The 56,894-nt window shown below is 68.4% G+C and carries 56 protein-coding genes (2 of these 56 cut by a window edge); 25 read left to right on the plus strand and 31 right to left on the minus strand.

Going from position 1 to position 56,894, the window contains the following annotated elements; all coding sequences use genetic code 11:
* The 3 genes in view from PV766_RS01960 to PV766_RS01970 are tightly spaced (each overlapping or abutting the next) and all read right to left on the minus strand, a layout consistent with a single transcriptional unit that may run on beyond the window.
* A protein-coding gene (locus tag PV766_RS01960; RefSeq protein WP_421096292.1) for a GntR family transcriptional regulator crosses the window boundary here: on the minus strand, positions 1 to 634 show its 5' portion. 62 nt of this gene lie to the left of the window's left edge; 634 of the gene's 696 nt are visible here — the first part of the coding sequence; the start codon lies at positions 632 to 634; the stop codon falls past the left edge of the window.
* Positions 621 to 1,361, minus strand: a complete 741-nt coding sequence (locus PV766_RS01965) for a maleate cis-trans isomerase family protein (RefSeq protein ID WP_129977247.1) — start codon at positions 1,359 to 1,361, stop codon at positions 621 to 623. Before PV766_RS01965 ends, PV766_RS01960 begins: the two co-directional genes overlap by 14 nt.
* Positions 1,362 to 2,102 (minus strand): maleate cis-trans isomerase family protein, encoded by a 741-nt coding sequence (locus PV766_RS01970; protein WP_064063429.1) that lies wholly within the window; start codon positions 2,100 to 2,102, stop codon positions 1,362 to 1,364.
* A 140-nt stretch (positions 2,103 to 2,242) separates the two neighbouring features.
* On the opposite strand from PV766_RS01970, the gene PV766_RS01975 reads away from it, so the two are divergent.
* Complete coding sequence (locus PV766_RS01975; protein WP_421096325.1) at positions 2,243 to 3,157, plus strand: D-2-hydroxyacid dehydrogenase; 915 nt, start codon at positions 2,243 to 2,245, stop codon at positions 3,155 to 3,157.
* A 32-nt stretch (positions 3,158 to 3,189) separates the two neighbouring features.
* Positions 3,190 to 4,560 carry an amidase gene (locus PV766_RS01980; RefSeq protein WP_421096293.1) on the plus strand — a complete coding sequence of 457 codons (1,371 nt, stop codon included), beginning with the start codon at positions 3,190 to 3,192 and terminating at the stop codon, positions 4,558 to 4,560.
* 51 nt (positions 4,561 to 4,611) lie between these two features.
* On the opposite strand, the gene PV766_RS01985 is transcribed toward PV766_RS01980, so the two are convergent.
* Positions 4,612 to 5,106, minus strand: coding sequence for a DUF3830 family protein (locus tag PV766_RS01985; RefSeq protein WP_064063427.1), 495 nt, complete (start codon positions 5,104 to 5,106; stop codon positions 4,612 to 4,614).
* Positions 5,107 to 5,128: 22 nt separating this feature from the next.
* Entirely contained in the window at positions 5,129 to 6,370 is a 1,242-nt protein-coding gene (locus tag PV766_RS01990) for an aspartate aminotransferase family protein (protein ID WP_064063426.1), read from the minus strand.
* Between the two features lie 181 nt (positions 6,371 to 6,551).
* Between PV766_RS01990 and PV766_RS01995 the strand changes: the two genes are divergently transcribed.
* A complete protein-coding gene (locus PV766_RS01995; protein ID WP_421096294.1) occupies positions 6,552 to 7,643 on the plus strand; it encodes a PRC-barrel domain-containing protein in 1,092 nt (363 codons plus the stop codon).
* Positions 7,644 to 7,703: 60 nt separating this feature from the next.
* Here the strand turns inward: PV766_RS01995 and hsaB are convergent, their stop codons facing one another.
* From hsaB to hsaA, 4 genes are read right to left on the minus strand one after another with little or no spacing between them, the layout of a single operon-like run.
* Complete coding sequence (hsaB, locus tag PV766_RS02000) at positions 7,704 to 8,291, minus strand: 3-hydroxy-9,10-secoandrosta-1,3,5(10)-triene-9,17-dione monooxygenase reductase subunit (RefSeq protein WP_129977250.1); 588 nt, start codon at positions 8,289 to 8,291, stop codon at positions 7,704 to 7,706.
* Positions 8,291 to 9,190, minus strand: a complete 900-nt coding sequence (hsaC, locus tag PV766_RS02005; protein ID WP_064063424.1) for an iron-dependent extradiol dioxygenase HsaC — start codon at positions 9,188 to 9,190, stop codon at positions 8,291 to 8,293. The genes hsaB and hsaC overlap by 1 nt, the downstream gene beginning before the upstream one ends.
* Positions 9,191 to 10,066: a 4,5:9,10-diseco-3-hydroxy-5,9,17-trioxoandrosta-1(10),2-diene-4-oate hydrolase gene (gene hsaD, locus PV766_RS02010; protein ID WP_016933445.1), complete on the minus strand. Its 876-nt coding sequence runs from the start codon at positions 10,064 to 10,066 to the stop codon at positions 9,191 to 9,193. It abuts the gene before it with no gap.
* Positions 10,067 to 10,074: 8 nt separating this feature from the next.
* Positions 10,075 to 11,250, minus strand: a complete 1,176-nt coding sequence (gene hsaA / locus PV766_RS02015) for a 3-hydroxy-9,10-secoandrosta-1,3,5(10)-triene-9,17-dione monooxygenase oxygenase subunit (protein WP_016933446.1) — start codon at positions 11,248 to 11,250, stop codon at positions 10,075 to 10,077.
* Between the two features lie 191 nt (positions 11,251 to 11,441).
* Between hsaA and PV766_RS02020 the strand changes: the two genes are divergently transcribed.
* The 7 genes from PV766_RS02020 (at position 11,442) to PV766_RS02050 (ending at position 19,319) form a co-directional block, all read left to right on the plus strand.
* On the plus strand, positions 11,442 to 12,590 hold the full coding sequence (locus PV766_RS02020) for a Rieske 2Fe-2S domain-containing protein (protein WP_016933447.1): 1,149 nt from the start codon (positions 11,442 to 11,444) through the stop codon (positions 12,588 to 12,590).
* A 2-nt stretch (positions 12,591 to 12,592) separates the two neighbouring features.
* Positions 12,593 to 12,955, plus strand: a complete 363-nt coding sequence (locus tag PV766_RS02025; protein ID WP_064063423.1) for a hypothetical protein — start codon at positions 12,593 to 12,595, stop codon at positions 12,953 to 12,955.
* Between the two features lie 177 nt (positions 12,956 to 13,132).
* Positions 13,133 to 14,845: a 3-oxosteroid 1-dehydrogenase gene (gene kstD, locus PV766_RS02030; protein WP_207213549.1), complete on the plus strand. Its 1,713-nt coding sequence runs from the start codon at positions 13,133 to 13,135 to the stop codon at positions 14,843 to 14,845.
* Positions 14,846 to 14,885: 40 nt separating this feature from the next.
* Positions 14,886 to 15,746 (plus strand): MaoC/PaaZ C-terminal domain-containing protein, encoded by an 861-nt coding sequence (locus PV766_RS02035; protein WP_064063421.1) that lies wholly within the window; start codon positions 14,886 to 14,888, stop codon positions 15,744 to 15,746.
* 32 nt (positions 15,747 to 15,778) lie between these two features.
* On the plus strand, positions 15,779 to 17,524 hold the full coding sequence (locus PV766_RS02040; protein ID WP_421096295.1) for a cholesterol oxidase substrate-binding domain-containing protein: 1,746 nt from the start codon (positions 15,779 to 15,781) through the stop codon (positions 17,522 to 17,524).
* Positions 17,525 to 17,587: 63 nt separating this feature from the next.
* Entirely contained in the window at positions 17,588 to 18,643 is a 1,056-nt protein-coding gene (locus PV766_RS02045) for an alpha/beta hydrolase family protein (protein ID WP_245207800.1), read from the plus strand.
* Positions 18,644 to 18,704: 61 nt separating this feature from the next.
* Complete coding sequence (locus tag PV766_RS02050) at positions 18,705 to 19,319, plus strand: flavodoxin family protein (protein WP_421096296.1); 615 nt, start codon at positions 18,705 to 18,707, stop codon at positions 19,317 to 19,319.
* 35 nt (positions 19,320 to 19,354) lie between these two features.
* Here the strand turns inward: PV766_RS02050 and PV766_RS02055 are convergent, their stop codons facing one another.
* From PV766_RS02055 to PV766_RS02100, 10 genes are all read right to left on the minus strand, one after another.
* Entirely contained in the window at positions 19,355 to 20,104 is a 750-nt protein-coding gene (locus PV766_RS02055) for an ABC transporter permease (protein ID WP_202400316.1), read from the minus strand.
* A gap of 50 nt (positions 20,105 to 20,154) precedes the next feature.
* On the minus strand, positions 20,155 to 21,132 hold the full coding sequence (locus tag PV766_RS02060; protein WP_064063491.1) for an ATP-binding cassette domain-containing protein: 978 nt from the start codon (positions 21,130 to 21,132) through the stop codon (positions 20,155 to 20,157).
* A gap of 88 nt (positions 21,133 to 21,220) precedes the next feature.
* The gene (locus tag PV766_RS02065; protein WP_202400290.1) at positions 21,221 to 22,057 is read right to left on the minus strand and encodes a mycofactocin-coupled SDR family oxidoreductase; all 837 of its coding nucleotides are present in this window, start codon (positions 22,055 to 22,057) and stop codon (positions 21,221 to 21,223) included.
* A 112-nt stretch (positions 22,058 to 22,169) separates the two neighbouring features.
* Positions 22,170 to 23,576, minus strand: coding sequence for a DUF2252 domain-containing protein (locus tag PV766_RS02070; RefSeq protein ID WP_421096297.1), 1,407 nt, complete (start codon positions 23,574 to 23,576; stop codon positions 22,170 to 22,172).
* Between the two features lie 79 nt (positions 23,577 to 23,655).
* Positions 23,656 to 24,825 (minus strand): lipid-transfer protein, encoded by a 1,170-nt coding sequence (locus PV766_RS02075; RefSeq protein ID WP_421096298.1) that lies wholly within the window; start codon positions 24,823 to 24,825, stop codon positions 23,656 to 23,658.
* Positions 24,822 to 25,226, minus strand: coding sequence for a MaoC family dehydratase (locus PV766_RS02080; protein WP_064063415.1), 405 nt, complete (start codon positions 25,224 to 25,226; stop codon positions 24,822 to 24,824). Before PV766_RS02080 ends, PV766_RS02075 begins: the two co-directional genes overlap by 4 nt.
* The gene (locus PV766_RS02085) at positions 25,223 to 26,239 is read right to left on the minus strand and encodes a bifunctional MaoC family dehydratase N-terminal/OB-fold nucleic acid binding domain-containing protein (protein WP_421096299.1); all 1,017 of its coding nucleotides are present in this window, start codon (positions 26,237 to 26,239) and stop codon (positions 25,223 to 25,225) included. The genes PV766_RS02080 and PV766_RS02085 overlap by 4 nt, the downstream gene beginning before the upstream one ends.
* A 14-nt stretch (positions 26,240 to 26,253) precedes the next feature.
* The gene (locus PV766_RS02090) at positions 26,254 to 27,405 is read right to left on the minus strand and encodes an acyl-CoA dehydrogenase family protein (RefSeq protein WP_421096300.1); all 1,152 of its coding nucleotides are present in this window, start codon (positions 27,403 to 27,405) and stop codon (positions 26,254 to 26,256) included.
* A complete protein-coding gene (locus PV766_RS02095; protein WP_421096301.1) occupies positions 27,390 to 28,433 on the minus strand; it encodes an acyl-CoA dehydrogenase family protein in 1,044 nt (347 codons plus the stop codon). The genes PV766_RS02090 and PV766_RS02095 overlap by 16 nt, the downstream gene beginning before the upstream one ends.
* A gap of 68 nt (positions 28,434 to 28,501) precedes the next feature.
* Positions 28,502 to 30,703 carry an acyl-CoA dehydrogenase gene (locus tag PV766_RS02100; protein ID WP_129977258.1) on the minus strand — a complete coding sequence of 734 codons (2,202 nt, stop codon included), beginning with the start codon at positions 30,701 to 30,703 and terminating at the stop codon, positions 28,502 to 28,504.
* 89 nt (positions 30,704 to 30,792) lie between these two features.
* Here PV766_RS02100 and kstR point away from each other — a divergent pair, with 89 nt between their 5' ends.
* On the plus strand, positions 30,793 to 31,452 hold the full coding sequence (gene kstR / locus PV766_RS02105; protein ID WP_016932107.1) for a cholesterol catabolism transcriptional regulator KstR: 660 nt from the start codon (positions 30,793 to 30,795) through the stop codon (positions 31,450 to 31,452).
* Between the two features lie 106 nt (positions 31,453 to 31,558).
* On the plus strand, positions 31,559 to 34,135 hold the full coding sequence (otsB, locus tag PV766_RS02110; protein ID WP_129977259.1) for a trehalose-phosphatase: 2,577 nt from the start codon (positions 31,559 to 31,561) through the stop codon (positions 34,133 to 34,135).
* A 24-nt stretch (positions 34,136 to 34,159) separates the two neighbouring features.
* On the opposite strand, the gene PV766_RS02115 is transcribed toward otsB, so the two are convergent.
* Positions 34,160 to 35,266, minus strand: coding sequence for a LacI family DNA-binding transcriptional regulator (locus PV766_RS02115; RefSeq protein WP_026002835.1), 1,107 nt, complete (start codon positions 35,264 to 35,266; stop codon positions 34,160 to 34,162).
* Positions 35,267 to 35,435: 169 nt separating this feature from the next.
* Here PV766_RS02115 and PV766_RS02120 point away from each other — a divergent pair, with 169 nt between their 5' ends.
* The 5 genes from PV766_RS02120 (at position 35,436) to PV766_RS02140 (ending at position 39,765) form a co-directional block, all read left to right on the plus strand.
* Positions 35,436 to 36,467, plus strand: a complete 1,032-nt coding sequence (locus PV766_RS02120) for a metal ABC transporter solute-binding protein, Zn/Mn family (RefSeq protein ID WP_421096302.1) — start codon at positions 35,436 to 35,438, stop codon at positions 36,465 to 36,467.
* Positions 36,468 to 36,493: 26 nt separating this feature from the next.
* Positions 36,494 to 37,357: a metal ABC transporter ATP-binding protein gene (locus PV766_RS02125; protein ID WP_016932103.1), complete on the plus strand. Its 864-nt coding sequence runs from the start codon at positions 36,494 to 36,496 to the stop codon at positions 37,355 to 37,357.
* On the plus strand, positions 37,354 to 38,238 hold the full coding sequence (locus PV766_RS02130; protein WP_421096303.1) for a metal ABC transporter permease: 885 nt from the start codon (positions 37,354 to 37,356) through the stop codon (positions 38,236 to 38,238). The genes PV766_RS02125 and PV766_RS02130 overlap by 4 nt, the downstream gene beginning before the upstream one ends.
* 133 nt (positions 38,239 to 38,371) lie before the next feature.
* Positions 38,372 to 39,130, plus strand: a complete 759-nt coding sequence (locus PV766_RS02135; protein WP_064065435.1) for a LamB/YcsF family protein — start codon at positions 38,372 to 38,374, stop codon at positions 39,128 to 39,130.
* 26 nt (positions 39,131 to 39,156) lie between these two features.
* Positions 39,157 to 39,765, plus strand: a complete 609-nt coding sequence (locus tag PV766_RS02140) for a 5-oxoprolinase subunit B family protein (RefSeq protein WP_064065434.1) — start codon at positions 39,157 to 39,159, stop codon at positions 39,763 to 39,765.
* An 84-nt stretch (positions 39,766 to 39,849) separates the two neighbouring features.
* On the opposite strand, the gene mgtE is transcribed toward PV766_RS02140, so the two are convergent.
* A complete protein-coding gene (mgtE, locus tag PV766_RS02145) occupies positions 39,850 to 41,199 on the minus strand; it encodes a magnesium transporter (RefSeq protein WP_064065433.1) in 1,350 nt (449 codons plus the stop codon).
* An 87-nt stretch (positions 41,200 to 41,286) separates the two neighbouring features.
* Between mgtE and PV766_RS02150 the strand changes: the two genes are divergently transcribed.
* A complete protein-coding gene (locus PV766_RS02150; RefSeq protein ID WP_421096304.1) occupies positions 41,287 to 42,159 on the plus strand; it encodes a biotin-dependent carboxyltransferase family protein in 873 nt (290 codons plus the stop codon).
* A 19-nt stretch (positions 42,160 to 42,178) separates the two neighbouring features.
* Here the strand turns inward: PV766_RS02150 and PV766_RS02155 are convergent, their stop codons facing one another.
* The 6 genes from PV766_RS02155 to carD form a co-directional block, all read right to left on the minus strand.
* The gene (locus PV766_RS02155) at positions 42,179 to 43,222 is read right to left on the minus strand and encodes an alpha/beta hydrolase (protein ID WP_421096305.1); all 1,044 of its coding nucleotides are present in this window, start codon (positions 43,220 to 43,222) and stop codon (positions 42,179 to 42,181) included.
* A gap of 98 nt (positions 43,223 to 43,320) precedes the next feature.
* Positions 43,321 to 44,289, minus strand: a complete 969-nt coding sequence (gene rlmB, locus PV766_RS02160) for a 23S rRNA (guanosine(2251)-2'-O)-methyltransferase RlmB (protein WP_129977264.1) — start codon at positions 44,287 to 44,289, stop codon at positions 43,321 to 43,323.
* Positions 44,289 to 45,683 (minus strand): cysteine--tRNA ligase, encoded by a 1,395-nt coding sequence (gene cysS, locus PV766_RS02165; protein ID WP_421096306.1) that lies wholly within the window; start codon positions 45,681 to 45,683, stop codon positions 44,289 to 44,291. Before cysS ends, rlmB begins: the two co-directional genes overlap by 1 nt.
* An 11-nt stretch (positions 45,684 to 45,694) precedes the next feature.
* A complete protein-coding gene (gene ispF / locus PV766_RS02170; RefSeq protein ID WP_421096326.1) occupies positions 45,695 to 46,171 on the minus strand; it encodes a 2-C-methyl-D-erythritol 2,4-cyclodiphosphate synthase in 477 nt (158 codons plus the stop codon).
* A gap of 5 nt (positions 46,172 to 46,176) precedes the next feature.
* Complete coding sequence (ispD, locus tag PV766_RS02175) at positions 46,177 to 46,884, minus strand: 2-C-methyl-D-erythritol 4-phosphate cytidylyltransferase (RefSeq protein WP_064063140.1); 708 nt, start codon at positions 46,882 to 46,884, stop codon at positions 46,177 to 46,179.
* Between the two features lie 27 nt (positions 46,885 to 46,911).
* Positions 46,912 to 47,400 carry an RNA polymerase-binding transcription factor CarD gene (carD, locus tag PV766_RS02180; protein ID WP_006550486.1) on the minus strand — a complete coding sequence of 163 codons (489 nt, stop codon included), beginning with the start codon at positions 47,398 to 47,400 and terminating at the stop codon, positions 46,912 to 46,914.
* A 276-nt stretch (positions 47,401 to 47,676) separates the two neighbouring features.
* On the opposite strand from carD, the gene PV766_RS02185 reads away from it, so the two are divergent.
* The 3 genes from PV766_RS02185 to dinB all read left to right on the plus strand — a co-directional run bounded on the left by PV766_RS02185 (position 47,677) and on the right by dinB (position 51,091).
* Positions 47,677 to 48,309 (plus strand): hypothetical protein, encoded by a 633-nt coding sequence (locus tag PV766_RS02185; protein ID WP_064063139.1) that lies wholly within the window; start codon positions 47,677 to 47,679, stop codon positions 48,307 to 48,309.
* 90 nt (positions 48,310 to 48,399) lie between these two features.
* Entirely contained in the window at positions 48,400 to 49,791 is a 1,392-nt protein-coding gene (gene radA, locus PV766_RS02190; protein ID WP_421096307.1) for a DNA repair protein RadA, read from the plus strand.
* 40 nt (positions 49,792 to 49,831) lie between these two features.
* On the plus strand, positions 49,832 to 51,091 hold the full coding sequence (dinB, locus tag PV766_RS02195; RefSeq protein ID WP_064063138.1) for a DNA polymerase IV: 1,260 nt from the start codon (positions 49,832 to 49,834) through the stop codon (positions 51,089 to 51,091).
* On the opposite strand, the gene PV766_RS02200 is transcribed toward dinB, so the two are convergent.
* On the minus strand, positions 51,088 to 51,651 hold the full coding sequence (locus PV766_RS02200) for a PaaI family thioesterase (RefSeq protein WP_421096308.1): 564 nt from the start codon (positions 51,649 to 51,651) through the stop codon (positions 51,088 to 51,090). The genes dinB and PV766_RS02200 overlap by 4 nt on opposite strands.
* Positions 51,652 to 51,745: 94 nt before the next feature.
* Between PV766_RS02200 and disA the strand changes: the two genes are divergently transcribed.
* Positions 51,746 to 52,828: a DNA integrity scanning diadenylate cyclase DisA gene (gene disA / locus PV766_RS02205; protein WP_129977267.1), complete on the plus strand. Its 1,083-nt coding sequence runs from the start codon at positions 51,746 to 51,748 to the stop codon at positions 52,826 to 52,828.
* 15 nt (positions 52,829 to 52,843) lie between these two features.
* On the opposite strand, the gene PV766_RS02210 is transcribed toward disA, so the two are convergent.
* Entirely contained in the window at positions 52,844 to 53,581 is a 738-nt protein-coding gene (locus PV766_RS02210) for a hypothetical protein (RefSeq protein ID WP_064063135.1), read from the minus strand.
* Between the two features lie 102 nt (positions 53,582 to 53,683).
* Positions 53,684 to 54,313: a carbonic anhydrase gene (locus tag PV766_RS02215; protein ID WP_016931943.1), complete on the minus strand. Its 630-nt coding sequence runs from the start codon at positions 54,311 to 54,313 to the stop codon at positions 53,684 to 53,686.
* Between the two features lie 93 nt (positions 54,314 to 54,406).
* On the opposite strand from PV766_RS02215, the gene PV766_RS02220 reads away from it, so the two are divergent.
* Positions 54,407 to 55,291, plus strand: a complete 885-nt coding sequence (locus PV766_RS02220; RefSeq protein ID WP_255162125.1) for an A/G-specific adenine glycosylase — start codon at positions 54,407 to 54,409, stop codon at positions 55,289 to 55,291.
* Here the strand turns inward: PV766_RS02220 and PV766_RS02225 are convergent.
* Entirely contained in the window at positions 55,288 to 56,043 is a 756-nt protein-coding gene (locus PV766_RS02225) for an alpha/beta fold hydrolase (RefSeq protein ID WP_064063133.1), read from the minus strand. The genes PV766_RS02220 and PV766_RS02225 overlap by 4 nt on opposite strands.
* Before the next feature lie 33 nt (positions 56,044 to 56,076).
* On the opposite strand from PV766_RS02225, the gene PV766_RS02230 reads away from it, so the two are divergent.
* Positions 56,077 to 56,382 carry an antibiotic biosynthesis monooxygenase family protein gene (locus tag PV766_RS02230; RefSeq protein WP_064063132.1) on the plus strand — a complete coding sequence of 102 codons (306 nt, stop codon included), beginning with the start codon at positions 56,077 to 56,079 and terminating at the stop codon, positions 56,380 to 56,382.
* A gap of 1 nt (position 56,383) precedes the next feature.
* Positions 56,384 to 56,894, plus strand: partial view of a DUF1990 family protein gene (locus tag PV766_RS02235; RefSeq protein WP_064063131.1) — the 5' portion only. It continues 20 nt past the right edge of the window; only the first 511 of its 531 coding nucleotides appear in the window; its start codon is at positions 56,384 to 56,386; the stop codon falls past the right edge of the window.

A 56,894-nucleotide genomic window follows, 5' to 3' on the forward strand; every position in this document is an offset into this window, starting at 1 on the left:
GCAGGTGCTCGTCGAGCAGTCGCCGCACATCGTCCCGGTCGGCGGTACGGATCGCCTCCCGGAGCACGACGTGCTCGTCCACCTGCACGTGCAGGTCGGGATAGGTGGTCTGCAACGCGCCGAGGCACATTCGTGTCTCGACGAGCAGGGTACGGGCAGCCCGCACGAGCCGCGGACTCTCCGCGCTCGACACGAGGATCTCGTGGAAACGACGGTCGCCGTCCGAGACACCGGTGGCGTCCTCGCGCTCGGCGGCGGTGCGCATCTCGTCGATCGCGGGTTCGAGAGCCTTCCACGTCTGCTCGCGACGGCCGTTCAGCACCAGGTCGAGGGCGCCGCCCTCGATGACCCGGCGACTGCGGTAGATGTCGACGACGTCGTCGAAGGTGAGCTGAGTGACGAAGATCCCGCGATTGCGGATGCTGTAGAGCAGTCCTTCGGACAGCAACCGCTGCATGGCTTCCCGCAGCGGCCCACGGGAGACCTGGAAGTGCGCCGCGAGTTCGGCTTCGCCCAGCTGCGCGCCGGGGGCGAGCACGCCCCGGACGATGGCCGACCTGATCTGCTCGGCGATGAGCTCGGCCGTGGACGGACGGGTGACAGGACGTAGATCTCCCAGATCACCGAGCACCATGATCGGCATCCTCCTCGAACAGCGAGCCCAGCTCCGGGCATCCCACTGTATATCCGGCGAGTTCCAGGCCGTGCCATACGGTGACCTGGTTGGCGGTGAGGACCGGTTTGCCGGTCTCCTTCTCGAGCTCCCGCACGATCCGCAGCGTGTGCATCGCGGTGTCGGGCACCAGCACCGCCTGGGCGTCGGGGTGATCGTTGGTTCGCACGAAGTCGAGCACCGCCTCCCCGGTCAGGGCGCCGACCTCGGCGGCGGTGTCGATGCCGGCATCCGCGAGCGACACGATGTCGATGCCGGCGTCCGCGAGGAAGGCGACGAACAGGTCGGCGACATCGCGCGGATAACTCGCCGCCACGGCCGTCCGGGTGATCCCGAGGGACCGGATCGCGGCGACGAACGCGATGCCGGTGCTCGTCGTGGGCACACCCCCGGCAGCCCGGGAGAGCCGCTCGATCTGAGTGCGTGCCCCCTCGGGCCCGTAGACGAAGCTGCCCGACGTGCACGCCCACACGAGGGCGTCGAGGCGCTCACCCGCGAACTGTGCCGCCCCTCCGGCGAGCCTGGCGGGGCTCCCCAGGTCGAGGAGTTCGGGAACGGCATGCAGGTCGGTGCCGTAGATGTGGGCGACGGGCAGGTTCACCCCCAGGAGTTCTGCGGCGAACGGATAGTCGTCCTCGGCGGCATGATCCGGATAGACGATCCCGACGGTCGGGCGGGCACGATGCATTCAGAAGACTCCTCTCAACCATTTCCCGGGCCCGGTCATGGGCAGTTTCATCCGGCCGAGGCACGCCCAGATGGTGAGCTGGTTGGCCGTGAGGACCGGCTTGCCGAGTTCCCGTTCGAGCGGTGCGATCAGGTCGTAGGTCGGCAGGTTGGTGCAACTGACGAAGATCGCCTGCGCATCGGGTGTGTCGGCCCCGATGATGTGTTCGGCGATGGTGCGGTAGTTGACCTTCCAGATGCCGCCGCCCAGACCGAGATGCGACGATCGGACGACCTCGGTCCCGGCTTCGTCCAGGAAGTCGCGCAGCAGGTCGGTGAGTTCCCGGTCGTAGGGAGTGATCACCGAGATGCGGGTGAGGTCGAGCTTCCGGAGCGCTTCGAGGAGCGCGCCGGAGGTCGTCACCGCGCACGAGGCGCCCGCCTCGCAGATCGCGTCGCACAGGGCCTTCTCGTAGGTCACCCCGTTGACGAAACTTCCCGAGGTACACAGATACGCAACGACTTCCGGTTCCACCGACAGGACGTCGCGGGTCGCGACCATCAGGTGCCGGCGGTCGGAGACCAGTTCGGCCATGGCACGGCTCACCGGCACCGGTTCGTAGGGGGTCCGAGCGAGGTGCAGGCTGACCTCGAGCGGCGCCCATCGCCACAATTCTCGTTCCAGAGCGAGATCGAAGGGTGCGATCACACCGATGCCCCGCTGAGCCAGAGGACCTTCGAATTCGGGAATGTTCAGTTCCATACGGTCCCTCGGCTTCGTCGAGAGTTCCCTCAGCCTCGAGGATTGTTGACAATAATACGAGGCGCTCCTACGGTGTCAACGTGGATGCCGAGCCGGTCGTTGCAGTGCTTCATGCCGAAGCCGTGCCGGACCGCGCGCGGATGACCCCGGTGGCCGAACGTGCCGCGGTGCGCTGTACCGACGCCGCCGGTCTGGTCGCTGCGCTCGACGGTGCCGACATCCTGTTCGCGTACGACTTCCTCACCGATGCCCTGCCTGCGGCCTGGCATGCCGCGACGTCCCTGCGATGGATCCACGTCGCCGCGGCCGGGGTCGACGCCCTCATGTTCCCCGAGCTGCGCGACAGCGACGTGGTCGTCACCAACTCCCGCGGAGTCTTCGACGGGGCGATCGCCGAATACGTGCTCGCCCAGATACTCTCCTTCGCCAAGGACATCCCCGAATCGCTGCGGCTCCAGCACGGGCACATCTGGAAGCACCGCGAATCCGAACGCATCGCCGGGCGCTCCGTGCTCGTCGTCGGCACCGGTCCGATCGGTCGCGCGATCGCGCGGCTGCTCTCCGCCGTGGGGATGACGGTCCGCGGCTCCGGCCGACGGCCTCGCCACCACGACCCCGATTTCGGCAGCGTCACCGCGACCGCCGATCTTCCGGCCGCCCTGGCCGACGCCGATTTCGTCGTCGTGGCCGCGCCGCTCACGGAGCAGACCCGGCACCTGTTCGACGCCCGGATGTTCGCCGCGATGAAGCCGCAGGCCCGGTTCGTCAACGTCGGGCGGGGCGAACTCGTGCGCACCGGCGACCTGGTCGAGGCACTGCGGGCCGGCACGATCTCCGGCGCCGCACTCGACGTGTTCGACGTCGAACCGCTCCCCGACGACCATCCGCTCTGGGACATGCCGAATGTCTCGATCACCCCGCACAATTCGGGAGACTTCGTCGGCTGGCGCGACGCGCTGGTGGACGTCTTCGTCGACAACTTCCACCGTCACCGCAGTGGCGAACCTCTTCGGAACGTGGTGGACAAGAAGTTGGGTTACGTGCCCGGCGCGTGAGAGTCGGCATCGTCCGACGAGAAGGAGGCACGATGGAGCCCACAGAGATGACCGCCGTCGAACTCGTGTCGGCCTTCTCCTCGGGCAAGTTGTCTCCCGTCGAGGTGACGCGAGCCGTGCTCGATCGGATCGCATCCCACGACCGCGAGATCAACTCGTTCTGCCTCGTCGACGAGGAGAAGGCACTCGACCAGGCCCGTAGGTCCGAGGAGCGGTGGCGGACCGGTTATTCGAAAGGTCTGCTCGACGGGGTCCCCATCTCGATCAAAGACGTCTTCCTCACCGACGGATGGCCGACCCTGCGAGGTTCGCAGGCCGTCGACGAGAACCAGGACTGGAACGTCGACAGCCCGGTCGCGGCCCGGCTGCGGGAGGACGGGATGGTGTTGGTGGGCAAGACCACCACTCCGGAGATCGCATGGAAGGCGGTGACCGATTCGGCACTCTACGGGGTGACCACGAATCCCGCCGACACGACGAAGACCGCCGGTGGCTCGTCCGGGGGCAGCGCGGCGGCGGTCGCGGCCGGATTCGGTCCGTGCTCCGTCGGCACCGACGGTGGGGGCAGCATCCGCATCCCCGCGTCGTTCTGCGGCGTCGTCGGATTCAAGCCCACCCACGGGCGGATCCCGATCTTCCCCGCCAGTCCGTTCGGGCCGCTCGCGCATGCCGGGCCGATCACCCGGACGGTCGAGGACGCGGCGCTGCTCACCGACATTCTCTCCCTGCCCGATCCCCGGGATCCGACAGCGCTGGCACCGCCCCTCACGACCTTCCGCGGTGGCCTCCACCGTGAGGTGGTGGGGATGGACGTCGCCTACTCGAAGACCCTCGGATACGTCCACGTCGATCCCGAGGTGGGTGAGATCGTCGACCGGGCGGTCCGCGTGCTCGACGAGGCAGGACTACGGGTGACCGCCGCCGATCCCGGTTTCACCGACCCGCTCGAGGCTTTCGAGAACCTCTGGGCGGCAGGCGCAGCCACGATGCTGAAGACCTTCCCCGAGGGCACGCGGGACAAGGTGGACCCCGGACTCGGACGCGTCTGGTCGCGCGGCGAACAACTCGGTGCCGTGGACTATCTCGAAGCCCGCGCGGTCGCGGCGGCGGTCGGCATCACGATGGGGATGTTCCACCAGAAGTTCAACGTTCTGCTCACCCCGACGATGCCGATCCCCGCATTCGAGGCCGGCCACGACGTGCCGCCGGGGTCGTCGCTGACCTCGTGGCCGCAGTGGACCCCGTTCACCTATCCCTTCAATCTCACGCAGCAGCCCGCCATCAGCCTGCCCGTCGGGACGACCTCGGCGGGCCTGCCCGTGGGTCTGCAGATCGTCGGGCCGCGGCACTCGGACGACCTGCTGCTCGCGGTGGCGAGATTCGCCGAGCACGCACTGAGCTGACCCACCGAACGGCACCACACATCGCGCGGTACCGTTCGGTTCGGCGCCCGTCTACGCGCGGGCGAAGCTCAGCGTCTCCCCTACGACACCCCCGATCCACAGGTCGTTGCACGCGACGGCGAGTTCGGGCAGGCCGTCCTCGATGCTCGCGAAGACATTGCCCGGCACCCAGCCCACGTCGCCGTTGAGCAGCAGATTGTTCCGTCCGTAGAACAACGCGAGATCGGTCGCCCCCTGCGAGGCATGGGCCTGCGAGCCGGGTTCGTAGCCATAGGCGGGATTGCCGATCTCCCACGGTTCGAAATCGAACAGGCACACGTCGCCGGGGATCGGCGTCACCGTCGGATTCTCCCGGTGCGGTGCCCCGGCGATCCTCGGCACCAGGGTGTACAACTCGTTGCGAGCGTACTTGGCATGGAAGGCGGCACCGCTCTGCGGCAACGCATCCCACACCGCCGCGCAGGTGAGCGGCGCTTCGTCGTCGAGAAGTCGTGCTCTGCACGTGATGTCGCGCTTGTCGAGAGCGATCGTGATGTATCGGGCCACGCGGACTCCCTCGTTCGACGGATTATCGGACCTCTGCGAGGACTTCGGACCAGATGCCGAGCGCATCATCGATCTGCTGCGCGGTGACGATCAGGGGTGGGATCATACGCACCACATTCATGTGGGCACCACAGGTCAACAGCAGCAATCCCTTTCGGGATGCGAGTTGTTGTGCGGCGGTTGCGCGGTCCCGATCGGGAGACCCCTCGGTGGTGAATTCGAGGCCCACCATGAGACCGAGCCCCCGCACGTCGCCGATATCGCCGGTCGCGCGCTCCCGCGCACCGGAGAGCAGTTCGCGTCCACGCGTGGCCGCGTTGTCGACGAGCCCTTCCTTCTCGATCACGTCGAGAGTGGCCACGGCCGCCGCGCACGAGACGGCATTCGCCCCGTACGTCCCGCCCTGCGATCCCGGGCGGGCGCGCTCCATGAGCTCCTCGGAGGCGGCGATACCCGACAACGGGAAACCGCTCGCGAGCCCCTTGGCGATGGTGATGACGTCGGGTCGCACTCCGAAGTGCTGGTGGCCGAAGAACTTTCCGGTGCGGCCGAAACCGGTCTGGATCTCGTCGAAGACGAGCAGGATGCCGTGCTCGTCGGCCCGTTGCCGCAATCCGCGGAAGAACCGCGTGTTCCCCGGTACGTAGCCGCCCTCGCCCAGGACCGGTTCGACGACGAAGGCCGCGATCTCGTCCGGTGCCACCAGGGTCGCGAACAGGTAGTCCAGTTCCTGCAGCGCGAAGTCGGTCGCCTCCTCCTCCGACCAGCCGTATCGATAGGCGGTGGGGAACGGAGCGACGTGTACACCACCCATGAGCGGTGAGAATCCAGCGGAGAAGCGGGTTCCCGAGGTCGTCATCGTCGCAGCGGCGACGGTCCGGCCGTGGAAACCGCCGTGGAAGACGACGATTCCGGGGCGTCCCGTCGCCTGCCGGGCCAGCCGCAACGCCGCTTCGACGGCCTCGCTACCCGAATTGGCGAAGAACAACGAGTCGAGCCCTCCGGGCAGTACCGTGCCCAGCCGTTCGGTGAGTTCGAGCAGGGGCCGGTGCATCACGGTCGTGTACTGCCCGTGGATGAGCGAGCCGATCTGCCGGCGCGCGGCTTCGACGACGTGCGGATGACAATGCCCGGTGCTCGTCACGCCGATACCGGCGGTGAAGTCGAGGTAGCGGCGTCCGTCGGTGCCGTGGACGTAACACCCCTCGGCATGGTCGACGGTGACGGACGTCGCCTGCAGCAGGCGGGGTGACAGTCGGGTCATGACGATCCCTCCGAACAGCCGAGGGAGCGAACCCTCATGCTTGTTGTCGGATTGTTGACAATATGGATAACACGCGGAGAGGGGTCGCGCAACGGCGAGCGGTGTGACAACGGCGTTTCGTCACTCTCACCGGAGGGCATCCGCACTGCAGTAAGCCGCATCGCCCACGGATGAGGACATCATGATCAGCAACGACGACATCGACACCCTCGCTCGCGCCACCGCGTACGGGCCCGACGGTGACAAGCTCGGACGCGTCGGAGAGGTGTACCTGGACAACGACACGGGCCGACCCGCATGGATCACCGTCGTCACGGGACTGTTCGGCACACGCCGGCACTTCGCCCCCATCGACGAAGCCGAACTCGACAGCAGCGGAGTGCGCCTGCCCTTCGACAAGGACACGATCACCGGCGCCCCGAACATCGACGAGAACGGTGAGCTGACGCCGCTCGAAGAGGACGAACTGTACCGCTACTACCGCCGGTTCGGGGACACCCATGCAGAGGGTGGATCCACCGGCGACCGGGGCGGATTCACGGACGAGCGGGCTGGGTCGACCGACGACCGGACCGGGTTCACCGACGACCGGAGGGGCCTCGACGACCGGAACACGGCCGGTGGTGGCGGTCTCGTCGGTGGTGCAGCCGGCGGACCGGGCAGTACCGGAGCGCCGCACACCGGCGAGTCGTACGGCACCGCAGCGCCGGCGGGAACAGCACAGTCGCCCACTGCGGGGACAGCACAGTCGCCCACTGCGGGGACCGCACAGTCGCCCACTGCGGGGACCGCACAGTCGCCCACTGCGGGGACCGGGCATGCGCCCACCGCGAGCACCGGGCATTCGCCGACGCCGCCCGATGTCGCTCGTGAGGAGATCGCCGGCAACTACCGGCCGAGCGAGGGCCAGAGGGACGAATCGCTCGAGCACTCGATGCCCGGGCATACCGCGTCGACACCGGCCGCCCCGTCCGGCACCGCGCACCCGTCCGGCACCGCACACTCGGCGGCGGACACCGCCCGCCACGCGGCGCCCGGCGGCACCGGCGGTGAGCAGGAGATCGTCGGTCCGGGGCCGACGGGGCCGGCGCACTTCACGCCGCCGCAGCCGGCCGGCACCGACACGGGCACGACCGACGCGAAGACGGACACGGCCGCGACAGGCAGCGCGGACGACGATCGACCGCGCAAGCCGCGCCTGGTGCGCCGCGTCGTGACCACGGAGTACTACGAGGAATCGCCGGACGACGCGACCGACACCGACCGTTCCTGATCCACATACGAAGCCGGGACGGCCACATCGCATGTGGCCGTCCCGGCTTCGTCGTGCGGTCTACAACCAGGTGTCCTCCGTGACCGAGGTGAGGAACGCTTCGAGGTCGTCGCGCCAGGGCGCCGGAGTGGTCTTGTCCGGTTCGATCCCGGTGTACTGCCCCCGGTAGAAGAGCAGCGGGCGCTCCTTGTCGTCGCGCACTTCGCTCAGCGACGACACACGCCCGAACACCACCCAGTGGTCTCCCCCGTCGTGCACCGTCTCGACCGTGCAGTCGATGTGCGCGAGCGATCCGGTGAGGACGGGTGAGCCCAGCGGTGAGGACGTCCAATCGAGGCCGGCGAACTTGTCGGGTTCGCGGGAGCCGAACCGCGCGCAGGTCTGCTGCTGCTCCTCGGCGAGAACGTTGACGCAGAACCGGCCGGCTCGTTCGATCGCCGCCCACGACCGCGACTGCTTCGTGGGACAGAACAGCACCAACGGCGGGTCGAGCGACAACGCGGCGAACGACTGGCACGCGAATCCCACCGGCGTCCCGTCGTCCTCGGTGGTGGTGATGACGGTGACGCCGGTGCAGAATTGCCCGAGCACGGTGCGGAACGCCCGCGGGTCGATCGCACCGTCCCGTCCGGCCTCCGGCGCGGTCATCACTGCATTCCCACCGAGAAGTCGTGCCCCCACAGGCTCACGGCCGTGGATTCACGGGCGATCCAGTCGGCGTCCTCGACCTGCAGCCCCTCGCAACCGAATTCCACGTCGAATCCCCCCGGGGTCTTCATGTAGAAGGACAGCATCTTGTCGTTCACGTGGCGCCCCAGCGTCGCGGACATCCTGACCTTCTTCCGCAGCGCGCGGTCGAGGGCGAGACCGACGTCGTCGGAGTTCTCCACCTCGATCATGAGGTGCACGATGCCCGACGGGGTGGGCATGGGCAGGAAGGCCAGACTGTGGTGGCGCGGGTTGCATCCGAAGAACCTCAGCCAGGCGGGTTTTCCGTCGGCGGGCCGGCCGACCATCTGCGGGGGCATCCGCATGGAGTCGCGCAGACGGAAACCGAGCACGTCGCGGTAGAAGCGCAGCGATTCCTCGTCGTCGCGGGTCGAGAGCACCACGTGCCCGAGACCCTGTTCACCGGTGACGAACTTGTGCCCGTACGGGCTGACCACGCGGCGATGTTCGAGCGCGGCACCGTGGAACGCCTCGAGCGTGTTGCCCGACGGATCCTGGAAGACGATCAGTTCGTCGACGCGACGATCGGCGAGCTGCTCGGCGGTGCCTTCCTTGAACGGCACGCCCGCCGCCGAGAGGCTGTCGCGAACGGACTGGAGATCGGCGGCGTTCGCGGTCTCCCACCCCGAGACGAGCAGCGTGTCGGACTCGTGCGGCTCGATCACGAGGCGGGCCGGGAAGTCGTCCATCCGCAGGTACAGCGCATCGGAGTGGACGCCCTTGCCCTCGATCATGCCGAGGACCTTCAGACCGTACTCGCGCCAGGCCGGTACGTCGGTTGCGCCGATCCGCAGATATGCCAGCGACCGGATACTCATCTATTCGACTCCATCCGTGAGAAAATCCACTGTCAGGCGGTTGAATTCGTCGAACTTCTCGAGCTGTGCCCAGTGGCCGCATCCACCGAACACATGCAGTTGGGCGCGGGGGATCATCTTGAGGGCGACGAGAGCACCGTCGAGCGGGTTCACGCGGTCCTCGCGGCCCCAGATCAGCAGGACCCGCTGGCGGAGCTTGTAGGCGTCGCGCCAGAGCATGCCCTTCTCGAATTCGGCGCTGGAGAACGACTTTCCCATCGCCTTCGCCGCGGCGAGCGACTCGGGGGTGCTCGCCGACGCGAACCGCTCCTCGACGAGCTCGGGAGTGATCAGCGACTGGTCGAAGACCATGATCCGCAGGAACGCCTCGAGATTCTCGCGGGTGGGCTCGTACGAGAACCGGCCGAGATTCTTGACGCCCTCGGTGGGATCGGGCGCGAACAGGTTGACGCTCAGCCCACCCGGGCCCATCAGGACGAGCCGTCCGGCGCGCTCGGGGTGGTCGAGGGCGAACCGCACAGCCGCGCCACCGCCCAGCGAGTTGCCGAGGAGGTGGACGCGATCGGTGATGCCGAGGGTGTCGAGCAGATCCTTCAGCGCCGACGAACTGTGGACGAAGTACTGCGGGTGCTCGGTGGGCTTGTCGGATCTGCCGTAACCCGGCTGATCGACGGCGAGCACGTGGAACCGTTGTGCCAGCACCGGGATGTTCCTGGCGAAGTTCGACCACGACGACGCGCCCGGCCCACCGCCGTGGAGCAGCACGATCGTGGTGTCGTTGCCGACGCCGGCCTCGTGGTAGTGCAGGCGGAGGTCGTCGCGGACCTGCGCGAAACGGGAGGTCGATTCGTAGGTGATCTCGTCGAGTGCGGTCACATCCACCCCTAGACCATCGTGTCGGTGATCGGCAGGCCGAACTCGGCGGCACCGAACATCACGTAGGCGCGTTCGGCATCGTTGGCGGCGTGCACGCGACCGGCGTGTGCGTCGCGCCAGAAACGCTGGATCGGTGTGCCGTCCGCGAGTGCGGTGGCACCCGAGTTCTCGAAGAGACGGTCGATCGACGCGATGGCACGGCCGGTCGCGCGGACCTGGTCGCGACGTGCCCGCAGACGCAGTTCCATCGGAACCTCCCGTCCGGCGACCAGATGGGCGTATTCGTCGGCGACGTTGCCCGACAGCTGGCGCCATGCGGCGTCGATGTCGCTGGACGCCTCGGCGATGCGGATCTTGGCGAACGGATCGTCCTTGGCCTTCTCGCCGGCGTAGGCGGCGCGGACCCGTTTGCCCTGATGCTCGACGTGCGCCGCGTACGCGCCGTAGGCCATACCGACGATGGGTGTCGAGATGGTCGTGGGATGGATGGTGCCCCACGGCATCTTGTAGACGGGTGCGGTGTTGCGCTCGAGCCCGGGCGAGGTGAGATCGTTCATGCTCTTGAAGCTGAGGAACCGGTGGGTGGGGACGAAGACGTCCTTCACCTTCACCGTGTTGGATCCGGTGCCCCGCAGGCCGACCACGTGCCACACGTCGTCGATCTCGTATTCGGAACGCGGGATCAGGAAGCTGCCGAAGTCCACGGGCCGGCCGTCCTTGATGACGGGGCCACCGACGACGACCCAGCTCGCGTGGTCGCATCCCGACGACCAGGCCCAGGCACCGTTGACCTTGTATCCGCCGTCGACGACCTCACCGGCGCCCATCGGCGCGTAGGACGAGGAGATCCGCACGTCGGTGTCGTCGCCCCAGACCTCTTCCTGCGCCTGCTGCCCGAAGAGCGCGAGATGCCAGTTGTGGACGCCGATGATGCCGGAGACCCATCCGGTCGATCCGCACGCGCTCGCGATATCGCGTACCGCGGTGTAGAAGGTGACGGGATCGGCCTCGTATCCGCCCCACTGCGCCGGTTGCAGAAGTTTGAAGAAACCGGCTTCCTGGAGTTCCTTGATCGAGTCGTCGGGTACCCGGCGCAGATTCTCGGCCTCCTGCGCCCGTTCGCGCAGCGTGGGCAGCAGAGCGTCGATCCGCTGCAGTACCTCGTGGCTGTCGTGGTCGCCCACTGGACGCTCCCGTCTGTTCAGGAAATGATCGCTTGTACCGAGACTAGAACATGTTCTTATTCGTGTCGAGGTGCAGGCGCACCGCAGGTAGGTGATCCCTATAGAGGGACCAAAGTCCCCGAACCCTTCCCCTCCGCACGCGAGTTCTATAACGTGTTCTAGAGATGATTTCCGGAAGGAAGTGAGCGGACATGGCACAGATTCGCGAGATCGACGTCGGAGAGGTCCGGACGCGTTTCGCGCGAGGCTGGCACTGCCTCGGCCTCGGTCGCACGTTCAGGGACGGCAAGCCCCACGCCGTCGAGGCCTTCGGCACGAAACTCGTGGTGTGGGCCGACAGCAACGGCGATCTGAAGGTGCTCGACGCGTACTGCCGCCACATGGGCGGCGACCTGTCGCAAGGGGAGATCAAGGGCGACTCGGTCGCCTGCCCGTTCCACGACTGGCGGTGGGGCGGCAACGGCAAGTGCACCGACATCCCCTATGCGCGTCGCGTCCCACCGCTCGCGCGGACCCGGGCGTGGACGACGATGGAGCGCCACGGACAGCTGTTCGTCTGGAACGACCCCGAGGGCAACGAGCCGCCGGCGGACGTCACGATCCCCGAGATCGAGCAGTACGGCAGCGACGAATGGACGGACTGGACCTGGAACCAGATCCTCATCGAAGGTTCCAACTGCCGGGAGATCATCGACAACGTCGTCGACATGGCGCACTTCTTCTACATCCACTACGCCTTCCCCACGTTCTTCAAGAACGTCTTCGAGGGGCATATCGCCGAGCAGTACCTCAACACCCGGGGGCGGCCGGACAAGGGCATGGCGACGCAGTACGGCATGGAGTCGACACTCCGGTCGTATGCGGCCTATTACGGCCCGTCCTACATGATCAATCCGCTCGAGAACAACTACGGCGGGTACCGGACCGAATCCGTGTTGATCAACTGCCATTACCCGATCACGCACGATTCGTTCATGCTCCAGTACGGCGTCATCGTCAAGAAGCCCACGGGCATGTCGGCGGAGCAGTCGGATGCACTGGCCGCCAAGCTCACCGAAGGTGTCGGTGAGGGCTTCCTGCAGGACGTCGAGATCTGGAAGAACAAGACCAAGATCGAGAATCCGCTGCTGTGCGACGAGGACGGTCCGGTCTACCAGCTCCGGCGCTGGTACGAGCAGTTCTACGTCGACGTCGCCGACGTGACGGAGAAGATGACGGGCCGCTTCGAGTTCGAAGTCGACACCGCCAAGGCGAACGAGGCCTGGGAGAAGGAAGTCGCCGAGAACCTCGAACGCACGAAGCGCGAGGAAGAACAGGGTCAGCAGGAAGCGGAGGTCTGACGATGAGCGCCTCGGCCCGACAGAGCAGGTGGGCGAAGTCCCCGGACTTCTCCGAGTGGCCCGGCCGGGCCGAGGCCGTCGCCGCTCAGACCGCCATCGACAAGATCAACTACCTGGAGTCCGGCCAGCACGAGGTACGGTGCCGCGAGTGCGGCACGTGCGTCCTCGTCCGCAAGAGCAGCCTCTCGCACACGAGCGTGCAGTGGCAGGAGGATCCGGACACCGTGTGCCCGACCTTCCGAGGAAGCACCTCGACGCGAGGTTCGTCCATCACGCCGCGCGAAGGGTGTCCGCAACTCGGGGCGAGCATCGACCGGGCCGTGCTCGACGGCACCCTTCCCGTGCCCGACGGATCCCCCACCTGACCGACCCGGTCACCGGTCCACCACGCGACAGCACCGTCCCACCGACGGTGCTGTCGCGTTCCCTTTCCTCGGTGATATCCGGTTCCACTGCCGACATCACGCCGTCTTCGGTTCACGCCCAGGACTCTTCGTTTTCGGGGATGGACTCGGCACCGCCATTTCTATAACGTGTTCTACATGACGAAGCAGGAATACGACATCGTTGTCGTCGGCAGCGGTGCCGGCGGGATGACCGCCGCCGTCACCGCCGCCCGCAAGGGTGCCGATGTGGTCCTGATCGAGAAGGCGCCGCGCTACGGCGGGTCGAGCGCCCGATCGGGTGGAGGTGTGTGGATCCCGAACAACGAGGCACTGAAGGCCGCCGGAGTGGACGACACCCCCGAGGAAGCCCGGAAGTACCTCCACAGCATCATCGGCGACGACGTGCCCGCCGAGAAGATCGACACCTATATCGATCGCGGACCGGAGATGCTCTCCTTCGTCCTGAAGAACAGCGCGCTCGAACTGCAGTGGGTACCGGGCTATTCCGACTACTACCCCGAGGCGCCCGGCGGACGTCCCGGGGGCCGTTCGGTGGAACCGGCGCCTTTCGACGGGCGTCGCCTCGGCGAGGACCTCCCACTCCTCGAACCCGATTACGCCCGCGCTCCCAAGAATTTCGTCATCACCCAGGCCGACTACAAGTGGCTGAACCTGCTCATGCGCAATCCGCGCGGACCGGTGCGCGCCGTGCGTGTCGGGGCGCGTTTCGTCTGGGCGAATCTCACCAGGAAGCACCTGCTCGTCCGTGGCCAGGCACTCATGGCCGGTCTGCGAATCGGCCTGCGCGACGCCGGCGTCCCCCTCCTCCTGGAGACCGCGCTTACCGACCTCGTCGTCGAGGACGGCACCGTGCGCGGTGTCGAGGTCGTCGCGAACGGTGAGAAGCGCATCATCCGCGCCCGCAAGGGCGTCATCCTCGCCAGCGGCGGTTTCGAGCACAACGCCGAGATGCGGGCGCAGTACCAGCGTCAGCCGATCGGCACCGAGTGGACCGTGGGGGCGAAGGCCAACACCGGCGACGGCATCCTCGCCGGACAGAAGCTCGGCGCCGCAGTCGACTTCATGGACGACGCCTGGTGGGGGCCGTCCTTCACGCTCACCGGCGGCCCGTGGTTCGCACTGTCGGAACGCAGTCTCCCCGGTTGCCTCATGGTCAATACAGCGGGCAAGCGCTTCGTCAACGAGTCGGCGCCTTACGTCGAGGCGACCCATGCGATGTACGGCGGCAAGCACGGACGCGGCGACGGTCCGGGAGAGAACACCCCCAGCTGGCTGATCCTCGATCAGCGTTACCGCGACCGCTACACCTTCGCCGGCATCACACCCCGCACCCCCTTCCCCCGCCGGTGGTTCGAGGCCGGCGTACTCGTCAAGGCCGGTTCCATCGCCGAACTCGCCGAGAGGATCGGGGTGCCGGCCGACGCCCTCACCGAGACCGTGCAGCGGTTCAACGGGTTCGCACGCGCCGGGAAGGACGAGGACTTCGGCCGCGGCGAATCCCACTACGACCACTACTACGGGGACCCGCGCAACAAGCCGAACCCGAGCCTCGGCGTGGTCGACAAGGCCCCGTTCTACGCGTTCGCGGTGGTCCCCGGTGATCTCGGCACCAAGGGTGGCCTCGTCACCGACGTCCACGGCCGGGTCCTGCGCGAGGACGGCACCGTGATCGACGGCCTCTACGCGACCGGCAACGTCAGCTCGCCGGTCATGGGCCACACCTATGCCGGCCCCGGCGCCACCATCGGACCGGCGATGACCTTCGGCTACCTCGCGGCACTCGACATCCTCGACCGCACACGTGACGACCACACCGGAGAAATGCGAGCATCCGCCGACACCGTGTGACCCGACCGACCCGAGTTCGAGCCGTAGAAAGGAAGCGCCTGTGCCCATCGATCCCTCGGTTGCCGTCGGAGCCGAACTGCCCGCCCAGGAATTCGAGTGGAACAGTACCGATGTCCAGCTCTACAACCTCGGCATCGGTGCCGGTTCCCGCCCGACCGACGCAGGCGAACTCCGATACCTCCACGACAAGGAGCCCCAGGTGCTCCCCACCTTCGCGACCGTCGCCGCGACCTTCCACCAGGTCGAGCCGCCGAAGGTGTCGTTCCCCGGAATCGAGATCGATCTCGCCCGAGTCGTCCACGGCAGTCAGGAGGTGACCGTGCACGCACCCGTCCCGGCTTCGGGCAAGGGACGCACGATCACCCGCATCGCCGAGGTATGGGACAAGGGCAAGGCCGCTGTCGTCGTCCAGGAATCGAGGACCGAGGATCTCGACGGCACCCCCCTGTGGACCGCACGGTCGTCGATCTTCGCTCGCGGCGAGGGCGGTTTCGGCGGTGAACGTGGACCGTCGGAGTCGGTGGAGTACCCCGATCGCGCGCCGGATGCCGAGTTCGACGTGCCCACCCTGCCTCAGCAAGCGTTGCTGTACCGGCTGTGCGGCGACCGCAACCCGCTCCATTCCGATCCGGAGTTCGCTTCCGCGGCAGGATTTCCCGCACCCATCCTGCACGGGCTGTGCACCTACGGCATCGTGTGCAGGGCCGTGACCGACAACCTGCTGGATGCGGACGCGTCCCGCGTGAAAGGATTCCGTGCCCGTTTCGCCGGCGTGGTCTTCCCCGGCGAGACACTCCGGGTGCGCGTCTGGAACGACGGCGAACGCAAGCTCGTCACCGCATCCGTGGTCGAACGCGACCTCGCCCCCGCCCTGACCGATGTGGTACTCACCGTGGCCTGAGCGCCACGCCCCCCGAAAGAGCGACATACGAAATGACACTTCGTGATTCGTCGCCGCGCCTGTCGCGGCGCGGCTTCCTTGCGGCCGGTGCAGGCGCGCTGGCCGTCACCGCGATCGGCGGCTGGACTCCGGTCCACGCGGTTCCTTCCGGATCGGCAGGGGCGACACTCCCTACCCCACCGGGCTTTCCCGAGGGCATCGAGCTCTATCAGCAGGCGTACCAGAACTGGTCGAAAGAGATCATGCTGGACGCGATCCAGACCTGTGCGCCGCGCACTCCCGACGACATCGTGCGTCTCGTGAACTGGGCACACCGGAGCGGATACACCATCCGACCGCGCGGAGCGATGCACGGCTGGACACCGCTGACGATCGTCAACGGTGCGCCCGTCGACCGGGTGATCCTCGCCGACACCATGCTCCACCTCAACCGGGTGCAGGTGAACCCCGGCGGCTCACCCGCGACCGTCACGGCCGATCCCGGCGCGACACTCGACGCGATCACCGCGGCACTGCAGGACCACGGTCTCGGACTCGCGAATCTGCCTGCGCCCGGGGTGTTGTCGATCGCAGGGGCACTCGCCGTGAACGCCCACGGCGCCGCTCTGCCCGCGGATGGTGAATCCCCCCTTCCCGGACACACTTTCGGGTCGATGAGCAACCTCGTCACCGAGCTGACTGCCGTCGTATGGGACGGCAGCGCCTACGCGCTGCGCACGTTCACCCGCGCCGACCCCGAGATCACTCCCCTGCTCACCCACCTCGGCCGCACGTTCATCACGTCCGTCACCCTGCAGGCCGGACCGAACTACCGGATGCGGTGCCGGTCCTTCACCGACGTCTCCTGGCAGGAACTGTTCGCGCCGGCCGGAGCGTCGGGTCGGACCTTCGAATCGTTCGTCGCCTCTGCGGGTCGCGCCGAGGCGATCTGGTATCCGTTCACGGACAAACCGTGGATGAAGGTGTGGTCGCTCGCGCCGGAGAAGCCGGCCACCTCGCGGGAAGTGACCGGACCGTACAACTATCCGTTCTCCGACAACGTGCCCGAACCGATCACCGACCTGCTGGGGCAGATCACGGCCGGGAACACGTCGATCGCACCGGCTTTCGGGCAGACCTACTACGGCGTGACGGTGGCCGGTCTCGCGGCGACGGGATCGTCCGACATCTGGGGCTGGTCGAAGGATCTGCAGTTCTACATCAAGGCGACCACTCTGCGTCTCACCGAGGGCGGCGGCGCGGTGCTCACGAACCGGGCCAACATCGCCAACGTGATCCACGACTTCACCCACTGGTTCGCCGAACGCATCGAGCACTATCGCGGCCTGGGGCAGTTCCCCCTCAACGGCCCGGTCGAAATCCGTTGTTGCGGACTGGATCGTCCTGAGGACGTCCTCGTCCCGTCTGCAGGGCCTCCGACGATCGCCTCGACCCGTCCGCGGCCCGACCACCCGGAATGGGACACGGCCATCTGGCTCAACGTCCTCGGCGTTCCGGGCACTCCCGGGATGTTCGCCTTCTACCGGGAGATGGAGCAGTGGATGCGGCAGCGGTACAACGGAAGCGACTCGACCTTCCGGCCCGAATGGTCGAAGGGCTGGGCGTTCGGTCCCGACCTGCCGTACACGGACGAGCAGATCCTGACGCAGGGCCTACCCGAGACCTATCGGGAAGGCGTACCGTCCGACGAGAACTGGGATTCGGCTCGTGCGGTGTACAACCGCCTCGATCCGCATCGGGTGTTCAGCAACACTTTCATCGACACCCTCCTCCCCTGAACTGCGCACGGGCACAGCTCGCTCGGCACGGGCCCAGCGCGGTCCTTTGCTAGGGTTCGCCCCATGCGGAACGTGCGAAGGTGGATCGGTGCTGCTGCTGTGCCCGTGCTGGTTCTCGCGGGAGGTGTGACACTCGCCGGAACGGCCGCGGCTCTTCCCGATACGGGTTCGGTCACCGTGTCGACCGGCAGCGACAGCCCGGTGACCTTCGAGGCCGCCGGCACCACCTTCCACGGCAGTCTGCGCAGTCCGGACGGTGCGACGGTCGCCGCCGCGCTGCTGCTTCCGGGCAGCGGCCCCACCGATCGCAACGGCAATCAGCCCGGCGCCGCGGCCGACACCCTGGTGCGCTCCGCGGACGCACTCGCCGCCCACGGCATCGCGAGCCTGCGGTTCGACAAGATCGGGGCCGGCCGGACAGGTCTCGGGACCTACACCCCCGAGACCGTCGGCGAGTACGGCTTCACCGAGCAGGTCGATCATGCGGAGGCCGCCGTGCGGTTGCTCAGCGAACGCACCGGCGTCGCCGCCGAGGACATCCTCGTCCTCGGACACAGCGAGGGCGGCCTGACCGCACTCGCACTGGCCGATCGCGGCATCGGGAGCGGCTTCGCGCTGTTGGCGCCGCTACCGATGCGCTATCTGGATCTGTTGTCCGCCCAGCTCACCGCGCTCGCCGATTCCGGGCAGCTCGGCGCCGACGCCGACGCCGTGCGAGCCGAGCTGCCGCGCACCGTCGCATCGTTGCGGTCGACCGGCACCGTGCCGGCCGACCAGCACCCGGTCGTCGCGCAGCTCGGCCTGAATGCCGCGAACGCCAAGTTCCTCGCCGAGGCCGACGAGCTCGATCCGGTCGAACTCGCCGCCCGGTTGGCGGCCGACACCCCTGTGCTGCTCACCTGCTCCGACAAGGATCTGAACATCAGTTGTGCGCAGGTCGAACCGCTGCGGGCTGCACTCGCACACACCGACCTGCAGTTCGAGCATTTCGCCACCGCGAATCACGGACTCGAGGAACTCGGCCCCCTGCAGCCGGGGCCGGCGGATCTGATCGCGCTTCTGCCCGTGTCGTCGGAATTCTCGGCGGCCGTCGACCGTTGGGCCGAACGAGCACGCTGAGCGTGCGACGCACGATCGGGGACACGGGATTGTCGTCCCGGTGTGCGGGTATCCACGGCACATGACAGCACTTCACGCCGTGGCACTGAATTGCACCCTCAAGCCGTCTCCCGCCGAGTCCAGCACCGACAAGATGGTGGCGCACGTGTTCGACGCACTGTCGAAGTACGACGTCAGCGTCGAAACGGTCCGGGTCGTCGATTTCGACGTCGCGCCGGGTGTGGAAGCCGACATGGGCGACGGGGATCAGTGGCCGGAGATCGTCGAGCGCATCGGCTCGGCCGACATCCTGCTCATCGCCACACCGACCTGGGTGGGACACATGTCGAGTGTCGCTCAGCGTGTCCTCGAGCGGCTCGATGCCGAACTGTCGAACACCGACGACGAGAACCGGCCACGCATGGTGGGCAAGGTCGGGATCGCCGCAGTAGTCGGCAACGAGGACGGTGCGCACAAGATCGTCGCCGACCTGTTCCAGAGCCTCAACGACATCGGATTCTCCATTCCCGCCCAGGGGTCGACCTACTGGAACGGCGAAGCGATGTCGGGCACCGACTTCAAGGATCTCGACGAGATCCCCGAAGCGGTGCGCTCGACCACCGAATCCGTCGCCCGGAACGCCGTGCACCTGGCCACGTTGTTGCGTCAGCGGCAGTACTCGCCCTACCCCGAGTGAGTCCCACCGGTCCCACGGGGAGGTGAGTTCGGCCGTCAGCGACTGACGGCCTTCTGGTACCTCCGAATCGCGAACGGCACGAACACGATCAGCATCAGAGCCGTCCACATCAGCGATGCGAGGATCGGATTCTGCAGGGGCCACACGTCCGGTGGCGGCACCATGGGATTGGTGTTGCCGAACAACTCGCGCACCGCCTGCGTCAGCGCCGAGATGGGATTCCACTCGGCGATGGTCCGCAGCACCGGTGGCATCGTCGACGGATCGACGAACGTGTTGGCGATGAACGACAGCGGGAAGATCACCATGAAGCTGGCGTTGTTGAAGACCTCGGGTGTGCGGATCCACATGCCGATCACGGCCATCACCCACGACAGGGCGTAGGCGAACAACAGCAGCAACAGGTAGCCGGCGAGGGCCTCTCCCAGCGAGGTGTTGATCCGCCAGCCTACGAGCAGGCCGGTCAACGACATCACGACAAGGCTGAGCACATTGATCAGCACGTCGGTGGTGGTGCGTCCGATGAGCACCGCGGACGGCGCCATCGGCAGCGACCGGAACCGGTCGATGATGCCCTTCTGGAGATCCTCGACCATCCCGAGGCCCGTCCACGTGGATCCGAAGATCACCGTCTGGGTGAAGATGCCTGCGATGAGGAACTCCCGGTACGACATGCCGGGCACCTCGATCGCGCTGCCGAAGACATAGGCGAACAGCAACACGAACATGATCGGGGAGAGCGTGGTGAACACCAGGAGATCCGGTACACGCTTGATCTTGATCATGTTGCGCTTGGCGATGGTCAGGCCGTCGGTGGCGATCGTTTCGAGCGTGTTCACGACACCGCCTCCTCGATCTTGTCGTCCGTCCCGTGCCCGGTGAGCGTGAGGAACACGTCGTCGAGTGTGGGTTTGCGGAGCGCGACGTCGGAGACCCGGATACCTGCGGCCGACAGTTTCCCCAGTGCGGTCACGAGACCGTCGGTTCCGCCACCGGAATCCGCGCTCACCGGAACGGTGATACGGCCGGTGCTGCGCTCGACCCTGATCTCGCCGGACGCGACCGATTCGAGTTCGCGGACCGCCCGCTCACGCTGCTCGACCTCGGCCACGCCGAGTTCGATGCGCTCGCCACCGACGCGGCTCTTGAGTTCGTCGGCGGTGCCACGAGCGATGACCTTCCCGCGATCGATCACGGCGATGTCGTCGGCGAGGCGTTCGGCTTCGTCCATGTATTGAGTGGTCAGCAGCAACGTGGTGCCGCGTTGCACCAGCGTGTCGATGACCTCCCACAACCCGAGACGGGCACGCGGATCGAGCCCGGTGGTCGGTTCGTCGAGGAAGAGCACCGGGGGATCGGCGACGAGAGCACCGGCGAGGTCGAGGCGACGCCGCATACCGCCCGAATAACCCTTGACCGGGCGATCGCCCGCCTCCTCGAGGTCGAACTGCTCGAGCAGTTCTCGTGCCCGGAGCCGACTTCGTTTGGTGCCGAGGTGGTAGAGACGACCGACCATCTCGAGGTTCTCGAAGCCCGTGAGATATTCGTCGACCGCGGCGTACTGCCCCGACGCGCCGATCCGGGACCGGAGTGCGCGCCCCTCGGTGAAGACGTCGAATCCTGCTACCTCGGCGCGACCGGCATCGGGAACGAGCAGTGTCGTCAGGACGCGCACCGTGGTGGTCTTACCGGCCCCGTTGGGGCCGAGCAGCGCGGTGACCGTTCCTTCCGGCACCCGCAGATCGACACCGTCGAGCGCCCTGACCTGTCCGTATGTCTTGATCAGTCCTTCTGCAACTATGGCATCGGCCATGAGTGTCTCCCTGACTGTGGTGGCTAGCACAGTGTGCACGAAGAGACCGACACGATTCGACAGGTTTTCTCATCGCATCGACAGATGCTCAGCCGGTCACCCGCGCGGCATTGCCCGCGTCGATCGGCAGCACGGTACCGGAGATGTGTGCGGACGCCTCGTCGGCGAAGAAGAGAACGGCGCGGGTGATCTCGGCAGGTTCGAGCCACGGAACCGGTTGCGCGTGCAGCGAGGTGAACACCGGTGCGACATCGTCGGCGGTCGGGTGCTCGAGGTCGGGCCGCAGCATCCCGTAGAGCGTGTCGTTGTGGATCATCGGCGTGGAGATGTTGCCCGGAGCGACCGCGTTGACGGTGATGCCGTTCTGCGCGAGGTCCAGGGCCGCGCTCTTCGTCAGGCCGATCACGCCCCACTTCGACGCCGCATAGGCGACCATGTTGGTATTGCCGGCCCGGCCGAGCATGGACGACACCGTCACGATGCGTCCGTAATTGCGCTCGATCATCCCGGGTGCCACCGCGGCGACGGTGTTGAACACCCCGGTGAGATTCGAGGAGATCGCTTCGTCCCACATCGCCTGCGGCATGCGGTGCACCGGTGCCGCCACCGACACTCCGGCGTTGGCGACCGCGATGTCGATACGCCCCAATTCGTCGTGGGCGCGGGCTACCAGCGCGTCCATCGCCGGACGGTCGGCGGTGTCGAGTGTCGCCGAGACGACCCGGCGGCCGGTGGCTTCGACGAGGCGCACCGTCTCGGCCAGATCCTCCTCCGTCGCCAGTGGGTAGCCCACCATCGGTGAATCGGTGCACCGATCGCAGATCACCAGATCCGCTCCGGCCTCGGCGAATGCGACGGCATGCGAGCGACCCTGTCCTCGCGCTGCTCCCGTGACGAATGCGACCCTGCCCTCGAAACCCATCATGACGTCCTTCCGTCGGCGCGTGGTTGCGTCACTTGTACCCTGCCGATCGCCGAGGACGAACTCGCGGTCCCGGACACCGGAAGGGTCCGGGACCGTCGAGGCGAAGACGGGATCAGAGTCCGGACCGGGCCTTCACCCGGCCCTGGTCCACTGCGTCGTGCAGTGCCTGCAGGTCGCGCTCGGTCCGGTCCGCGTAGGCCACCGCGAAGGACGCGAGCGCCTCGTCGAACTGGTCGTCCGTGCCGAGATAGGCCGCCAGCGCGATCCGGTCGCCCGCCCGGGCGTGGGCGTAGGCGAGGACCCGCGCGCACAACCGCCCGTAGAGCTTCAGGCCCTTGGGCACCATCTCCTCGATCACCGCCGAGCCCTTACCGTCGCGGAGCTGACGGATGTAGAAGTCCCGGTCCACTCCGTCGGCGCCCGTACCCCGCTGCCAGCCGAGGAAGATGTCGCTCGCGGACTGCATCAGGCGCTGACCGTTCACGACGCGTTCGCCCTCGTTGCGGAAGGACGGCCCGTCCACGTAGTACGACAACACCGAACGCTGGGCTTCCTTCGCCTGCAGGAACAGCGGATCGTCGTCGTCCACACCCCGCAACAGGAGGATCCACGCCCGCGTGCCGACGCTTCCCACTCCGACGACCTTCCGCGCCGCCTGGACCAGTTCGAACTGTTCGAGGAGGACCCGGCGGTCCCACTGCAGCGTCGCCCGGTACGACCGGACGCGGCCGTACAGTTCGTCGTAGATCGCCTCGGCATCGAGATCGGCGAAGACCTCTTCGACGGGCACGATGAGCGGCGGATCGCTGATGATCCGCCGGTGACCGTCGATGACGGTGGTCAGCTTCTCCAGTGCCTGGAGGCTGTCGCGCCGCGAGGCCTTGTCGAGCGCTTTCCGGGTGCGTTTCTCCATCTTCGCATCCAGCACGCCACCCGACTCCGCTATCTCGACCGTGGGATCGAGGTGGGAATACCGCACCGCCAGATTTCCGAGTTGCGCCTGTCTGCACATGGTCTCGCGATACTCGGCCGCACACGCCCGGGTGATCTTCCGGCATTCCTTCGTGGTGAACCCGTTGTCGCGGCCCGCGATCTCGAGGCTTGCGACCAGGCGCTTGACGTCCCATTCGAACGGCCCCGGATACGTTTCGTCGAAGTCGTTGACGTCGAAGGCCGTCTTCCGTTCCGGAGTCGCGAACAGGCCGAAATTGCTCGCGTGGGCGTCGCCGCACAACTGTGTGTGCAGACCGCTGTCGGGCGTGCGCGACAGATCGTCGGCCATCACCAGCGCGGCACCGCGGAAGAACGCGAACGCCGATGTCGCCATGCGGCCGTATCGCACCGGGACGAGCTGAGGGACGCGGGACTGCGCCTGGCTCTCGAGCAGCGCGATCGGATCCCGGGACGACTCCCCGAGATCGGCCAGCGACTCGACGGGAGTGACCCTCCGAGCGGCGAGGCCGTTCCGGACCCGCTGTTCGCGGGTCGGATGCACGACATGTCCGTCCGTGACCGACACGGGTCCTCCCACAGGGATCTCGCCGGAGCGTGGGCCTTCATCGTAGGCAGGCCCGCGTCCCCGTGGGAGCGAAACGGCGTCAGGACCGCGACAGCACCAGTCCCGAGGTCGGAACTCCCGTTCCTGCCGTGACCAGGACGTGGCCGACGTCGTCGACCTGGTTGACCGCCGTGCCGCGGATCTGCCGGACGCCCTCGGCGATGCCGTTCATACCGTGGATGTAGGCCTCACCCAGCTGACCGCCGTGAGTGTTGATCGGCAGCCGCCCGCCGACCTGGATGCCGTCGGCGACGAAGTCCTTGGCCTCACCGCGTCCGCAGAATCCGAGTTCTTCGAGCTGCATGAGCACGTACGGGGTGAAATGGTCGTAGAGGACGGCCGTCGCGACGTCCTGCGGTCCGATGCCGGCCTGTTTCCACAACTGGTCGCCGACGATGCCCATCTCGGGCAGTCCTGCGAGCCCGTCCCGGTAGTAACTGGTCATGATGTACTGGTCGGGACCGCTTCCCTGTGCCGCGGCGGCGATCACCGCGGGAGTCTGCTTCAGGTCCTTCGCCCGCTCGGCGCTCGTCACGACGAGCGCCACGCCGCCGTCGGACTCCTGGCAGCAGTCGAGCAGGTGCAGCGGCTCGGCGATCCACCGCGAGTTCTGGTGGTCCTCGAGCGTGATCGGTTTCCCGTGGAAGAACGCCTCGGGATTGGTTGCCGCATGAGCGCGGTCCGCAACGGCCACGGCACCGAAGTCGGCACTCGTCGCACCGGAGACGTGCATGTAGCGTTGCGCGACCATCGCGACGAACGAGGCCGGGGTGCTCAGCCCGTGCGGGTAGGAGAACGCGTTGTCGGTGCCCGACGAATTCACCTGCGCGGCAAGTGCGGTATTGACCTGACCGTAACGCGCCCCGGATCGTTCGTTGAATGCCCGGTAGGCGACCACCACGTCGGCCACGCCGGTCGCGACGGCCATCGCCGCCTGCTGCACCGTCGCGCACGCCGCACCGCCGCCGTAGTGGATGCGGGAGAAGAACTTCAGGTGAGGGATACCCACCGAACGGGCCACGGCCACTTCGGTGTTGGTGTCCATCGTGAACGAGACCAGGCCGTCGACGTCGTCCGGGGTGAGTCCCGCGTCGTCGAGGGCGGCGCGTACCGCTTCGGCGGCGAGGCGGAGTTCGCTGCGACCGGAGTCCTTCGAGAAGTCGGTGGCACCGATGCCGACGATCGCCGCTGCACCCGACAGGCCGCTCATGCGGTGCCTCCGATCACGAAAGTGGCTGTGGCCGTGATGTGTTTTCCCAGACTGTTGGTGCCGGTGACGTCGACGGTGACCAGTCCGCCCTCGACGGAGGCAACGGTGCCGGAAAGGGTCAGGGTGTCGTAGGCGTACCAGGGCACACCCAGCCTCAGCGAGATCGACCTGATCACCGCTCGGGGTCCTGCCCACTCGGTGACGTAGCGCTGCACGAGCCCGGTGTCGGTGAGGATGTTGACGAAGATGTCCTTCGATCCGCGTTGCTGTGCCTTGTCGCGGTCGTGGTGCACGTCCTGGAAATCGCGGGTGGCCAGGGCCGTCGACACGACGAAGGTCGGATCCGCGTGGATCGTCGAAGTGGGCAGGTTCTCGCCGATCGTGACGGTCGGGGCGCTCACACGTCCTCCTCGAGAGGCTTCCAGGCGTACAGCGTCCACGCTTCTCCCCCGGTCTCGTCATCGCCGGGGAAATCGAGATAGGTGGCTTCCACCGGCATTCCGATCCGCACCTGCCCGGGATCGGCGCCGCGGAGTTCACCGAGCATCCGCACCCCTTCGTCGAGTTCGACGAGTGCGACGACGAAGGGCAGCTGCCGTCCCGGCACCTTCGGGGCGTGGTGGACGACGAAGCTGAACACCGTTCCGCGTCCGGAGGACACGACGTAGTCGGTGGTCTCGGACTTGTCGAGCCAGAGCGCCGGGACGGGTGGGTGCTGCAGCGTGCCGTCGGGGCGTCGCTGGATGCGCAGTTCGTGGGCCGAGACGCCCTCCCAGAAGAACTGCGTGTCGCGGGAGACGGACGGGCGGAGCAACCGTGTGGGGTCGAGATCGTCGGGAACCGACGGTGCCCGGCCGTCGGAGGACGACGCCTCCTCCACCTTGGCCGGCGGGGCGAACTTCAGTATGCGGAACAGCATTTCGGCGACGACCTCGTCGCCGACCCTCCACAGGTTGCGGGTGGTGAAGAACCAGCCCTCCCCCAGGCCGGTCTTCTTCGGGCCGACGACGTCCTCGAGGGTGGACTCGATCGTCACCTGTTCGCCGTGACGCAGGTAGCGGTGGTAGATCTGGTCGCAGTTGGTGGCGACCACCGACGTGTATCCGGCGTCGTCGAGGATCTGCGTCATCCGGCCGAGCGGATCGTCCTTCTCCCGTTCGGCGCCGAGACCGCGCATCGTCCACACCTGCGCCATGGCGGGCGGGGCCACGAGACCGCCGTGACCGGCGGCGATCGCCGCGGATTCGTCGGTGTAGATCGGATTGCCGTCGCCGATCGCCTCGAGCCAGTTACGGATCATCGGCAGATTCACCGGATCGCGGCCGGGCCGGGGTGCGGACGAGCCGTCGCTCCGCACCTGTTCGGCCGCCCGCAGGATCTCCTCCGGGGTGCTTCCCGGAACGTCACGTGTCACCGAATTCTCCTGCGTCACCGCGGCACCCGTGGCATGCCCAGTCCGGCCGTCGCGATCAGTTCGCGCATGACCTCGTTGACGCCGCCACCGAAGGTGATGACCACGTTGCGTTTGGCCATCATGTCGAGCCAGCGGAGCAGCTCGGCGGTGTCGTCGTCGGCGGGGTCGCCGAAGGCACCGACGATCTCCTCGGCCAGACGCCCGACCCGCTGGATCCGCTCGGTGGCGAACACCTTGGTGGCCGAGGCGTCGGCGATGTCGACGGCGTCGTTGCTGCTCGCCGCGACCTGCCAGTTGAGCAGTTCGTTGAGCCGCCAGGTCGCGTGGATCTCCCCGAGTGCGCGTCGCACCTCGGGACGGTCCTGGAGTTCGTGCGCGCGGATCCACTCGACGAGCCGGTCGTAGATGCCCGCCACACGACCGGCCGGTCCGAGCATGACGCGTTCGTGGTTGAGCTGGGTGGTGATGAGCTTCCAGCCCTTGTTCTCCTCGCCGACGAGCATCTCGGCCGGAACACGCACGTCGCTGTAGTAGGTGGCGTTGACGTGATGGGCGCCGTCGCAGGTGATGATCGGCGTCCAGCTGAAGCCCGGGTCCTTCGTGTCGACGATGAGCACGGAGATGCCCCGGTGACGCGAGTCGGCGGGGCCGGTACGGACCGCGAGCCAGATGTAGTCGGCGTCGTGCCCACCGGTGGTGAAGATCTTCTGTCCGTTGACGATGTAGTGGTCGCCGTCGCGCACCGCGGTGGTGCGCAGTGCGGCGAGGTCGGTGCCGGCCTCCGGCTCGGAGTACCCGATCGCGAAGTGCACCTCGCCGGCGAGGATGGCGGGCAGGAACTTCCGCTTCTGCTCGTCGGTGCCGTAGACCTGCAGCGTCGGGCCGACGGTCTGCAGCGTGACGCTCGGCAACGGGACGTCGGCCCGGACGGCCTCGTTGGCGAAGATCTGCTGTTCGACGTCGCCGAAACCGTGGCCGCCGAACTCCACCGGCCAGCCGACGCCGAGCCATCCGTCCTTGCCCATTCGACGGACGACCTCGCGGTAGGTGGGCCCGTGCCGTTCGGTACGCATGATCGCAGCCTCCTCCGGGGAGACCAGATTGCCGAAATAGCGGCGCAGCTCGGCCTGCAGCGCGCGCTGCTCGTCTGTCAGATCGATGAACACCGGGCCCCCACGAGGTCGAGTCGGTACGAGGCGCCGCCGAGCAACCGGGCGAGGTCCTTGGCGGCCGACGAATACTTGTGCAGTGGATAGGTCTCGTCGACACCCACCCCGCCGTGCAGATGGTGCAGCACACGCACGGCCGGAGGCAGTTCGGCCGCGATCCAGTACGCGGTGACATCGAGATCGTCTGCCGCGTCGAGACCTTCGGACAGGCGCCACACCGACGACAACGCCGCGACGTGCAGGGTGCGCGCGGTGACGTAGACATCGGCGATCTGCTGCGCGACGGCCTGGAAGGTCGCGAGCGGTTTGCCGAACTGGTGCCGTTCGCTGACGTGCTTCGCGGTGAGCTCGGTCGCCCCGGAGAGCAGTCCGTCCGCGAAGGCCGCCACAGCGGCGAGCGCGATCCGGTGGAGGGTCGCCACGGCGTCGGCACCGGACTCCGCGAGCAGGACACCGACGGCGCCGTCGGCGCGCAGCGAGAACTCCGGGCAGCCGGTCGAGGTGGGGCTCGGACGCAGGGTCACGCCGGTGGCGTCGGGAGCCACCGCGACCACACCGGCATCGGTGGGCAGGAGCACCAGGCGCGCCCGATCGGCGTAGGGCACGGCGACGAACGACCCGGTGACCGCGTGACCCCCGTCGGTTCGGACGGCGGTGGCGGCCGGCTGTTCCGGGAAGGCGCGGCCGGGTTCACCGAGTGCGGCCGTCAGGACGGCTCCCTCCGCGACGCCGGCGAGCAGTTCGTCCTGCTGCTGCTCGGAGGCGAGCGCGAGGATCGGCAGGACGCCCAGGCCGAGGGTGGCCAGGGCCGGCGTCTGCGCCGCTCCGCGTCCGACCTCGGTGAGGACGGTGGCCACTTCACCGAGCCCGAGCCCCGATCCGCCGAGCCGTTCGGGCAGGGCGAGCGACAGCAGGTCGGCGTCGGCCAGCGCGGCCCACAGCGCTTCGTCGGCGAGGCCGCGTTTCAGGAGACCGGCCGCCACACCGGCGATCTCCTCCTGTGTCTCGTCACGTGCGAAGTCCACCGTCACCCACCTTCGATATAGAACGTGTTCCAGTTGTAGCATTCCCGGGCGTCCGGCGGAAGGACTCCTCAGTCGCGCGGCAGCCCCAGGAGCCGCTCGGCCGCCACGGTCAGCAGAATCTGCTCGGTTCCACCGGCGATCGTCAGGCACCGGGTGTTGAGGAACTCCCGGGTGAGCGGTCCTTCCACCCACCCGGCCTCGCCCGCGAGATCCATGGCGAGTTCGGCGGTGTCCTGCCGCTGCCGCACGCCGATGAGTTTACGGACGCTCGACGCGGCGCCGGGATCCTGTCCCTCGAGTTGCGCGAGGGTGGCACGCAGATCCAGGAGCGAACCGACCGTCGCCTCACCGATCTGCGTCGCGATGCGGTCCTCGGCCACAGGATCGTCCGGCGCCGACAGAGCGAGCAGCTCTTCGATGTGCGGGCCCAGCGACGACTTGCCGCCCATCGCGACGCGCTCGTTGGCGAGGGTCGTGCGGGCGAGCTTCCAGCCGTCGCCGAGTTTCCCGACCACGCACTCGTCCGGCACGAAGACCGAATCGAGGAAGACCTCGTTGAACAGCGCGTCGCCGGTGATCTCCCGCAGCGGCGAGATCGTGATACCCGCGGACTTCATGTCGACGAGGAAGTACGTGATGCCCTTGTGCTTGGGGACATCGCGGTCGGTGCGGGCGAGGCAGATCGCCCAGTCGGCCTGCTGAGCGAGCGAGGTCCACACCTTCTGCCCGCGCAGCACCCATCCCCCGTCGACCTTCTCGGCACTCGTGCGCAGTGCCGCGAGATCCGAACCCGCTCCGGGTTCCGAGAACAGCTGGCACCACACCACGTCGCCGCGCAGGGTGGGCATCACGAACCGTTCGATCTGCTCGGGCGTGCCGTGCTGGAGGACGGTCGGCACCGCCCACCAGCCGATCACGAGATCGGGGCGTTCGATACCGGCAGCGGCGAGTTCCTCCTGGACGACGAGCTGTTCGGCGGCGCCGGCTCCCCGACCGTAGGGTGCCGGCCAGTGCGGTGCGAGCAGACCCGACTCGGCGAGAGCGACACGCTGCTCGGACTCGGGCGCGGCGGCGATGCTCTCGATCTCGGCGCGGATCCGTGCCCGCTCCTCCTCGTGTCCGGACAGGTCGATCCCGAGATGACGACGCGCGCCGTCGCGGACCAGGGTGGTGAGCCGTGACCGCCACACGGTGGAGCCGCCGAGTACCTGCCGGGTGGCGACCGCGCGGCGAAGATAGAAGTGCGCGTCGTGCTCCCACGTGAAGCCGATGCCGCCGAGCACCTGGATCGCATCCTCGGCCGTCCGGACCGCGGCGTCGAGCGCGATCGCCGCAGCAGCGGCCGCCGCGATCGGCAGTTCGTCGGGCTGCGAATCGACAGTGACCGCTGCGTCCCATGCCACGGCCCGGATCTTCTCGGTCCGGCAGAGCATTTCGGCACAGATGTGCTTGACCGCCTGGAACGCGCCGATCGGTTTGCCGAACTGCTCACGGATCTTCGCGTAGTCGACGGCGGTGGTCAGCGCCCAGCCGGCGAGGCCGGCCAGTTCCGCGGCGGCGAGACCGGCGGTGAGGTCGCGCACGAAGCCGGCCGGGACGGTCGCGACACGCCCTGCCGGCACGGTCGCGCCGTCGAACCGGACACGGGCCACCGCGCGGGAGGCGTCGATGGTGTCGAGCGGCTCGACCTGCAGACCCGGATCGTCGGCCTCGACGAGCGCCCAGCGTTCGATGTCCGGGGCTCCGCCGGCGGGTTCGATGTCCGGGGCTCCACCGGCGGATTCGACGGCCGGATCACCATCACCCCCGAGACGCACGAGCACAGCGATCCCGGCCTCGGCGCCCACGGCCGGCCCGGCCTCGCCCCGCAGCACGAATCCGTCCCCTGCCGGTTCGGCGGCCACGGCCGAGTCGAGCGCGAGCGCGGTGGGGACCTCGCCCTCGGCGAGTCGCGCCGTCGTCTTGGCGACAGCCTCCCCGGCGCGGCCGAACACGAGAGCCGCCACGGCGGTCGTCAGGACGGGGCCGGGCGCGAGTTCGCGGGCGGCCTGTTCGAGCATGACGGCCAGGTCCACGGCGGTCGCTCCGAGGCCGCCCGCGTCCTCGGGGACGGCGACACCGAAAAGTCCGAGTTCTGCGAGGGACGACCAGCCGTCGCGCCACGTCGCGTCGCCTGAGCGACGTATCGTCGAGATGGGGTCGACGGTGCGTGACCAGGCCTGCACGGATGCCTGGACGGCTCGCTGCTCCTCGGTCGTGGCGATACTCACAGCGGTTTCCGCCCTTCCGAATGACATCATTGCTAGAACGTGTTCTAATATGACACCGATTCGGAGTCAAGGCGTGAGGAAACGAATTTATGGCCACCCCGTCCCGCTCCCGTGCCAATGGACACGGAACTCTGACCGCCCTCACCGAGGACGATCTCAGTTCCAATGCCCAGAAGGAACGGCGTAAGCGGATTCTCGACGCCACCCTGGCGCTCGCGTCCAAGGGTGGATACGAGGCCGTGCAGATGCGGGCAGTGGCCGAACGAGCGGACGTCGCTGTCGGCACCCTCTACCGGTACTTCCCGTCCAAGGTGCACCTGCTGGTCTCCGCCCTCGGCCGTGAATTCGCCCGTATCGAGGGCAAGGGCCGCATCCCACCCGGCCACAGCCCGCTCGAGCGTATGCACCTGGTCCTGAGTCTGATCACCAAGGCGATGCAGCGCGATCCGCTGCTCACCGAAGCCATGACGCGGGCGTTCATGTTCGCCGACGCCTCGGCCGCCGCCGAGGTCGATCAGGTCGGCACCCTCATGGACCGGCTGTTCGCGCGGGCCATGAACGACGGCGAGCCCACCGAGGAGGAACTCGCCATCGCGCGTGTCATCAGCGACGTGTGGCTGTCGAATCTCGTCGCCTGGCTCACGCGCCGTTCGTCGGCCACCGATGTCGCCCGCCGGCTCGAACTGACCGTGGATCTCCTGCTCGGAGACGGCTCCCGCGCCCCGAAGACGGTCGCCTCGGGAGTATGAGACTCGGGAGTACGAGAGTTGCTTCCCGTCTTCTGTAACCGGAAACACGCACTCGGAAGGCCGACGGGGTCCGACTCCCGCCCGACTCTGACCTAACGTGGTTCAGGTGAGTGCCCACGATCTTCCGATTGACCTTCGACGTGCTCTGGTGGCTGTCGCGCGGACGCCCCGTCTGCTCGTGGCGACCGATTACGACGGCACCATCTCCCCCATCGTGAGCGACCCGGAGAAGGCCTACCCGCACGACGATGCGGTGCGGGCGCTGCGGGGCCTCGCAGCTCTTCCCTCGACGTCCGCGGCGGTCATCTCGGGTCGCGCCCTCAAGGATCTCGCCGCCCTGTCGCGGTTGCCGGTCGAGGTCAAGCTCGTCGGCAGCCACGGTTCCGAGTTCGACATCGGATTCGTCCACGAGGTCGATCCCGAGGCCAGGGACCTGCTCGCCACGATCGTCGAAGGACTGGACGGCGTGGCGTCCCGGTTCGCCGGCGTGCGGGTGGAGGTCAAGCCTGCGAGCGCCGCGCTCCACGTGCGCAACGCCACCCCTGGCGACGCCGAACAGGCCCTCGACCTCGTGCGGAACGATCTCGCTCTCCGCCCGGGTGTGCAGGTGACAGAGGGCAAAGCCGTGATCGAGCTGTCCGTGGTGCCCACCGACAAGGGCAAGGCCCTCGGCGTCATCCGGCATCAGGAGGCCGCCACCGCGGCGGTGTTCTTCGGCGACGACGTGACCGACGAGAAGGCCTTCCGTTCCCTGCAGGGTCCGGATGTCGGAGTGAAGATCGGCGACGGTGACACCGCCGCCGAGTACCGCGTCCGCACCAGCGAAGAGGTCATCGCGGCGCTGGCGTTCCTGCTCGAGGAACGTCGTACGTGGCTGTCGGGTGCCCACGTCGCCCCGATCGAACGTCTGACGATGCTCGCGAGTCCCCGTTCGAAGGCGCTCGTGACCCCCGACGGCACGATCACCTGGCTGTGCCACCCCGATCCCGATTCCGCCGCGGTCTTCGCCCACCTGCTCGGTGGCGACGCCGCCGGTCACTTCTCCATCGGCCCGACCCGCCAGGCGCTGCCGCTCAGCCAGCGTTACGTCGACTCGACGATGACGGTGGTGACCCGGTGGGCGTCGCTCGCGGTGATCGACTATCTCCCGCACGACGTCGAGACCGGCCGCACGGATCTGACCCGCGTGATCACCGGGCGCGCGAGCGCGGTGGTGACCTTCGCGCCGCGACCGGAGTTCGGCCAGGGCCAGGTGACCCTCGAGGTCGAGGACGACGGCATCCGCGTGATGGGCTTCAACGAGCCCTACGTGCTGCGCTCTCCCGGTGTGCGGTGGGACATCACGACCGATGGGGTGCATCAGACGGCCCATGCCGTGGTCGACCCCAGCGAGAACGACATCATCCTCGAATTTCGTTGCGGCACCGATGATCTCGACGAACACCCGGTTCCGGAGGTCGAACGCCGGGCGCAGTCCGAGGCCTACTGGCACACGTGGGCGTCGCGCCTCGAACTCCCGCCGCTCAAGCCCGACCTCATGAAGCGTTCGGCGCTCACCCTGCGCGGGCTGGTCCACGGGCCGACGGGTTCGATCCTCGCCGCGGCGACCACCTCGCTCCCCGAGGAGATCGGTGGGGTCCGAAACTGGGACTACCGCTACTGCTGGCTGCGCGACGCCGCGCTCACGGCGCAGGCGCTCGTGCGGGTCGGATCGCTCGAGGAGGCCGAGAACTACCTCGACTGGGTCCACCGTGTCCTCGAGACCGTCCCCGGCCCCGAACGCCTGCACCCGCTGTACACGCTCGCCGGCGGACCGCTTCCGCCCGAGGCCGTGCTCGACTCGCTTCCCGGTTACGCCGGTTCGCGGCCCGTGCGTATCGGCAACGCCGCGAACCAGCAGGTGCAGCTCGACGTGTTCGGTCCGATCGTCGACCTGATCGCCGACCTCGCGCACAGCCGCGAGGAAGGCGGCGCGCCCCACGATCAGGCCCTCACCGACCGCGACTGGGAGCTCGTCTGCTCGATGGTCACCGCGGTGGAACGGCGCTGGTTCGAGCCGGATCACGGCATCTGGGAGATCCGCCACGCACCTCGTCACCACGTGTACTCGAAGGTCATGGGGTGGCTGACCGTCGACCGGGCGCTGACGCTCGCCGAGAAGTTCGGCCGGACCGCCGGTGAGGGTTGGGCGGCGCTGCGCGACGAGATCGCCGACGAGGTCATCGAGAAGGGCTGGAACGACGACGTCCAGTCGTTCACCTCGGCCTACGACGGCACCGATCTCGACGCGGCCACCCTGTTCATCGGCCTCACCGGACTCGTCGACCCGGAGGACGAGCGGTTCCGGGCGACCGTGGCGGCCACCGAGCGGGAGTTGCGCAGCGGCGCGACCGTCTATCGCTATCACAGCGACGACGGCCTGCCCGGTAGCGAAGGCGGCTTCCACCTGTGCGCGGCGTGGCTCGTGGCGGCCTACCTGCTGATCGGGCAGCGCAACGACGCCGAAGCACTGTTCGCGCAGCTCGTCGCCGCAGCCGGACCGACCGGTCTGCTCAGTGAGGAGTACGACCCGGTCGCGGAGCGTTCGCTGGGCAACCACCCACAGGCGTACAGCCACATCGGTCTGCTGCGCTGCGCCCAGCTGCTGTCGGGGGCGAAGCCGATGGGCGAGCGGATTCGCTGACACCCTGCGGCCGGCGACACTGCCCTATTCCGCGTACCACTCGCTCTCGACCCGGCCCGAGGTGGCGCCGAACCACAGTTGGGTGCCCAGGGTCTCGAGTGCGGGTACACCGGAATGCGACGGGGCGGCGAGGAGCAGTTCGCCGGCGCGCCGCCCCTTGTCCTTCTGCGGTTGCCGCACGGTCGTGAGACCCTCGCGCATCGCTTCGTCGATGCCGTCGAATCCGGTGATCGACAGGTGCCCGGGCACGTCGAGACCCATCTGGTTGGCCCATGCGAGCGCGCCGAGCGCGAGTACGTCGGTGGTGCACACGAGCGCGGTGATCCTCGGGTTGACCCGCATGATCTGCGCTGCGGCGGACATGCCGTCCTCCGCCGTGTGGGTGTAGCGCTCGACGACGGTGAGCGAGTCGGGGGCCAGGCCCGCAGCGCTCATGGCGTCCTGGACGCCGCGGATGCGTTCTCGCTGCACGTGGAAACCGCCGGTCCCGAGGGTCGACAGATCGACGACCCCGTCGTGTCGTTCCCGGCCGAGGCGCATCGACAACATGCCGATCTCACGGTGGCCGAGCTCGACGAGATGGGCCGCGAGATCGCGCATCGCCCGCCGGTCGTCGATGCCCACCACCGGGGTGTGCTCGAGTCCGCGCGGCTGGTCGCACGCCACGACCGGGAGGTGCCGTTCGAGTACGGCCGCCAGATAGGGATCCTCGGCAGGGACCGAGTACACGACGAAACCGTCGACGGACGACCGGTGCACGACCTGTGCGGCCTCGTCGTCGGTGCGTCCGGGTCCGGCGGGGATGAGCAACAGCCCCTGCCCCGCCGCCTCGCACGCCTCGGACAGTCCCGACAGGAAGCTCATGGCGGCAGGATCCCGGAAGGAGTAGCTCAACGCTTCGGTGAGCAGGACCCCGACCGCTCCGGCCTTGCGGGTACGCAGCGACCGCGCCATCGGATCCGGTCCGGCATATCCGCGTCGCTTGGCAACTTCGAGGACACGCTCACGCAGTTCGGCGGACAACTGATCGGGACGGTTGTACGCGTTCGAGACCGTGGTGCGGGAGATCTTCAACTCGGCGGCTATCGACGCCAGGGTCGCCTGTCGGCGCGGCTGACGAGACCTGGACATGAGAGGACCGTAGTCCTGTGTCGGTGCTCACGACCACTCAGGGATGGTGGGAGGGTTTCGCGCCGTCCGCTAAAGTGGAACGGTAACGGTTACCAATAACGTTTGGGTCGGTCGCTCGGTCGTTCCGGACCCCGTTCGCCGAAGACCGCCGATCCTCAGGAGAAGAACTGTGCGACTGTCCTCCCGCACGGCCCTCGCAGCCGCTGCCGTAGCCTGCGCGACCGCACTCGCCGCGTGCGGCACCGATACCTCCGGCGCCGACGACGACGCGATCAGCGTCGTCGCCTCCACGAACGTGTGGGGTTCGATCGCGCAGGCCGTGGCCGGAGACCGCGTCGAAGTCCGCTCGCTCATCACCGAACCGAACGCCGACCCGCACTCCTACGAGGCCAGCCCCCTCGACGCCGCGGCGATCAGCGACGCCTCGCTCGTGGTCTACAACGGGGGCGGCTACGACCACTTCGTCGACGACATCCTCGACGCGAGCGGCGAGAAGCCGGCCGTCGTCGAGGCCTTCACCCTGTTCGAGTCCGGCGCGTACTCGGATCTGCATGCCGGGCACGATCACGGCAACGAGGATTCGGCCGAGAATGATTCGGATACAGCAATTTCCGATGATCATTCGCACGAGACCGGAGACGGTCACTCGCACGAGGGCCACGACCACGGCGGCATCAACGAGCACGTCTGGTACGACCTCGCGACCGCCGACGCCGTCGCGCACGCGGTCGCCGACCGGCTCGCCGAACTCGATCCCGAGGGTGCCGCCGTCTACGAGACCAACGCGGCAGCATTCCACGAGAATCTGCACTCCGTGGCGGATGTCGTCGACAGGATCGCCGACACGCACGGCAACGCTCCCGTCGCTCAGACCGAGACCATCGGTCACTACCTCGTCTCGGCCGCGGCACTCGACGACGTCACTCCCCCGGACTTCACCAACGCCATCGAGAACGGCACCGATCCGTCCCCGGCGGCGATCGCGGCGACGCGGCAACTGCTGGTCGACAAGCAGGTTCGCGTCCTGATCTACAACCCGCAGACCGAGGACCGGATCAGTCGCGAGATGCGCACGGCAGCAGAGTCGTCGGGCGTCGCGGTGGTCGAGGTTTTCGAAACCCTGCCCGACGGTGTCGACTACATTCAGTGGCAGGCCCGGACCGCCGAGACCCTCGCCGCCGCGCTCGAGACCGCCTCCTGACCATCCGATCGAGAACACGGACTTCGGTGACACCTCCTCCATCCGACCGCACACCCACCGTCGAACTCCGCGATGCCCGGCTGGCATTCGGAGATCGCGTCCTCTGGGAAGGTCTCGACCTCGTCGTCGAACCCGGCGAGTTCCTGGCGGTGCTCGGACCCAACGGTGCCGGCAAGACATCGCTGCTCAAGGTGCTGCTCGGCCAGCTCCCGCTCACCTCGGGAACGGCGACGATCGCCGGGCAGCCCGTCCGAACCGGGAACTCCCACGTCGGCTACGTACCGCAGCAGAAGTCACTCGACGAGGGCGTACCGCTCCGGGGACGCGACCTCGTCGGCCTCGGTATGGACGGACACCTGTGGGGCACCGGCCTGCGGACCCGCCGGCGCCGCCGCGTCGCGGTCGACGACGCGATCGCCCAGGTGGGCGCCGAGTCCTATGCCGGCGCCCCGATCGGCACACTCTCCGGCGGTGAGCAGCAGCGGCTGCGTATCGCGCAGGCCCTCGTGGGCGATCCGCGGGTGCTCCTGTGCGACGAACCGTTGCTGAGTCTCGATCTCGCCAACCAGCACCTGGTGTCGTCGCTCATCGACCGCCGCCGCCGCGACCACGACACCTCCGTACTGTTCGTCACCCACGAGATCAACCCGATCCTGCCGCTGGTGGATCGCGTGCTGTACCTCGTCGACGGCCAGTTCCGCATCGGCACTCCCACCGAGGTGATGACCTCGCAGGTGCTCTCCGAGCTGTACCGCACCGACGTCGAGGTGCTCGAGATGCGCGGACGTCTGGTGGTGGTCGGCACCGGCGACGCCATCGACGCGCTCGGCAGCGCCGGCGGACTGCGCCCCGGGGAAGGCGTCCACCACGATCACGAGGACCACGAATGAGCAGCAAGTTCACCGACGCCCTGGGCCGGATGTTCGACGTGGAGACCACCGCCGAACTCCTGCAGTACGACTTCGTGCAGCAGGCGCTGGTCGCCGGTGCGATCCTCGGCCTGCTCGCCGGCGTGATCGGCCCGTTGATCATCAGCCGTCAGATGGCGTTCTCCGTGCACGGCACCTCCGAGCTGTCGCTCACCGGCGCCGCCGCGGCGCTCATCGTCGGGGTCTCGGTGGGGCTCGGCGCCGTCGTGGGTGCCGTGATCGCCGCGATCCTCTTCGGGGTCCTGGGAACACGTGCGCGCGAACGGGACTCCGTCATCGGTGTGGTGATGGCCTTCGGTCTCGGCCTGGCCGTCCTGCTGCTGTGGGCCTACGACGGGCGCACCGGTGCCGCCTTCTCGTTGCTCACCGGTCAGATCGTGGCACCCGGTGGCACCGGCATCGCCCTGCTCGCCGCGTGCGCTGCCGTCGTGATCCTCACGCTGCTGGTGATCTACCGTCCGCTGCTGTTCGCCAGCACCGACCCGGAGGTCGCGGCCGCCCGCGGCGTCCCGGTCCGCGCGTTGTCGATCGTGTTCGCGGTACTCGTCGGTGTCACCGCCGCCCTCGGCGTGCAGATCGTCGGGGCGCTGCTGGTGATGGCGCTGCTCATCACCCCGGCCGCCGCGGCGGCACGCGTGGTCAGCGGACCGCTCGCCGCCACCGTGCTGTCGGTGGTCTTCGCAGAGATCTCGGCGGTCGGCGGCATCCTGCTCGCACTGGCGCCCGGCGTGCCGGTCTCGGCGTTCATCACGACGATCGCGTTCGTCATCTACATGGTGTGCCGCGTGATCGGCACCGCCCGCAGCCGGCGGGGTTCCGGACGGGTCGCCGCAGCTGTCTGACCGACGCGAACGCGATCGTCCCGTGGCCCTGGCATTCGCTCGGTGGTGCGAGCCCGGGCACGGTGTGCGATCCCGAGGCCGGGTGCTCGGCCGGCGCGGGTTGTACGTGCTCGACGGCGCCTAGACTCGGGGCGTGACCCGCATCGATCTCAACAGCGACCTCGGCGAGAGTTACGGCCGGTGGCGTCTGGGCGACGACGAGACCATGCTCGACATCGTCACCAGCGCCAACGTGGCGTGCGGATTCCACGCCGGCGACCCGGCGACCCTGCTGAGCACCTGCCACGGCGCCGCGAAGCGCGCGGTGCGGATCGGCGCCCAGGTCGGATACAACGACCTCGCCGGCTTCGGTCGCCGCTTCATCGAGGTGCCGTCCGCGGATCTCACCGCCGAGATCATCTACCAGATCGGTGCACTGGACGGGCTCGCGCGAGCGGCGGGCTCGTCGGTCGGCTACGTCAAACCCCACGGCGCGCTGTACAACGCGATCGTCCATCATCGCGAGCAGGCCCGGGCCGTGGTGGACGCGGTGCGCGCCTACGACGCCTCACTGCCCGTCCTCGGGCTGCCCGACTCCGTCTTCCTCGAGGAAGCCGAACGGGCCGGTCTGAGGGTCGTCACCGAGGCGTTCGCCGACCGCGCCTACACCCCCGCCGGGACGCTGGTCTCCCGGCGCGAACCCGGTGCGGTACTGCACGATCCGGACGAGATCGCCGAGCGGGTCCTGCGCATGGTCACCGAGGGAGTGGTCACCGCGATCGACGGGAGCGACATCCGTGTGGGAGCGCAGTCGGTGTGCATCCACGGCGACTCCCCCGACGCCACGGCGGTGGCCGTCGCCGTCCGGCGCCGCCTCGACGCCGAGAACATCGACATCCGGGCGTTCGTGTGACTCCCGGGACGCCGCGAGGTACACCTATGAGGATCATCCGCGCCGGGGACAGCGCACTGCTCGCCGAGTTCGAGTCCCTCGACCAGGTTCTCGGCCACTTCCGGGCGCTGGACCGGGAGCGGCCCGGAGGCGTCGTCGATCTCGTTCCGGCGGCTCGGACGCTGCTGGTGAGCTTCGATCCGACCGAGACGAACGTGCAGGTCGTGCACCGGTGGATCGCCACCACCCCACCGTTGTCCGAGGGAGCCACCACCATCGAGGAGGTGACGCTCGAAGTCCGGTACGACGGAGCCGATCTCGAAGAGGTCGGTGAGTCGACCGGCCTGGGCGCCGACGGCGTGGTTGCCGCCCACACCGGCAGCCTCTGGACGGTCGCCTTCGGCGGATTCGCGCCCGGCTTCGCCTATCTCACCGGTGGGGACCCGCGGTTGCACGTGCCGCGCCGCAGTTCGCCGCGCACCACCGTGCCGTCCGGCGCAGTGGGGCTCGCAGGCGAGTTCTCGGGCGTCTACCCACGGCAGTCGCCGGGCGGGTGGCAGCTGATCGGAACCACCGACGCCCCGCTGTGGCAACCGGATCGAACCCCTGCGGCACTGTTGCGGCCGGGACACACGGTGCGCTTCGTAGCACTCTGATCCGCTCGCTCGACCTCGGTTCCACTGCGCCGTTGCGCTCGGTCCCACTGCGCTGTTGCGCTCGGTCCTACTGCGCCGTTGCCCTCAAATACCCAGCACGGTCTTCGCGATGAGGAAGTAGATCACCAGGCCGGTCGCGTCGACGAAAGTCGTGATGAACGGGTTGGAGAACACTGCAGGATCGGCGCGAATCGATTTGGCCACCAACGGCATCGCACCACCGACCGTGGCTGCGAGAGTGCAGGTGCTCACCAGCGTCAACCCGATCACCGCACCCACCGACGAGTCGTAGACCAGGGACGTCAGGACGAACGCGACCGTTCCCAACAGAACTCCGAGGGACAGACCCACCCGGAACTCGCGGGCGATCACCCTACCGATGTCGTGCGGTGTCACGTCGTCGAGTGCCAGCGCGCGGGTGACGGTGGTGGCGGCCTGATTTCCGGTGTTCCCGCCGGTGCCGATGATCAACGGCACGAACAGCGCGAGAGTGACCACCTGGTCGAGGGTCGACTCGAAGACCTCGAGGACCTGGACCGTGAGTGTCGCGCCGAGCGCCAGGACGAGCAACCACACCACCCGTGAGCGCACCAACTGCCCGACCGGTGTCGCGAGATACGGCCGGCGCAGCGGCTCGGTACCACCGATCCGGGCCTGATCCTCGCTGTCGGCGACCTCGAGGATCCGAAGGGCGTCGTCCACGGTGAGGATGCCCACCAGTCTGGTCTCGCTGTCGACGACGATCAACGCCAACAGTTCGAGTTCGGCACATCGGCGCGCGGATTCCTCTGCATCGTCGGTGACGCGGGCCCAGTACGGTTCGTTCATGATGTCGGCGATCACCGTTCCCGGCGACGCCCTCATCAGCGCGCGCAGGCCGATCACACCTACGAGCACGCGCCCGTCGTCCACCACCGGCAGGGTGTACACCGTTTCCGCGTCGTCGAGGCGACGACGTACGGCGTCCATCGCCTCCTCGGCGGTCATGTCCTGACGCAACGACACGAAGGCCGGACTCATCCGCCGGCCGATCGCACGCTGCGGATAGCCGAGAATCGTGGAGGTCATCTCCCGCTCGTCCGGCGGCAGTCCGTGCAGCAGCGACGAGGCGACCGTGGCGGGGAGCTCGTCGAGCAGTTCCACCCGGTCGTCCGGTTCGAGGCCGGCGAAGATCGCGGCCACCTGATCGTCGCGTAGACCGCGGACCAGTTCGCTCCGCATGCTCGGATCGAGATGTTCGAAGACCTCGATCGCACGGTCCTTGGCCAGAAGCCGGTAGAGCACCGCACGGTCGGTCCGGCCGAGCCGTTCGAGCACGTCGACGACCTGGTCGACCTTCAGTTCCGCGACGGCGTCGTGCGCTGCCGGAAGATCGTCGGCCTCGAGGGCCTTCTCGACGAGTCTCGTCGTCGCACGGACGTCCGCTTCCTCCATGCCCGGCACCTCCGTCCTCGATCATCTTCAACCTATCCCGTCCTTTCGGTAGAAGTTCGGCCGGGCAAGCGAACGCGGTGGGTGAGAATGAACGTCGTGGCGTGGTTCGAGGTGATCTCCGGTGGAATGCTCACGACGGTGCAGGATCGCGGACGTCCCGGTTACGGCTCCTCGGGGCTCACCCGGTCCGGTGCCGCCGACCGGCGCGCGCACGACGCGGCGAATCGGCTCGTGGGCAACCGGCCGGACGCCGCGACACTCGAGGTGACCGGCGGCGGTCTCGTCGTCCGCAGCGTCGGCGAGACGACCGTGGCGGTGACAGGCGCCCGCGCCGACGTGACCGTGTGCAATCGTCCGGTCGGCGACTGGGCACGCATCACCCTGCGGAACGACGACGTACTGCGGATCGGCCTGCCGAACGACGGCCTGCGGATCTACCTCGCCGTGCGCGGCGGCATCGATGTCCCGGAGGTGCTCGGCAGCAGATCCACCGACACCTTGTCGAACACCGGACCGTCACCGGTACGCACCGGCGACCGGCTGCTCGTCGGCGCGATGTCGGCCGGCCTGCCCGACGAGGAACAGTTCCCACCGCCGCCACCGATGGGCGATCCCGTGGAGGTCCGGGTGCGGCCCGGGCCGCGCGACGACTGGTTCACCCCCGGATCACTGCGTGCCCTGTTCCATGAGACCTGGACGGTGACACCACAACTCGACCGGGTGGGCATCAGGTTCCATGGCCCCGGCCGCCTGCACCGGGCACGGCACGAGGAGATGCCCAGTGAGGGCATGGTTCCGGGGTCGCTGCAGATACCGCCGGACGGGCACCCGGTGCTGTTCCTCGCCGACCATCCCGTCACGGGCGGCTATCCGGTCGCCACAGTGGCGATCGCCGCCGACCTGCCCGTCGCGGCGCAACTGCGTCCCGGGCAGCGGGTGCGGTTCGTACCGGTCCGGTGATCGGCCGGTCCTGCGAGCGTCAGATCCGGGACCGGACGGACGGATCGGCCTCGTCCGTCGGGTCGGCGGTCGTCACCCGTCGCACGAAGGTGATCGCCTCGTCGAGTGCGTGTTCCGCCGGCGGCGAGATACCCGGCAGGCTGAGATAGCCGTGCACCGTGCGGGGGTAGTCGGTCTCCGTCACGTCACCACCCTTGTCCCGCAACGCCGACGCATATCGAACGGCGTTGTCGCGCAACGGGTCGTGTCCTGCCACTTGCACGAGGGCGGGCACGGCGGCACCGGCGAGCGTGCCGCGTAGCGGTGCCGCGGTCGGCGCATACGGGTCGGCTCCGGCGAGATAGAGACGCACGAACGCCCGCATGCCGCGGGAGGTGAGCACCGGAGCGTTCGCGAACTGCCGCTCCGACGGGAACTCCTCCTCCATCTCCGTCGCCGGATAGATCAGCACCTGACCGACCGGCAGCGGACCGTCCGACCGCCCGGCCACATCGGCGACCACGGCGGCGAGATTGCCGCCGGCGCTGTCGCCCGCGACCACGACGCGGGACGGATCACCGTCGAACTCCGCAGCGTGCGCGACGACCCACCGGAACGCGGCCCAGCAGTCCAGTACCGCCGCGGGATACGGATGTTCGGGGGCGAGCCGGTAATCCACCGACACCACCACGCACGGGGTCCGCGCGGCCGTGTGACTCGCCCACCATTCGTTCTGCTCCGGATTGCCGAGCACCCACCCCCCACCGTGGAACAGCAGAACGACCGGCAGCGGGCCGCTCACACGTGCGGAGGGTCGATAGATCCTCAGACGAGTCCGGACCGGCGAGTCCTCGGCTTCGAGGTCGTCGATCGCGTCGTGCTCGAGATCGACCCACCTGTCCTCGATCCGCACGCCGGGATGCGGCCGGCCCGAGATCAACCGGCCGACCGGAGACGCCAGCAGTTTCGCGCGCGCAGCACGGCGTGCGGGAATCTCGTCGACGCGGGCGTCGGCGATGGACTTGCCGGTGAAGCGTTCGAGGAACGCGAACACCGTCGTGCGGAACGGCAGAGAGGCGGCCACGAGGACAGACTAGGCCCTCGTGGCGGTAGAGCCGGCCGACTCGGCCAGGCCCGGCGCTGCCGCGTAGTCGGTCAGGCCCGGCGCTGCCGCGTAGTCGGTCAGGCCCGGCGCTGCCGCGCGATGTCGGCGAGCACCACACCCGCGGCGACGGAGGCGTTGAGCGACTCGACGTCGCCGGCCATCGGGATCGACAGCACCGCGTCGCAGGTCTCGCGCACCAGGCGCGAGAGTCCCTTGCCTTCGGAACCCACGACCACGACCACGGGATCGGTGCCGTCGAAATCGTCGAGGTTGGTGTCGCCACCCGCATCGAGACCGACGACGCGGACACCCCGGGACTGCCAGTCCTTGAGAGTGCGCGTGAGGTTGGTGGCACGCGCGACGGGCAGCCGCGCTGCGGCTCCGGCACTCGTGCGCCACGCCACCGCGGTCACCGACGCCGAGCGGCGCTGCGGGATCACCACACCGTGCCCGCCGAAGGCCGCGACCGACCGGATCACGGCACCGAGATTGCGCGGATCGGAGATGTTGTCGAGGGCCACGAGCAGCGGCCGCTCGTGATTCTCCGCGGCGCGGGCGAGCAGGTCGTCGGGATGCGCGTAGCGGTACGGCGGCACCTGGAGACCGATGCCCTGATGCATCCCGTTGGCCGACAGGCGGTCGAGTTCGGAACGCGAGACCTCGAGGATCGAGATGCCCATCTCGGCCGAGCGTTGCACGGCTTCCTTGAGCCGCTCGTCGGACTCCGCGCCGAGGGCGACGTACAGAGCGGTCGCGGGGACACCGGCACGCAGGCACTCGACGACCGGGTTGCGGCCCAGCACCATCTCCGGGCCGTCCTCGGCCTTGCGACCTGCTGCGGGGCGACGACCGCCGCCGCGAGGATCTGCGGCCTTGGCCGCGGCCCGGGCACGCCGCGCGGCGGGGTGGTAGGGCCGGTCCTCGGCCTTCGGGGTGGCACCGCGCGCTTCGAGGCCGCGACGCCGCTGCCCGCCGGACCCGACGACCTGGCCCTTCTTCGTGCCGCCCTTACGAATAGCGCCGCGACGCTGGGAATTGCCTGCCATCACTGTCCTGCTTTCAGAGACCACTCGGGTCCGTTGGGCGTATCGGTCACTTCGACCCCCGCAGCTGCGAGACGATCCCGCACCTCGTCGGCCACCGCCCAGTTCTTCTCGGCCCGGGCGGTCGTGCGGCGTTCGAGATCCGCGCCGACCAGGACGTCGAGGGCCGTGAGCGCGGCCGATCCGGAATCGTCGGTGGAGCACCAGTGCTCGTCGAGCGGGTCGACACCGAGGATGCCGAGCATGCTCCGGATCTGCGACGCGATCTGCACGGCCGCGTCGAGATCACCGTTGTCGAGCGCCTTGTTGCCTTCGCTGCGCTTGCGGTGGATCTCGGCGAGCGCCTTGGGCACACCGAGGTCGTCGTCGAGTGCTTCGGCGAAGGCGTCCGTCCAGGCACCCACGGGTACCTCTCCGGCCCGGTCGCGGGTCTTGAGCACGAACGACTCGAGCCCCCGGTAGGCCGCCGCCGCTTCGGCGAGCGCGTCGTCGGAATACTCGAGCATCGAACGGTAGTGGGCGCTGCCGAGGTAGTACCGCAGTTCCTGCGGGCGGACCCGGGCGAGCACGTTGGGGATGGACAGCACGTTGCCGAGCGACTTCGACATCTTCTCGCCGCCCATCGTCACCCAGCCGTTGTGCAGCCAGTAGCGGGCGAAGCCGTCGCCTACGGCGCGGGACTGGGCCATCTCGTTCTCGTGGTGCGGGAAGACGAGGTCCATGCCTCCGCAGTGGATGTCGAAGGTGCCCCCGAGATAGAAGCCCGCCATCGCGGAGCACTCGAGATGCCAACCGGGACGACCGCGCCCCCACGGGGTGGGCCACGACGGCTCCCCGGGCTTCTCGGCCTTCCACAGCGTGAAGTCTCGCGGGTCGCGCTTGCCGAGTCCGGCGCTCTCACCCTGATGGACGTCCTCGATGCGGTGACCGGAAAGGGCTCCGTATTCCGGATAGCTCAGCACGTCGAAATAGACGTCGCCGTCGGCGGCGTAGGCGTGCCCGGCGTCGATGAGACGCTGGATGAGTTCGATCATCTGTGTGATGTGGCCGGTCGCGCGGGGTTCCACCGAGGGGGGAAGCACACCGAGCGCGTCGTAGGCGCGGTTGAAGGCCCGCTCGTAGGTCGAGGCCCATTCCCACCACGGCCGGCCCGCTTCTGCTGCCTTGCGAAGAATCTTGTCTTCGATGTCTGTGACATTTCTCACAAACAGGACATCGAGGCCCTTGGCTCCGAGCCATCGGCGGAGCACGTCGAACGCAACGCCGCTGCGTACGTGCCCGATATGGGGTTCGCCTTGGACGGTGGCCCCACACAGGTACACCGAGGCCTGGCCGGGGGTCAGCGGTTCGAAATCCCGCACGGCCCGCGATTCGGTGTCGTATAAGCGCAAGGTCACGACCGTCGATCCTACCGCTCGTCCTGCTGCGCCAGGACCAGTGCGGTCGCAACCGCGGCCACACCTTCCCCCCGGCCGGTGAGGCCGAGTCCGTCCGTCGTGGTTGCCGACACGGAGACCGGACCGCCGAGCGCCGCGGACAGCACCGCCTGCGCCTCCTCGCGTCGCGGCCCGATCTTCGGGCGGTTCCCGATCACCTGAACGGCGGCGTTGCCCACCACCCAGCCGGCGTCGGCGAGCAGACGTCGCACCTCCTCGAGCATGGCGACGCCGGAGGCACCGGCCATCTCGGGTCGCCCCGTACCGAAGACGGCTCCGAGGTCGCCGAGACCGGCGGCCGAGAGCACGGCATCGCACAGGGCGTGCGCGGCGACGTCACCGTCCGAGTGGCCCGCGCAGCCGTCGGCGTCCTCGAACAGCAGACCGGCCAACCGGCAGGGCCGACCGGGCTCCACGGGATGCACGTCCGTTCCGATACCGACACGCACGATGCTCACATCTCCTTCTCGGTGCGAACGCCGGACGCGAGCACGGCACGTGCCAGCACCAGGTCCAGCGGGGTGGTGATCTTGAAAGCGAGCGGATCGCCCGCGACAGTGGTGACGCGTTGGCCCGACCGCTCGACGAGTCCCGCGTCGTCCGTGGCGTCGGCAGCGTCGCGGTTCGCCCGCTCGAGCAGCGCGACGTCGAATCCCTGCGGGGTCTGTACCGCGCGGAGGGTCGAGCGGTCGGGGGTGCCGGTGACAGCGCCCTCGGCGTCCACACTCTTGACGGTGTCGACGACGGGCAGGACGGGGATCACCGCGTCGCTGCCCGCCCGCAGCGCGTCCACGACCCGGACGAACAGATCGGCCGGGGTGAGCGCACGCGCGGCATCGTGGACGAGGACGAACCGTGCTCCCGATGCCGCCGAGAGACCGGCACGCACCGAGTCGGCGCGTTCGGCACCACCCGCCACCACGCTCACCCGGTCGGCGAACGCCTCACCGACCAGCCGGGCCGCGGGCGTCGCGGCCAGTTCGGGTGGCGCGACGATCACGACACGATCGACCACCGCCGAGGCGAACATCGCCTCGACCGAGCGGTCGAGCATGGTGCGGCCGTCGAGTTCCACGAACGCCTTGGGCAGTGGTTCACCCAGGCGGACACCACGGCCGGCCGCCGGAAGGATTCCGACGACCGGCCCGTTGCGATCGTTCATGTGCAGTTTGCCGATGTCTCGCGCCGATCAGGAAGCGGCGGCGAGAACCTCGTCGAGCATGGTTTCCGCCTTGACGTCGTCGGTGCCTTCGGCGAGCGCGAGCTCACCGACGAGGATCTGACGAGCCTTGGCGAGCATCCGCTTCTCACCTGCGGACAGGCCGCGGTCCTGCTCCCGGCGCCACAGATCGCGCACCACTTCTGCGACCTTGTTGACATCGCCGGAGGCCAGCTTCTCGAGGTTGGCCTTGTACCGCCGTGACCAGTTGGTGGGTTCTTCGGTGTGGGGTGCGCGCAGCACCTGGAAAACCTTGTCGAGGCCTTCCTGCCCGACGACGTCGCGAACTCCGACGTACTCCGCGTTCTCTGCAGGTACCCGGACCGTCAGGTCGCCCTGCGCGACTTTCAGAACCAGATATTCCTTCTGCTCACCCTTGATGGTGCGTGTTTCGATTGCTTCGATCAGCGCCGCACCGTGATGGGGGTATACGACGGTGTCTCCGACCTTGAAAATCATGTGTCCCGTGCCCCTTTCGATTCTCCCAGTTTAACACGTGACCACATCGCCCTCGCGTCAACGGTGCAGGTCAGGGGCATCGAGCGTTGAGCGCAGGGCTTGACAGGCAGTCTGTTCCGTGTATCGGGTGACGTCCGACACACCCTCCGATCGGCGCCGGCCGATATCGCCGCCCGGACGGGAATCCGCACGAGATCCGGCCCCGACGTACACAGCGCACACGGGAACTACTACTCTGCCTAGTGGATTGCGAGCCTTACTCGAGTGGAGGAACCCGTGACTGCTCTCAAAGCGCCGACTCGTCGAGTCGTGACCGCTCTCGCCCTTGCCGCGGGAGCGGCGCTCACGATGTCCGCGTGCAGCGCCGGTCAGATCACCCAGACCTCGACGCAGGTCGCGGCCATCAACGGTTCCAACGTGGACGCCGGCAGCCTCGCGCTGCGCAACGTGCACGTGATCTACCCGAACTCCGAGGAGTACAGCATCGAGGCCGGCGGCACCGCCCAGCTCGGCTTCACGATCGTCAACCTCGACCCGTACGTGGGCGACAACCTCACCGGTATCTCCACCGATTTCGCGGCTTCGGTCACGGGCACTCCCATCGAGGTCCCTCCGCAGTCCTCCGTGGTCGCCGGCGTCTCCGAGGCGAACGCCGCCCTCGTCGAGGAGGTCGACGAGTCGCCGCGTCCGAACAGCACCGAGGAGACCCCCTCCCCCGCTCCGGCCGGCGTCGTCAACAGCGTCGAGCTCGTGAACCTTTCCGAGGGTGTCCGTCCGGGCCTGACGATCCCCGTCACCTTCACCTTCGCCGAGGCCGGCGACGTGACCCTGTCCGTGCCGGTCGACGCCGGACCGGAGCTTCCCCGCGACGAGTCGGAACTCTCGCCGATCGTGGGCGAAGCACACTAGGAATTCCTTACGAGAGGGCCCGGTCGAGCACAGCTCGGCCGGGCCCTTCCGTATCCGCCCGATGTCGGTCCGACCGTCTATTCTCCGGCCGTGGCAAAGACCAAGACCCTCTACCGCTGTTCCGACTGCTCGCACACCGTCGCGAAGTGGGTCGGACGCTGCCCCGAATGCGGCACGTGGGGGTCGATGGACGAAGCACCCGTCCAGCCCGTCGCGGTCGCCGCACGAGCCGGCACCTCGCTCGCCCGCGCCGGTGCCGCCGCCGTGTTGCCGAGCACTCCGGCCACTCCCCTGTCGCAGATCGACGGCAAGGCGACGCACGCGAAATCCACGGGTATCCCGGAGCTCGACCGCGTCCTCGGCGGCGGCGTCGTCCCCGGTTCCGTCGTCCTCCTCGCCGGCGAACCCGGCGTCGGCAAGTCCACGTTGCTCCTCGAGGTGGTACACCGGTGGGCGCTGCGCGGCGAGTCCGATCGGGCTCTCTACGTCACCGGCGAGGAATCGGCCGGTCAGGTGCGGTTGCGCGCCGACCGCACCGGTGCCGTGCACGACCGGGTCTATCTCGCCGCCGAGAACGACCTCGCGACGATCTTCGGGCACGTCGAGCAGGTCGGGCCCACGCTGCTCGTGGTCGACTCCGTACAGACGATGCTCGCCGCCGACGTCGACGGCGTCACCGGCGGTGTCACACAGGTGCGCGCGGTCACCAGCGCCTTGACCTCCCTCGCGAAGTCCAGCGGCATCCCGGTGCTGCTCATCGGTCACGTCACCAAGGACGGCGGGGTGGCCGGTCCGCGTTCCCTCGAGCACCTCGTCGACGTGGTGCTGCACTTCGAGGGCGACAAGCACTCCACGCTGCGCATGGTGCGCGGGGTGAAGAACCGCTTCGGGGCCGCCGACGAAGTGGGGTGCTTCGAACTCGCCGAGGACGGGATCGTCGGCGTGAGCGACCCGTCCGGATTGTTCCTGCAGCACCGCGACGAGGCCGTGCCCGGCACGGCGGTCACGGTGACGATGGACGGCAAGCGCCCCCTCCTCGGTGAGGTCCAGGCTCTCGTGGTGCCCACCCACAATCCGTCTCCGCGACGTGCCGTGAGCGGCCTCGACTCCGCGCGGGTCGCGATGGTGCTCGCGGTGCTCGAGCGTCGCTGCGGTCTCGGCCGCCTCGGCAACTGCGATGTCTACGCCTCCACCGTCGGTGGCATGCGGATCACCGATCCGTCCGCCGACCTCGCGCTCGCGCTCGCCGTCGCCTCGGCCGTGCGCGACCAGCCCGTACCCGCCGGCACCGTGCTGCTCGGCGAAGTCGGTCTCGCCGGCGAGGTCCGTCGTGTGGCAGGCGCGGGCCGTCGTCTCGCGGAGGCGAACCGGCTCGGCTTCGACCGCGGAGTCGTTCCGCGCGATGTCGAAGGTGTACCGAAGGGCATGAAGAAGTTCGAGGTGTCGAACGTGGCGCAGGCGCTGTCGACGCTCGCGCGCTGACTCGCGTTTCCGCTGCCGTGTCGGCGACCGGTGCGAACATGTGTTCGTGTCCGACGCGACGGTGCTGCACGCCGACCTCGACGCGTTCTACGCGTCGGTGGAGCAGCGCGACGATCCGTGGCTTCGCGGCAAACCGATCGTCGTGGGCGGGGGCGTCGTGCTCGCGGCAAGCTACGAGGCCAAGGCCCACGGCATCGTCACCGCGATGTCCGGCCGGGCCGCTCGCGCGCTGTGTCCGGGAGTGATCTCGGTGCCTCCCCGCATGGAGGCCTATGCGCAGGCCTCCCGCGACGTGTTCGCGATCTTCGACCGCACGACGCCCCTCGTGGAGGGAATCTCGATCGACGAGGCGTTCCTCGACGTCTCCGGCCTGGGGCGCATCGCGGGCAGCCCCGTCGACATCGCCGCGCGCCTGCGCCGCACGGTCGCCGAGGAGGTGGGCCTGCCGATCACCGTCGGTGTCGCACGCACCAAGTTCCTCGCGAAGGTCGCGAGCGGAGTGGCCAAACCCGACGGCCTGCTCCTCGTCCCTCCGCATGCCGAACCGGAGTTCCTCCACCCGTTGCCGGTGGAGCGGTTGTGGGGCGTCGGCAAGGTCACCGCGGCGAAGCTGCACGCGCACGGACTGAGGACCGTGGCCGACGTCGCCTCCCGTTCCGAGTCCGATCTGGTTTCGCTGCTCGGACGCGCGGCGGGTCGCCACCTGCACGCCCTCGCGATCGGTCACGATCCGCGTCCGGTCCGTCACCGGCGGCGCAGTTCGATGGGCGCGCAGCACGCGCTGGGTCGCGGACCGCACAGCATGGAGTCGGTGGAGGAGACGCTGCAGTTGCTCGTCGACCGGGTATGCCGGCGGATGCGCCGATCCGGACGTCTCGGGCGCACGGTCGTCCTACGGATGCGGTTCGCCGACTACACCCGCGCGACGCGCTCTCACACCCTTCCCGGGGCCACCGCCCGCACCGACATCCTGTCGGCCACAGCACGCGACCTGCTCGACCGGACCCGGCCGCTCATCGCCGAGCGCGGTCTCACCCTGATCGGTATCGCGGTGACGAATCTCGCCGGCGAGGGCGTCGAACAGCTCGAGCTATTGTTCGACGAGCCGATCGACGCGGAGACCGGTACCGGCGATGCGCGGACCCATCGTGCCGTCGACCGGCACGCGCTCGATGCCGTCCTCGACGACCTGCACTCTCGCTACGGTGCCGGCGCGGTCACCTCGGCCACTCTGCTCGGGCGCGATCACCGTCCCGGGGTTCCGTTGCTTCCCGACGGCCCCGGCGAACCGGCCTCCTAGACCGCCGAGATGTCGTGCTCGCTCTGCGGGATGCCGTCGGCGTAGTCACGCCCCTTCGCGAAATGCTCGTGACCGACGACGACGAACAGCCCGACCGACGACGCCACCACGACATCCGGGTCGGCCAGCGGTCCGTCGACGATGCGTGCCTCCGCGCTGGTGTAGACCTTGCGCCGCACCGTGCCGTCGACGCGGGCACGGAACTCGAGGACCGAACCCAACGGGATCGGGCGGGCGAAATCCGTCTCGAAATGCCCGGTGACGACGGCGGTCCGCAGGGCGGCGTTGCACGCCATTCCCTGCACCTCGTCGAAGGCCGTCATCAGGATGCCGCCGTGGATGAACCCCGGTCCGCCCTGATAACGCGTGGCGACGTCGAGCCGGCCGAGCACGTCGAGGCCCTCACCGAGAGTGAAGTTCATCGCGAGACCCGACGGCTGGTCGTCGCCGCAACCGAAGCATTTACTCCAGTGCTGCGGTACGGAGACCCCAGGGCCGGGATGATCTTCCGGTAACTCGGGAACGACGAGATCGTCGGGCAAAGTCCAGGTGCTGCGCATAAGCAAGTAATGTAGTTGCGCGGTCGGGAGCGCCGATCCGGGAGTCCGCGCAGTGTGACGACGACCGCAGACCGCACACGGAAGGGATGTCCAGATGACCGAGTCGGCGCCGGCCTCGACGCTGAGCGACACCATCGCTCGCCTGGCGCCCGGCACTGCGCTACGCGACGGTCTCGAACGGATCCTCCGTGGTCGGACGGGCGGACTGATCGTCCTCGGTTTCGACGAGAAGGTCGCCGAGCTGTGCGACGGCGGATTCGAGCTCGACGTCGAATTCGCCCCCACCCGGCTGCGGGAATTGTCGAAGATGGACGGGGCGGTGGTCGTGTCCACCGACGGCTCGCGCATCGTGCGCGCCAACGTCCAGCTCGTGCCCGATCCGAGTATCCCCACCGTGGAGTCCGGCACCCGGCATCGCGCCGCCGAACGCACCGCGATCCAGACCGGCTATCCGGTGGTCTCGGTCAGCCAGTCGATGAGCATCGTCAGCGTGTACATCGACGGTCGTCGCCACGTCATCAACGACTCCGCGACCATCCTGTCCCGGGCCAACCAGGCCGTCGCGACACTCGAGCGCTACAAGGCCCGCCTCGACGAGGTGACCCGGCAGTTGTCCGTGGTCGAGATCGAGGACATCGTCACGCTGCGCGACGCGCTCACCGTGGCACAACGACTCGAAATGATGCACCGTCTGTCCGTGGAGATCGAGCAGGACGTGCTCGAACTCGGTACCGACGGTCGCCAGCTGGCCCTCCAACTCGAAGAACTCGTCGGCGACAACCAGCTCGCCCGTCAGCTCATCGTGCGCGACTACCTGGCCGGCGATCATGTTCCTTCTCCGCAGGAGGTCGATCAGGCGCTCGAGCGTCTCGCGCGCCTGACCGACGTCGACCTGCTCGATCTGACGACCCTTGCCCGCGCCTTCGGATATTCGGGCACCATCGAGGCCCTCGACACCTCGATGAGTCCTCGCGGTTATCGCGTGCTCCATCGGGTGCCGCGCCTGCAGACCGGGCAGATCAACCGCCTCGTGGGGGCATTCGGCACCCTGCAGGGGCTGCTCGCCGCCACCGCTGCCGATCTCCAGGCGGTCGACGGTGTCGGCGCCCTCTGGGCCCGGTACATCCGGGAAGGACTGTCGCGGCTGGCCGAAGCCGCCATCAACCACTACGACTGAACGGCACTCGTCTGCTCAGGGCGTGATGTTGAACGGTTCGGGCGCGCTACGCAGGCCGCCGAGCTGCCCCACCACGGTGTAGGCACCGGGACCGACCGGTTCGCGCGGTGCCGTACAGCCGGGTTCGGAGGTCGTCGCCGACCACTTGACGGAATAGGCCGCCTGGTCGCCCGGGGCGAGCGACCGGATGTCGGCGGTCGATTCGGGGAAGCAGTCGGTGTTCGCCCAGAGCCGCTCGTTACCGTCGAGGCTGTAGACGAGCACCTGCTGCAGACCGGCACCGAGGTCGCGTTCGCACTGCGAGGTCCCGATGTTGGTGATGACGATCGTGAAGTCGGGCTCGGAGCCGACCCGGTAGTTCGGCTCGTCGGCCGTCACCCGCACGGCGAGCGACTGATCGGAGCACTGCCCCGACGGAACCGGTGCGGCGGAGGTGGTCGTGGACGAATCACGCTCGCCCGTGTTCGCCGCGGCCGAACTCTCGGGGCCGCGCGAGCCGGACGAACCCGATCCTCCACCACTTCGCGTGGTGCTCGCGGACGCCGCCTCGGCGGACGCGTCGGCCGCCGTGGTCGTGGCGGAGGTCGTCACTTCCGCCGCCACGGGCTCGGGATTCGGATCGGGATCGTCGCCGCCGGTCAACGCCACTACGAGCCAGATGACCAGGGCCAGCACGACCACCGAGACACCGATCGCGAGAACACGTCGTCGCCAGTAGATCTCGGGGGGCAGAGGACCGGTCGGTTCAAGCACGCCCCCCACGGTATGTGCCGTGGGGGGCGCTCGGCTACACCACCGTCGGCGTGTCGCTGTGACCTGCGGTCACATCGCTGCCGCCGGCGGGTCCGCGCCGTCTCAGTTGTCGGAGACCTCGCCGATGTCGCCGATATGTCCCCGCAGGCTCACGCGACCGTCGTCGAGCTTGTAGGTGACGCCGACGATGGCGCAGCGGCCGTCCTCGACGCGCTCGGCGATGATCCGCGAACGATCCGTGAGCAACTTGCCCGTCTCGACGACGTGCCGGCCTTCGAGTTCGTCGACGCTGTCCAGGCCCTCGGCTCGGCCCATGAGGATCGACGGGGCGACGCGCTCGACGAGGCTGCGGATGTGGCCGCCGGGGACCGTGCCCTTGTCGAGAGCATCGATGGTCGCTGCGACGGCACCGCAGCTGTCGTGCCCGAGGATGACGATGAGCGGAACGTTCAGGATGTCGACGGCGTACTCGATGGAACCGAGCACGGAGCTGTCGATGACGTGGCCCGCGGTGCGGACCACGAACATGTCACCGAGTCCCTGGTCGAAGATGATCTCTGCTGCTACGCGGGAGTCTCCGCAACCGAACAGCACGGCGGTGGGATGCTGACCGTTGACGAGTTCGGCGCGACGGTCGATCCCCTGGCTCGGGTGCAGCGGGGTGCCACTGACGAAGCGATGATTACCCTCGGTCAGGGCTTTCCAGGCTGAGATGGGATTGGAATTCGGCATGCGTACATTATTCACCTGCGCGCATGTCCGATTTCGTCCGACATCTCCGTTGCGGATCCCCACCCCCCACCTTGTGATCGGAGGAGACCCGAGATGTCCGTGGATGCATCGTCGTTGCTGCGCTGGTATGCCGCCGGGGCCCGCGACCTTCCGTGGCGCCGCGACGGGGTGACGGGCTGGCAGATCCTCATGTCCGAGGTGATGCTGCAACAGACGCCGGTGGCCCGGGTGGCACCGATCTGGGAGGAGTGGGTGCGACGCTGGCCCGTGCCGTCGTCGATGGCCGCCTCGAGCCAGGCGGAGGTCCTGCGGGCGTGGGGCAAACTCGGCTATCCGCGCCGCGCGCTGCGTCTGCACGAGTGCGCCGGCGTGCTCGCCGCCGAACACGACGATCGGGTTCCCGAGGACGTCGATGTCCTGCTGAGCCTGCCCGGCGTCGGCGCCTACACCGCGCGGGCGGTGGCATGCTTCGCGTACGGGCAGCGTGTGCCGGTGGTGGACACGAACGTGCGGCGTGTCGTCGCCCGGGCCGTCCACGGTCGGGCAGAGCCGGGGAACCCGTCGACCACACGGGATCTCGCCGACGTCGAGGTGCTCCTCCCGAGTCAGCGTGCTCGTGCGGCGACCTTCTCCGCGGCGCTGATGGAACTCGGCGCGACCGTGTGCACCGCCCGCACCCCCGACTGCGGGCGCTGCCCGCTGCCCGACTGCGCCTGGGTGCAGGCCGGGCGACCCGCGCACGACGGGCCGCCCCGGAAGGCGCAGAAGTTCGCCGGCACGGATCGGCAGGTGCGCGGCCGGTTGATGGCGGTGCTGCGCGAGAGCAGCGTCCCGGTGGAGCGTCCCGTCCTCGACAGCGTGTGGACCTCGGATCCGGGTCAGCGCGACCGCGCCCTGCATTCGTTGCTGGTGGACGGTCTCGTCGAGCAGACCGACGACGGCCGGTTCGCGCTCGCCGGCGAGGGGTCGGTGTCCTAGAGTCGACTGCCCGACAGCGACTGCGTCGTCAGGAAGCGCTCCACGGCGGCACGGAACTCGCCGGGCCGGTCGTCGTGCACGAGGTGCCCCGCGCCCTCGACGAGGACGTACTCGGTGCCGGGGCGCGTCGCCATCTGCCGCATCTGCCCCTCCGGGGTGATGGTGAACTCGCCCTCGAGCAGCAGCGCGGGCACCCGGATCGAGTTCCACTCGTCCCAGAAGTGCCGCGACCCCCATTCCTCCGAGATGTCACGGAAGGTCGCGACGTCGCCGTGCAGATACCAGCCGTCCTCGCGCCGGACGAACGAATCGAGGAAATAACGCCCCGCGACGGGACCGAAACGGTCGAGCACCGCCTCCTCCGTGGGGAACGGTTGCGGCCACTGTTCGACCATCGCCGCCCAGTTCGCGGCGGTGCGGCCCCGGAAGTCGGGGGCCATGTCCTCGAGCACCAGCGCGGTCACACGTTCGGGACGAGCAGCGGCGAAGCACCACGCGTGCAGGGCGCCCATCGAGTGCCCGATCACGACGAGCGGTTCGGTGATCCCGTGCAGATGGGCGTCGAGATCGGCGACGAATGCCTCGGTGGTGAGGTCGTCGGGAGCGGAGCGCCCGTGGCCGGCAGCGTCGAAGGTGTGGACGTGCCCGTGTTCGCGCAGCCACGGCACGTGGCGACGCCACGTCCGCGCGCTGCCCATCAGGCCGTGCAACAGCAGGATGGGTCGTCCGGTTCCGCCCTCGTCGTGCAACACAATCGACCAAGTTAGCGGAGTAGGCTCTCGCGCATGGCAGTCGTGAAGATCAACGCAATCGAGGTTCCCGAAGGCGCAGGCCCCGAACTGGAGAAGCGGTTCGCCAATCGCGCGCACACCGTCGACAACTCCCCCGGATTCCTGGGTTTCCAGCTGCTCCGCCCCACCGCCGGCGAGAACCGGTACTTCGTCGTGACGCAGTGGGAGACCGAAGAGGACTTCGCTGCGTGGCGGGACGGCGGCGCACGTGCCGCTCACGCCGGTGAGGCGAGGAACCCCGTCGCGAGCGGCGCGTCGCTGCTCGAGTTCGAGGTCGTCCTCGACGTCAAGAAGTCCTGAGATGTCCGCGTCCGGCGAGTTCGGGCGCGAGCTCACCTATCCGGAGGTGGGGGCGAGCCTGCGGGCCTTCCGAGGTGAGGCGCCGCTTCCCTCCGGTTATCGGCATCTGAGAGTCGAGAGCGAACCGGGCAGCGGCGACACCGTGTTCGAGGTCGCTGCTGCCCGGTTGCTCTCATGGGACATGCACCGCGGCGCCGGAATTCACGTGCCGGCGGACACCCCCGCCGCAGCAGCCGGACTCGACGTGCGGCTCGGGTTCGGCCTCGGACCGGTACGGGCGACCGCGCCGTGCCGTGTGATCGAAGTGTTCGACACGGGCCGGCAACGAGGCTTCACCTACGGCACGCTCGACGGGCACCCGGAGAGCGGCGAGGAGACCTTCGTCGTCGAGCGCACCGCCGACGGACGGGTCAGGGGTACGGTGATCGCCTTCTCCCGCCCCGCCCGCTGGTACACCCGCCTGGCCGGGCCGGTCGGGCACATGCTCCAGCGGCGCATCGCGCGCCGTTATC

Source organism: Rhodococcus sp. As11, from assembly GCF_048957735.1.
In the GTDB taxonomy this organism is placed as follows: domain Bacteria; phylum Actinomycetota; class Actinomycetes; order Mycobacteriales; family Mycobacteriaceae; genus Rhodococcus; species Rhodococcus gordoniae.

Bases quoted from the DNA above. Each gene is read 5' to 3' on its own strand.
- PV766_RS01965 (WP_129977247.1), bottom strand. From the start codon at position 1,361: ATGCATCGTGCCCGCCCGACCGTCGGGATCGTCTATCCGGATCATGCC.
- PV766_RS01970 (WP_064063429.1), bottom strand. From the start codon at position 2,102: ATGGAACTGAACATTCCCGAATTCGAAGGTCCTCTGGCTCAGCGGGGC.
- PV766_RS01975 (WP_421096325.1), top strand. From the start codon at position 2,243: ATGACCCCGGTGGCCGAACGTGCCGCGGTGCGCTGTACCGACGCCGCC.
- PV766_RS01980 (WP_421096293.1), top strand. From the start codon at position 3,190: ATGGAGCCCACAGAGATGACCGCCGTCGAACTCGTGTCGGCCTTCTCC.
- PV766_RS01990 (WP_064063426.1), bottom strand. From the start codon at position 6,370: ATGACCCGACTGTCACCCCGCCTGCTGCAGGCGACGTCCGTCACCGTC.
- PV766_RS01995 (WP_421096294.1), top strand. From the start codon at position 6,552: ATGATCAGCAACGACGACATCGACACCCTCGCTCGCGCCACCGCGTAC.
- hsaB (WP_129977250.1), bottom strand. From the start codon at position 8,291: ATGACCGCGCCGGAGGCCGGACGGGACGGTGCGATCGACCCGCGGGCG.
- hsaC (WP_064063424.1), bottom strand. From the start codon at position 9,190: ATGAGTATCCGGTCGCTGGCATATCTGCGGATCGGCGCAACCGACGTA.
- PV766_RS02020 (WP_016933447.1), top strand. From the start codon at position 11,442: ATGGCACAGATTCGCGAGATCGACGTCGGAGAGGTCCGGACGCGTTTC.
- PV766_RS02025 (WP_064063423.1), top strand. From the start codon at position 12,593: ATGAGCGCCTCGGCCCGACAGAGCAGGTGGGCGAAGTCCCCGGACTTC.
- kstD (WP_207213549.1), top strand. From the start codon at position 13,133: ATGACGAAGCAGGAATACGACATCGTTGTCGTCGGCAGCGGTGCCGGC.
- PV766_RS02040 (WP_421096295.1), top strand. From the start codon at position 15,779: ATGACACTTCGTGATTCGTCGCCGCGCCTGTCGCGGCGCGGCTTCCTT.
- PV766_RS02045 (WP_245207800.1), top strand. From the start codon at position 17,588: ATGCGGAACGTGCGAAGGTGGATCGGTGCTGCTGCTGTGCCCGTGCTG.
- PV766_RS02050 (WP_421096296.1), top strand. From the start codon at position 18,705: ATGACAGCACTTCACGCCGTGGCACTGAATTGCACCCTCAAGCCGTCT.
- PV766_RS02055 (WP_202400316.1), bottom strand. From the start codon at position 20,104: ATGATCAAGATCAAGCGTGTACCGGATCTCCTGGTGTTCACCACGCTC.
- PV766_RS02060 (WP_064063491.1), bottom strand. From the start codon at position 21,132: ATGGCCGATGCCATAGTTGCAGAAGGACTGATCAAGACATACGGACAG.
- PV766_RS02065 (WP_202400290.1), bottom strand. From the start codon at position 22,057: ATGATGGGTTTCGAGGGCAGGGTCGCATTCGTCACGGGAGCAGCGCGA.
- PV766_RS02075 (WP_421096298.1), bottom strand. From the start codon at position 24,825: ATGAGCGGCCTGTCGGGTGCAGCGGCGATCGTCGGCATCGGTGCCACC.
- kstR (WP_016932107.1), top strand. From the start codon at position 30,793: ATGGCCACCCCGTCCCGCTCCCGTGCCAATGGACACGGAACTCTGACC.
- PV766_RS02115 (WP_026002835.1), bottom strand. From the start codon at position 35,266: ATGTCCAGGTCTCGTCAGCCGCGCCGACAGGCGACCCTGGCGTCGATA.
- PV766_RS02130 (WP_421096303.1), top strand. From the start codon at position 37,354: ATGAGCAGCAAGTTCACCGACGCCCTGGGCCGGATGTTCGACGTGGAG.
- PV766_RS02140 (WP_064065434.1), top strand. From the start codon at position 39,157: ATGAGGATCATCCGCGCCGGGGACAGCGCACTGCTCGCCGAGTTCGAG.
- mgtE (WP_064065433.1), bottom strand. From the start codon at position 41,199: ATGGAGGAAGCGGACGTCCGTGCGACGACGAGACTCGTCGAGAAGGCC.
- PV766_RS02150 (WP_421096304.1), top strand. From the start codon at position 41,287: ATGAACGTCGTGGCGTGGTTCGAGGTGATCTCCGGTGGAATGCTCACG.
- rlmB (WP_129977264.1), bottom strand. From the start codon at position 44,289: ATGGCAGGCAATTCCCAGCGTCGCGGCGCTATTCGTAAGGGCGGCACG.
- ispD (WP_064063140.1), bottom strand. From the start codon at position 46,884: ATGAACGATCGCAACGGGCCGGTCGTCGGAATCCTTCCGGCGGCCGGC.
- carD (WP_006550486.1), bottom strand. From the start codon at position 47,400: ATGATTTTCAAGGTCGGAGACACCGTCGTATACCCCCATCACGGTGCG.
- PV766_RS02200 (WP_421096308.1), bottom strand. From the start codon at position 51,651: ATGCGCAGCACCTGGACTTTGCCCGACGATCTCGTCGTTCCCGAGTTA.
- disA (WP_129977267.1), top strand. From the start codon at position 51,746: ATGACCGAGTCGGCGCCGGCCTCGACGCTGAGCGACACCATCGCTCGC.
- PV766_RS02215 (WP_016931943.1), bottom strand. From the start codon at position 54,313: ATGCCGAATTCCAATCCCATCTCAGCCTGGAAAGCCCTGACCGAGGGT.
- PV766_RS02220 (WP_255162125.1), top strand. From the start codon at position 54,407: ATGTCCGTGGATGCATCGTCGTTGCTGCGCTGGTATGCCGCCGGGGCC.
- PV766_RS02230 (WP_064063132.1), top strand. From the start codon at position 56,077: ATGGCAGTCGTGAAGATCAACGCAATCGAGGTTCCCGAAGGCGCAGGC.